Origin of the sequence: Agitococcus lubricus (genome assembly GCF_003051055.1) — a bacterium.
Classification (GTDB): domain Bacteria; phylum Pseudomonadota; class Gammaproteobacteria; order Pseudomonadales; family Moraxellaceae; genus Agitococcus; species Agitococcus lubricus.
In genome coordinates this window covers 1-57671 of record NZ_QAON01000009.1, presented here as the reverse complement: position 1 = coordinate 57671, position 57671 = coordinate 1, and the positions used below count along the sequence as shown (strand labels likewise).

The 57671-nt window shown below is 43.3% G+C and carries 50 protein-coding genes and 1 tRNA gene (1 of these 51 running past the window's edge); 33 read left to right on the top strand and 18 right to left on the bottom strand.

All coding sequences use genetic code 11. The annotated features are described in order from the left end of the window. Window positions 1-282, bottom strand: partial view of an acyl-CoA dehydrogenase C-terminal domain-containing protein gene (locus C8N29_RS10115; protein WP_107865945.1) — the 5' portion only. Its footprint begins 1518 nt before the window's first position; 282 of the gene's 1800 nt are visible here — the first part of the coding sequence; it begins with the start codon at window positions 280-282; its stop codon lies off the left edge, out of view. Between the two features lie 463 nt (window positions 283-745). Between C8N29_RS10115 and C8N29_RS10110 the strand changes: the two genes are divergently transcribed. Continuing rightward, on the top strand, window positions 746-1195 hold the full coding sequence (locus C8N29_RS10110) for a hypothetical protein (protein ID WP_107865944.1): 450 nt from the start codon (window positions 746-748) through the stop codon (window positions 1193-1195). A gap of 37 nt (window positions 1196-1232) precedes the next feature. On the opposite strand, the gene C8N29_RS10105 is transcribed toward C8N29_RS10110, so the two are convergent. Continuing rightward, window positions 1233-9527, bottom strand: coding sequence for a nidogen-like domain-containing protein (locus C8N29_RS10105; RefSeq protein WP_107865943.1), 8295 nt, complete (start codon window positions 9525-9527; stop codon window positions 1233-1235). A gap of 196 nt (window positions 9528-9723) precedes the next feature. After that, window positions 9724-11379 carry a diguanylate cyclase gene (locus C8N29_RS10100; protein WP_107865942.1) on the bottom strand — a complete coding sequence of 552 codons (1656 nt, stop codon included), beginning with the start codon at window positions 11377-11379 and terminating at the stop codon, window positions 9724-9726. A 225-nt stretch (window positions 11380-11604) separates the two neighbouring features. On the opposite strand from C8N29_RS10100, the gene C8N29_RS10095 reads away from it, so the two are divergent. Genes C8N29_RS10095 through C8N29_RS10085 form a run of 3 tightly spaced genes read left to right on the top strand, consistent with a single transcriptional unit; the run spans window position 11605 to window position 14698 of the window. Next, window positions 11605-12846: a multifunctional CCA addition/repair protein gene (locus tag C8N29_RS10095; protein ID WP_107865941.1), complete on the top strand. Its 1242-nt coding sequence runs from the start codon at window positions 11605-11607 to the stop codon at window positions 12844-12846. After that, window positions 12827-13594, top strand: a complete 768-nt coding sequence (locus C8N29_RS10090) for a pteridine reductase (protein WP_107865940.1) — start codon at window positions 12827-12829, stop codon at window positions 13592-13594. Before C8N29_RS10095 ends, C8N29_RS10090 begins: the two co-directional genes overlap by 20 nt. Before the next feature lie 33 nt (window positions 13595-13627). Further along, complete coding sequence (locus C8N29_RS10085; protein ID WP_107865939.1) at window positions 13628-14698, top strand: magnesium transporter CorA family protein; 1071 nt, start codon at window positions 13628-13630, stop codon at window positions 14696-14698. 3 nt (window positions 14699-14701) lie between these two features. Here the strand turns inward: C8N29_RS10085 and folB are convergent, their stop codons facing one another. Continuing rightward, on the bottom strand, window positions 14702-15079 hold the full coding sequence (gene folB, locus C8N29_RS10080; RefSeq protein WP_107865938.1) for a dihydroneopterin aldolase: 378 nt from the start codon (window positions 15077-15079) through the stop codon (window positions 14702-14704). Between the two features lie 227 nt (window positions 15080-15306). Between folB and plsY the strand changes: the two genes are divergently transcribed. Continuing rightward, the gene (gene plsY, locus C8N29_RS10075; RefSeq protein WP_107865937.1) at window positions 15307-15909 is read left to right on the top strand and encodes a glycerol-3-phosphate 1-O-acyltransferase PlsY; all 603 of its coding nucleotides are present in this window, start codon (window positions 15307-15309) and stop codon (window positions 15907-15909) included. Between the two features lie 164 nt (window positions 15910-16073). Here the strand turns inward: plsY and C8N29_RS10070 are convergent, their stop codons facing one another. Both C8N29_RS10070 and tsaD read right to left on the bottom strand, forming a co-directional pair. Beyond that, entirely contained in the window at window positions 16074-16589 is a 516-nt protein-coding gene (locus C8N29_RS10070; RefSeq protein WP_170106955.1) for an META domain-containing protein, read from the bottom strand. 23 nt (window positions 16590-16612) lie between these two features. Beyond that, window positions 16613-17644, bottom strand: a complete 1032-nt coding sequence (gene tsaD, locus C8N29_RS10065) for a tRNA (adenosine(37)-N6)-threonylcarbamoyltransferase complex transferase subunit TsaD (protein ID WP_107866013.1) — start codon at window positions 17642-17644, stop codon at window positions 16613-16615. A 258-nt stretch (window positions 17645-17902) separates the two neighbouring features. On the opposite strand from tsaD, the gene rpsU reads away from it, so the two are divergent. From rpsU to C8N29_RS10035, 6 genes are all read left to right on the top strand, one after another. Beyond that, window positions 17903-18118: a 30S ribosomal protein S21 gene (gene rpsU / locus C8N29_RS10060; protein ID WP_107865935.1), complete on the top strand. Its 216-nt coding sequence runs from the start codon at window positions 17903-17905 to the stop codon at window positions 18116-18118. Between the two features lie 123 nt (window positions 18119-18241). Continuing rightward, the gene (locus tag C8N29_RS10055) at window positions 18242-18685 is read left to right on the top strand and encodes a GatB/YqeY domain-containing protein (protein WP_107865934.1); all 444 of its coding nucleotides are present in this window, start codon (window positions 18242-18244) and stop codon (window positions 18683-18685) included. 176 nt (window positions 18686-18861) lie between these two features. Next, window positions 18862-20670 carry a DNA primase gene (gene dnaG, locus C8N29_RS10050; RefSeq protein ID WP_107865933.1) on the top strand — a complete coding sequence of 603 codons (1809 nt, stop codon included), beginning with the start codon at window positions 18862-18864 and terminating at the stop codon, window positions 20668-20670. A 276-nt stretch (window positions 20671-20946) separates the two neighbouring features. Further along, complete coding sequence (gene rpoD / locus C8N29_RS10045) at window positions 20947-22830, top strand: RNA polymerase sigma factor RpoD (protein WP_239987084.1); 1884 nt, start codon at window positions 20947-20949, stop codon at window positions 22828-22830. 122 nt (window positions 22831-22952) lie between these two features. After that, window positions 22953-23885: a LysR family transcriptional regulator gene (locus C8N29_RS10040; RefSeq protein WP_107865931.1), complete on the top strand. Its 933-nt coding sequence runs from the start codon at window positions 22953-22955 to the stop codon at window positions 23883-23885. 153 nt (window positions 23886-24038) lie between these two features. Further along, window positions 24039-24653 (top strand): GNAT family N-acetyltransferase, encoded by a 615-nt coding sequence (locus C8N29_RS10035; protein ID WP_107865930.1) that lies wholly within the window; start codon window positions 24039-24041, stop codon window positions 24651-24653. 97 nt (window positions 24654-24750) lie between these two features. Here C8N29_RS10035 and C8N29_RS10030 read toward each other — a convergent pair whose 3' ends face one another. Then, a complete protein-coding gene (locus C8N29_RS10030; RefSeq protein ID WP_204509321.1) occupies window positions 24751-26244 on the bottom strand; it encodes a flavin-containing monooxygenase in 1494 nt (497 codons plus the stop codon). Between the two features lie 231 nt (window positions 26245-26475). Between C8N29_RS10030 and C8N29_RS10025 the strand changes: the two genes are divergently transcribed. The 7 genes from C8N29_RS10025 (at window position 26476) to C8N29_RS09995 (ending at window position 34812) form a co-directional block, all read left to right on the top strand. Further along, window positions 26476-27513 carry an AraC family transcriptional regulator gene (locus C8N29_RS10025; RefSeq protein ID WP_107865928.1) on the top strand — a complete coding sequence of 346 codons (1038 nt, stop codon included), beginning with the start codon at window positions 26476-26478 and terminating at the stop codon, window positions 27511-27513. Then, window positions 27510-28724, top strand: coding sequence for a TCR/Tet family MFS transporter (locus C8N29_RS10020; RefSeq protein ID WP_107865927.1), 1215 nt, complete (start codon window positions 27510-27512; stop codon window positions 28722-28724). Before C8N29_RS10025 ends, C8N29_RS10020 begins: the two co-directional genes overlap by 4 nt. Window positions 28725-29069: 345 nt before the next feature. Further along, window positions 29070-30305, top strand: a complete 1236-nt coding sequence (locus tag C8N29_RS10015; RefSeq protein ID WP_107865926.1) for a DUF445 domain-containing protein — start codon at window positions 29070-29072, stop codon at window positions 30303-30305. Between the two features lie 209 nt (window positions 30306-30514). Beyond that, window positions 30515-31453, top strand: a complete 939-nt coding sequence (locus C8N29_RS10010; protein ID WP_107865925.1) for a hypothetical protein — start codon at window positions 30515-30517, stop codon at window positions 31451-31453. Between the two features lie 148 nt (window positions 31454-31601). Next, window positions 31602-33236, top strand: coding sequence for a caspase family protein (locus C8N29_RS10005; RefSeq protein WP_107865924.1), 1635 nt, complete (start codon window positions 31602-31604; stop codon window positions 33234-33236). Window positions 33237-33256: 20 nt separating this feature from the next. After that, entirely contained in the window at window positions 33257-33466 is a 210-nt protein-coding gene (locus C8N29_RS10000) for a hypothetical protein (protein ID WP_107865923.1), read from the top strand. Next, the gene (locus C8N29_RS09995) at window positions 33442-34812 is read left to right on the top strand and encodes a KAP family P-loop NTPase fold protein (RefSeq protein ID WP_107865922.1); all 1371 of its coding nucleotides are present in this window, start codon (window positions 33442-33444) and stop codon (window positions 34810-34812) included. Before C8N29_RS10000 ends, C8N29_RS09995 begins: the two co-directional genes overlap by 25 nt. 97 nt (window positions 34813-34909) lie before the next feature. Here C8N29_RS09995 and C8N29_RS09990 read toward each other — a convergent pair whose 3' ends face one another. Further along, window positions 34910-35842 (bottom strand): DMT family transporter, encoded by a 933-nt coding sequence (locus C8N29_RS09990; protein ID WP_107865921.1) that lies wholly within the window; start codon window positions 35840-35842, stop codon window positions 34910-34912. 98 nt (window positions 35843-35940) lie between these two features. On the opposite strand from C8N29_RS09990, the gene C8N29_RS09985 reads away from it, so the two are divergent. Then, complete coding sequence (locus tag C8N29_RS09985) at window positions 35941-37164, top strand: saccharopine dehydrogenase family protein (protein WP_107865920.1); 1224 nt, start codon at window positions 35941-35943, stop codon at window positions 37162-37164. A gap of 56 nt (window positions 37165-37220) precedes the next feature. Here C8N29_RS09985 and C8N29_RS09980 read toward each other — a convergent pair whose 3' ends face one another. The 4 genes from C8N29_RS09980 to C8N29_RS09965 all read right to left on the bottom strand — a co-directional run bounded on the left by C8N29_RS09980 (window position 37221) and on the right by C8N29_RS09965 (window position 42877). Beyond that, window positions 37221-38438: an iron-containing alcohol dehydrogenase gene (locus C8N29_RS09980; protein ID WP_204509320.1), complete on the bottom strand. Its 1218-nt coding sequence runs from the start codon at window positions 38436-38438 to the stop codon at window positions 37221-37223. 214 nt (window positions 38439-38652) lie between these two features. Beyond that, a complete protein-coding gene (locus tag C8N29_RS09975) occupies window positions 38653-39597 on the bottom strand; it encodes a sodium-dependent bicarbonate transport family permease (protein ID WP_107865919.1) in 945 nt (314 codons plus the stop codon). A gap of 107 nt (window positions 39598-39704) precedes the next feature. Then, window positions 39705-41735 (bottom strand): NADPH-dependent 2,4-dienoyl-CoA reductase, encoded by a 2031-nt coding sequence (locus tag C8N29_RS09970; protein WP_107865918.1) that lies wholly within the window; start codon window positions 41733-41735, stop codon window positions 39705-39707. A 143-nt stretch (window positions 41736-41878) separates the two neighbouring features. Continuing rightward, window positions 41879-42877: a hypothetical protein gene (locus tag C8N29_RS09965; RefSeq protein WP_107865917.1), complete on the bottom strand. Its 999-nt coding sequence runs from the start codon at window positions 42875-42877 to the stop codon at window positions 41879-41881. 152 nt (window positions 42878-43029) lie between these two features. On the opposite strand from C8N29_RS09965, the gene C8N29_RS09960 reads away from it, so the two are divergent. Then, window positions 43030-43401, top strand: coding sequence for a hypothetical protein (locus C8N29_RS09960; protein ID WP_107865916.1), 372 nt, complete (start codon window positions 43030-43032; stop codon window positions 43399-43401). Window positions 43402-43556: 155 nt separating this feature from the next. Here C8N29_RS09960 and C8N29_RS09955 read toward each other — a convergent pair whose 3' ends face one another. From C8N29_RS09955 to C8N29_RS09945, 3 genes are all read right to left on the bottom strand, one after another. Then, the gene (locus tag C8N29_RS09955) at window positions 43557-44228 is read right to left on the bottom strand and encodes an enoyl-CoA hydratase/isomerase family protein (RefSeq protein ID WP_107865915.1); all 672 of its coding nucleotides are present in this window, start codon (window positions 44226-44228) and stop codon (window positions 43557-43559) included. A 249-nt stretch (window positions 44229-44477) separates the two neighbouring features. After that, the gene (locus C8N29_RS09950; protein WP_107865914.1) at window positions 44478-44831 is read right to left on the bottom strand and encodes a phage holin family protein; all 354 of its coding nucleotides are present in this window, start codon (window positions 44829-44831) and stop codon (window positions 44478-44480) included. Between the two features lie 11 nt (window positions 44832-44842). Next, window positions 44843-46561: an AAA family ATPase gene (locus C8N29_RS09945; protein WP_107865913.1), complete on the bottom strand. Its 1719-nt coding sequence runs from the start codon at window positions 46559-46561 to the stop codon at window positions 44843-44845. Window positions 46562-46677: 116 nt separating this feature from the next. On the opposite strand from C8N29_RS09945, the gene C8N29_RS16755 reads away from it, so the two are divergent. Both C8N29_RS16755 and C8N29_RS09940 read left to right on the top strand, forming a co-directional pair. Beyond that, window positions 46678-46851 carry a hypothetical protein gene (locus C8N29_RS16755; protein ID WP_170106954.1) on the top strand — a complete coding sequence of 58 codons (174 nt, stop codon included), beginning with the start codon at window positions 46678-46680 and terminating at the stop codon, window positions 46849-46851. Further along, a complete protein-coding gene (locus C8N29_RS09940) occupies window positions 46851-47117 on the top strand; it encodes a GIY-YIG nuclease family protein (RefSeq protein ID WP_107865912.1) in 267 nt (88 codons plus the stop codon). Before C8N29_RS16755 ends, C8N29_RS09940 begins: the two co-directional genes overlap by 1 nt. Here C8N29_RS09940 and C8N29_RS09935 read toward each other — a convergent pair. Beyond that, entirely contained in the window at window positions 47100-48014 is a 915-nt protein-coding gene (locus C8N29_RS09935; RefSeq protein ID WP_107865911.1) for a crotonase/enoyl-CoA hydratase family protein, read from the bottom strand. The two genes, C8N29_RS09940 and C8N29_RS09935, sit on opposite strands and share 18 nt — an antisense overlap. Before the next feature lie 27 nt (window positions 48015-48041). Then, window positions 48042-48827 carry a crotonase/enoyl-CoA hydratase family protein gene (locus tag C8N29_RS09930; protein ID WP_107865910.1) on the bottom strand — a complete coding sequence of 262 codons (786 nt, stop codon included), beginning with the start codon at window positions 48825-48827 and terminating at the stop codon, window positions 48042-48044. Between the two features lie 92 nt (window positions 48828-48919). On the opposite strand from C8N29_RS09930, the gene C8N29_RS09925 reads away from it, so the two are divergent. The 4 genes from C8N29_RS09925 to C8N29_RS16750 all read left to right on the top strand — a co-directional run bounded on the left by C8N29_RS09925 (window position 48920) and on the right by C8N29_RS16750 (window position 52894). Then, window positions 48920-49744, top strand: coding sequence for a PaaX family transcriptional regulator C-terminal domain-containing protein (locus tag C8N29_RS09925; RefSeq protein WP_107865909.1), 825 nt, complete (start codon window positions 48920-48922; stop codon window positions 49742-49744). Window positions 49745-49770: 26 nt separating this feature from the next. Beyond that, window positions 49771-50751 carry a fatty acid desaturase family protein gene (locus tag C8N29_RS09920; RefSeq protein WP_107865908.1) on the top strand — a complete coding sequence of 327 codons (981 nt, stop codon included), beginning with the start codon at window positions 49771-49773 and terminating at the stop codon, window positions 50749-50751. Between the two features lie 108 nt (window positions 50752-50859). Then, a complete protein-coding gene (locus tag C8N29_RS09915; protein ID WP_107865907.1) occupies window positions 50860-52539 on the top strand; it encodes an isovaleryl-CoA dehydrogenase in 1680 nt (559 codons plus the stop codon). Window positions 52540-52756: 217 nt separating this feature from the next. Next, complete coding sequence (locus tag C8N29_RS16750) at window positions 52757-52894, top strand: hypothetical protein (RefSeq protein WP_170106953.1); 138 nt, start codon at window positions 52757-52759, stop codon at window positions 52892-52894. Between the two features lie 46 nt (window positions 52895-52940). On the opposite strand, the gene C8N29_RS09910 is transcribed toward C8N29_RS16750, so the two are convergent. Next, entirely contained in the window at window positions 52941-53714 is a 774-nt protein-coding gene (locus C8N29_RS09910) for an SDR family NAD(P)-dependent oxidoreductase (protein WP_204509319.1), read from the bottom strand. Between the two features lie 139 nt (window positions 53715-53853). Here C8N29_RS09910 and C8N29_RS09905 point away from each other — a divergent pair, with 139 nt between their 5' ends. The 7 genes from C8N29_RS09905 to C8N29_RS09875 form a co-directional block, all read left to right on the top strand. Next, window positions 53854-54210 carry a cupin domain-containing protein gene (locus C8N29_RS09905; protein ID WP_107865905.1) on the top strand — a complete coding sequence of 119 codons (357 nt, stop codon included), beginning with the start codon at window positions 53854-53856 and terminating at the stop codon, window positions 54208-54210. A gap of 65 nt (window positions 54211-54275) precedes the next feature. Beyond that, a tRNA-Ile gene (locus tag C8N29_RS09900) sits at window positions 54276-54352 on the top strand. A 315-nt stretch (window positions 54353-54667) separates the two neighbouring features. Next, complete coding sequence (locus C8N29_RS09895; protein ID WP_107865904.1) at window positions 54668-54997, top strand: hypothetical protein; 330 nt, start codon at window positions 54668-54670, stop codon at window positions 54995-54997. 162 nt (window positions 54998-55159) lie between these two features. Then, entirely contained in the window at window positions 55160-56125 is a 966-nt protein-coding gene (locus tag C8N29_RS09890; RefSeq protein WP_107865903.1) for a DUF932 domain-containing protein, read from the top strand. Between the two features lie 139 nt (window positions 56126-56264). After that, entirely contained in the window at window positions 56265-56744 is a 480-nt protein-coding gene (locus C8N29_RS09885) for a DUF6878 family protein (RefSeq protein ID WP_107865902.1), read from the top strand. Between the two features lie 174 nt (window positions 56745-56918). After that, a complete protein-coding gene (locus C8N29_RS09880; RefSeq protein WP_107865901.1) occupies window positions 56919-57368 on the top strand; it encodes a DUF6878 family protein in 450 nt (149 codons plus the stop codon). After that, window positions 57352-57671: hypothetical protein (locus C8N29_RS09875; protein WP_146164451.1), on the top strand; the 320-nt coding region annotated here is incomplete at its 3' end. The genes C8N29_RS09880 and C8N29_RS09875, both read left to right, overlap by 17 nt.

Genomic DNA, 57671 nt, shown 5'->3' with positions numbered 1-57671 from the left:
CAGCGCACCAAAGCCTAATTCAACAAATTTTTTGTAGGCTTCTTTGAAACCTTTAGGTGTTGTTACTTCACCATCATTAAATTGACAGCCTTCTTCATCACCACTACGATTGATAGGGGCTAATTCGTTTTCGCAAAATTGTGCGCCTGCTTCAATCACGCTATCTACTAATTCACGGTTTGTCTCAGCAAACGCAGGAATAGAAGCGTAATGATTTTCTACATTCAACATGTCATGCAATATAAATTGCATATCACGGAGGGGAGCTTTATATTGAGCCATCGTAACAACCTCTCGCAAAGTACAGAGACTTTATGTCTAAAGAACGTCGCATCTAATATGCGGACAAAATAGCGGTGACATAGTGTAGAAAGTAGCCGCTCCACAATACAGCCAAATTCGTGACCACTCGTTCACACCTCTGTTTTTAGCCTTAAAATTCGTCTTTTGTGTTTGACAAACGACGTTTAGATTTACTGCCTGTCATGATGACATCAGTTTTTTGCTTTACTATTTTTATCAAATCTTTGGCTGAGTCGCGCTACTACAAGGTTCTTTTTTGTCTAATACAAAATCACACAAACCCATCAACAGCCCAAAAACACTTACCGAGACATGACAACGCTACATAAATAGTTGTGTTAAACTTTGTTGTAGCTCAAAACTTATGCGTTTATCGCCAATCTCAACTTGGCCGCTTTATCATCAACGTATCAACAGTCCCTAACGCTCAGGAGATGACAGCGTGAAAAAACTCACCATCAGTATCTTATGTACCGCCTTACTGTCGGCTTGTGTACAAATGCCAAATTCTGATAGTGCTGGCTCAACACCAAGACCCGCCTTCAAAGACAGTGCGATTGGTTTGGCAACGGTTGGCTCATTAATTATTTTAATGGATGTTAAACGTCAAAAAACACAGGAGACGCTGAAAACACAGACGTCTTCACAAGGTATTAGCAAATATCAAGCACGTTTATCGGCAATCGATGCGGTTAAAAGCAATCTAGTGAGTTATTCAAGTGGCCAATTGTCACTCGGCGACAAGATTTCCTTAGTCAATGCAACGTCTGATATCGTTAAATCGAAATTGCCAGACTATGGCGACATTATTGCTACTTTAAGTACCCTATCCCAAGTATTGATTACGGCTCAGCATCAAGCCAAAGCAGCAGCGGCTGCGGCTAATCAATAAAAAAGGGGGCATCGCCCCCCTTTTTTATGCGTACCGATTAGCTCCAGTTGGCTGCAATTACACTTAATACAGAGGCATACTGACTACTGTCTAAAGTCGTTGTACCCACAGGAGGTGGTGACATACTCGCCATTGCCGTCACTAAGTTTTCAACATTCGTGTCGCTTAAGGTTTTGTTGTTGTCTGTTAGTTTGAATAATTCAATGTGATTATTAGTACTCAGGTACCAATCTCTCACAATCAGTTTATCTGTTGTGCCAATAATACTGAGCTCTAAGTTATTACCGACATGTTTAAACCACAGTTGCGTTGTTGCTATACCCGTTTTAAATAGGATGGTATCTTGATTACCAACAGCTGCATCTGTATCAAAAATACTGTCTACTGCATCTCCACGACTAAAAGCATAAGTATCATTACCCGTACGACCACTTAAGGTATCGTTACCTAGCCCACCTGTTAAGGTATCATTCCCTGCATTCCCAATAATAAAGTTATTATATTCATTCCCTGTAAGAACATCGTTATACGCACTGCCTGTAATATTTTCAATATTTAAAAGTGTGTCTGCGCCATCTGCACCCGAGCTGCGTCCCGTCATTAAATTGACTGTCACTGCGTTCGCTGCATATTCATAACTTGCAACATCTATTCCTGCTCCTCCATCAATCGTATCATTGCCAGCGGCACCTCGTAGCGTATTATTACTCGCATTGCCTAACAGATAATTTGAGGAACTATTACCTGTGCCATTAATACTGTTTTCACCTGTTAACTCTAAACGCTCTACACTGGCAGTTAAGGTATAATTTACAGAGCTTTTGACGGTGTCAAAACCTGAGTTTGTATCTTCTACCACGGTTGTATTTAATACATCCACAATATAGATGTCATTACCTAAGCCGCCACGTAGTGTATCGAAACCACCAGCACCTGCTATTTGATTAGCCCCCGCATTCCCATAAATAGCATTACTCGAACTATTGCCTATGACATTGAGATTTTCACTACCTAATAATTTGATTTTCTCGATATTATCCGCCAACTGATAGCTCACCGAAGAGTAAACCATATCATTACCCTGTCCACTCAGCTCAGTAATAATATCTAATATACTATCAACATAGTAAGTATCATCACCTGTTCCTCCAATCAGAGTATCTAGGCCAACACCACCGTCTAAAGTATCATTACCCGCTAATCCTGATAACGTATTATTTGTGCTGTTACCCGTCAGTAAATTATTCGAACTATTACCAATACCATCTATTTCTGCTTCACCTAACAGCTCCAAACGTTCTATATTTGCCGCTAAGGTATAACTAATTGTCGATTTTACTGTGTCGACTCCCTCAGCAGAAAACTCAGTTAAAGTATCCGTACTACTGTCAACTAAATAAATATCGTTACCTACACCACCAACCAAGGTATCAAAGCCTTGCCCACCATCTAAGGTGTCATTGCCAATACCTCCAGTTAATATATTATTCGCAATATTGCCTGTTAGTATATTATTGTAGCTATTGCCAATAGCATTAATAGCCTCTGTACCGATTAGCGTGAGACTTTCTAAATTAGCACGTAATGAGTAACTATAATAACTTTGAACAGTATCATTACCTTGGTTAGCAAGTTCAGTAATAATATCTTGAGCTGAATCAATCACATAAATATCATTACCTAAGCCGCCAATGAGTGTATCTGCACCTGCTGCACCGTCAAGGACATTATCTAACTCATTGCCTATCAATGTGTTGTTTAAGTCATTACCCGTTGCTGTCGTTGCTGCCCCAATAAGGCTTATTTTTTCAACATTCGGAGCAAGGGTGAAATTCACACTGCTAACTACAGTGTCTATCCCCTCATTGGCCAACTCAGTGATAACCGTATTCACATTATCTATGATATAGCTATCATCACCTAACCCCCCAACTAAGGTATCTACACCGCCGCCGCCCACTAGGGTGTCATCGCCTTCCAAACCATTTAATTGATTGTTTGCGGTATTTCCTGTCAGTTGATTATTTAAGGTGTTGGCTGTTCCGTTAATCGCTGCCGTACCTAACAAGCTCAGATGTTCAACATTTGCAGCTAAGGTATAACTGACGGTACTTTGAATAGAATCAATACCTTCATCGTTATTTTCAGTAATACTATCTGCAATATTATCAATCACATAAACATCATTTCCTAAGCCACCAATTAAGGTATCAATACCCGCGCCTCCATTTAAGGTGTCATTTCCCTCTAAGCCTGTTAACAAGTTTTTGGCCGTATTTCCTGTGATTAAATTATCACTACTATTACCAGTACCATTGATAGCAGATGTGCCTGTTAACACAAGTGATTCTAAAGCCACTCCCAAGCTATAAGTTACGGAGGATTGAACGGTGTCTAGGCCTTCACTTACTAACTCAGAGATATTATCTGTCGCACTATCAACGATATATGTATCATCTCCTAAACCACCAATTAGAGTATCAAGCCCTGCTCCTCCGTTGAGAGTATCATTACCCGCTTGCCCCTGTAAGGTGTTATTGGCTGTATTACCATTGAGAATATTGGCGTCTTGATTACCCGTCGCGTCAATTGCTGCCGAACCTGTGAGTACTAAGGTCTCAATATTCAATGCAGACAAGACAAAACTTACACTGGTTTGAATGGTATCTTGTCCTTCGTTTGCCAGTTCGATAATATTATCTGTTGTGCTGTCAACAATATAAACATCGTTACCCAAGCCTCCAATCAAGGTATCTATACCGTCTCCACCTTGTAAGGTGTTATTCGCACTATTACCAGTTAATGTATTATTGAGTGCATTACCCGTCGCATTGATTGCCGAACTTCCCAACAGCAGGAGGTTTTCTAGATTCGCACCTAAACTGTAAGTTACGGAGGATTGTACAGTGTCTATCCCTTCGTCAGTGAGTTCCACAATCACCTCTGTTGCGGCATCAATGATATAGATATCATCGTCTTGTCCACCTTTCAGAGTATCGACACCGCTACCCCCGACTAAAGTATCTGCCCCTGCACCACCGTCTAAAATATTAGCACCTGTATTACCCATTAATAGATTGGCTAATTGATTGCCTGTCCCATTCAAGGCACTCGAACCCGTTAACGTCAAATTCTCAACCTGTGCACTTAAACTATAACTGACCGACGACTGCACACTGTCAATGCCTTCATTGACTTGTTCAGTGACCACATCACCCGTATTATCGACAATATAGGTGTCGTCACCTAAGCCACCCACTAAGCTATCTGCGCCTGTGCCACCATTGAGGGTATTGTCGGCTGCATTACCTGTCAGGACGTTATTACTCGCATTACCTGTACCATCTATCTCTAATGTCCCTACTAAGACTAAATTCTCAACATGCGTTGATAAGGTGTAATTGACCGAGGCATACGCCGTATCTGTGCCTTCGTTCACATTTTCGGTTATCACATCCGTACTACTGTCAACAAAATAACTATCATCACCTAAGCCACCGACTAAGGTATCTACGCCCGCACCACCGTCTAAGCTATTGTTTGCACTGTTTCCTGTCAGTGTATTGTTTAAGCTGTTGCCCATGCCACTGAGTGCTTGACTGCCCAATAGTTGTAACTGCTCAATATAGTCCGACAAGATATAATTAACGCTACTCTTGACGATATCTGCCGTGCCGCCATTCAGTAACTCCGTCACTACATCATTAGTGTCATCGACTAAATAACTGTCGTTACCTGCGCCACCCACTAAGGTATCTGCCCCTACACCACCGTCTAAAATATTAGCACCTGTATTACCCATTAATAGATTGGCTAATTGATTGCCTGTCCCATTCAAGGCACTCGAACCCGTTAACGTCAAATTCTCAATCTGTGCACTTAAACTGTAACTGACCGACGACTGCACACTGTCAATCCCTTCATTGACTTGCTCAGTGACCACATCGCCCGTATTATCGACAATGTACGTATCGTCACCTAAGCCACCCACTAAGCTATCTGCACCTGTGCCACCATTGAGGGTATTGTCGGCTGCATTACCCGTCAGGACGTTATTACTCGCATTACCTGTACCATCTATCTCTAATGTCCCTACTAAGACTAAATTCTCAACATTCGTTGATAAGATATAGGAAACTGTTGACTGGACACTATCCGTGCCCGCCGAGGCTGACTCCGTCACAACATCATCACTATCATCCACAATATAGGTATCATCACCCACACCACCCACTAAGGTATCAACCCCTTCACGCCCATCCAACGTATTATGACTACTATTACCCGTTAGGATATTATTTAATGAATTGCCTGTCGCATTTAATGCCGTCCCTATTAAGGTTAAATTTTCAACATTAGCACTGACACTGTAATTTATCGCGCTTTGAATAGTATCTGTGCCAGCACCGACATTTTCTAGAATCACATCATTCACATTATCAATAATATAGGTATCATTGCCTGCACCACCGACTAAGGTATCATCACCTAATCCGCCATTTAGGATATTCGCACCTGCATTACCTGACAGTTGATTATTTAATTCATTCCCCGTCGCATTAATACTTGAAGAGCCTGTCAATAAGAGATTCTCTAGATGGTTTCCTAAGCTATAACTGACACTACTTTGAACAACATCTATACCTTCATTTTGCAATTCAGTTATAATATCCGTTGTCGTGTCAACAATATAAGTATCATAACCTGTACCACCAATTAAGGTATCTGTCCCCCCAGCCCCTACTAAGGTGTCATTACCTCCACCAGCGCTCAAACGATTGTTTGCTGAGTTCCCAGATAGATAATTATCAAACTCATTACCTGTGGCATTAATTGCCGTATTACCAGATAAAGACAAAAACTCGACATAACTTGGTAACACCATAGATATTGCTGACTGTAATGTATCAAAACCGCCATTTTCCCCTTCAATGATAGTATCCGATATATTATCGACAATATAGGTGTCGTCACCATCACCGCCAATTAAGGTATCAATACCTGTACCGCCATTTAGTATATTGCTACTCGCATTACCAGTAATAATATTATTAAGCGTATTACCGACACCATTAATAGCCCCTTGACCAGTCAAGACAAGATTTTCTATATTAGCAGCTAAAGAACCAATTAAATTAACATTTGTTATAATTGTATCTATGCCTTCGTTAGCATATTCATTCACAGAGTCTTGATCTGTATCGACTATAAAGGTATCATCGCCTTTATAACCAAACATCGTATCTATGCCTGCGCCACCATCAATAATATTGTTGGCATCATTTCCAGTAATAGAGTTATATAAATCATTACCAGTTGCATTAATATTTTGATTACCTGTAAGCCTTAGATGTTCCAAATTCGAACCCAAAACAAAACTCACTGAAGAAATAACTTGATCAGTCCCTTCACCATCATGTTCAACAACAACATCACCTAAATTATCAACGATATAAGTATCACTCCCTACCCCTGCCATCAGGGTATCTGCACCCAAACCACCATCTAACCTATTATTTATACTATTACCAATCACCAGATTATTGAGCGAATTTGCAACTACATTATTTGCGGTGACTCCCGTCAGCGTCACATTTTCTATATTGTCAAATAAGGCAGTAATAGCAATCGAAGATATGACTGTATCAGTACCTTCATTAGCCTGCTCTAAAACAACATCCCCTGTACTATCAATATAATAACTATCATTTCCTAAACCGCCGATTAGTGTATCACTCCCTAATTGGCCATCTAGTATATTATCATTATCATTTCCCGTAAGAACATTATTTATCTCATTTCCAGTTGCTGAAACAGCTATGCCAATCAGGGTGATATTTTCAACATTTGCAATATTTAATGTAAGATTGGTATTAGAGACCAATGTGTCAATACCAGCATTTGTACTCTCTACGACAACATCACCATCGTACATATAGGTATCATTACCTAAGCCCCCAATCAAGGTATCAATACCCGCACCACCCTCTAATGTATTATTTGCATCATTGCCGACAATCAGATTATTAAGGCTATTTCCTGTTGCACTAATGTCAGTCAAACCAATTAATGTTAAGTTTTCGACATTGCTAATATTGACTAAAGAAAAACTGACTGATGACTTAATAGTGTCTGTACCCGCATTGACTGCTTCATTAATAACATCAGTCATTGAGTCGACAATATAGGTATCATTACCTAGCCCACCAACCAAAGTATCAATACCCGCACCACCCTCTAATGTATCGTTTCCTGCAAGGGCTGATATAAAATTATTACCATTGTTGCCTGTCAATAAGTTATCTTCATTATTACCTATCCCACTAATATTATTATCACCAACTAACAGTAAGCTTTCTATATTAATACCTATTGTATAGCTAATAGTACTCTTTACTGTATCGTAGCCTTTATTAGCTTCCTCAATAACTACATCGTTAATATTACCTACAATATAAGTATCATTACCAATGCCACCTGCCATTGTATCGGCACCAATTCCTCCATCTAAGGTATCATTGCCCCCTTCAGCAGTGACAACACCATTACGCACATTAAAAATATAAATACCAGTACGCCCTGAGTTGCCAATATTTTGGTCTATATCTAAAACTTGCTGTTGATTACCTGATAATGGTAATTCATAACTAATACCATTTCCTGCCGAATAACCGATACGTGCAACAACGCCACCTAAGCCATTACTGCCAGCACTTGCATCACCCGTCGTCCAATTAACAGCTTCATATCGATAGATGATATCAAAATCGCCTTGATTGCCACGTTTGATTAATTGTATTTGAAATGCGTTTACTTTATCTGAGTGTGAGCTAAAATACCCCACATCGTCCCATGTTGCCGTCAAAACGCCATTAGTCGCATCAATATCATAATAAACACGATTCGTCCCTAAAGAATTTCCACCACCTGAGATATTTCCTGTTGCACCACGAGTATCTACATCCGCCCAAAAGCCTGCAATAATTGGATAATCTAAATTACTCCCAATAGGGTCTGGTGTATAATCTGACAAAGGCGAACCAAAGGTAATGTTTCCATTATTATTTACATATAAATTAGTGTAGCTTTGACCAAAAAAATTGAGTCCTGCTGTACCAAAAATAGTACTGATGTCAATAACATCTGATGAATCATCGTCATTTACTAATAAAATTTGCTCACCAAAACCTGCATTTCCTCCCAAACCATTAACAAGTTGATTACTACTAAGATTTAAATATTGTTGACCTAACACAGAGACTGAATTGTCATCGTTAGTATCATTGGCTGTCACATCTTTTAAGATATCATCTCCCGCGCCACCCATCAGACTATCATCACCCACACCGCCTTCTAGAGTATCTATACCAATACCGCCATCTAAGGTATCATTGCCTTCATTACCAAAAATATAATCTGCACCATCCAAACCTTGTATTAAGTTATTTAATTCATTACCACTTAACACATCATTGCCTGAGCCAGAAATCAAATTTTCTATATTAGCGTCATAAGCAATAGAAATAATATAACTTCCATTTTTTGCATTAATTGCACCTGACCTAATATCAAAATTCGTATTTTGCGCTGTGTTTAGTGTCACTGTATCTATACCACCACCATCCCACAAGGTCTCAAAATAATAACTCGTGTCTAAATTATATTGATAGATGGTATTCGTATGATTGTAATCACTATTAGCACCGTATAAATACTGTAAAGCAGCAACATCAAATACGGAGTATGTTTGTGAAAATATATTATCGCCAACAGTTTCTGTATTATTATAGCTCATCACGGTATAACGTGTAGAATCATAAGTACCATCTAATAATGGAAAGACATTGCTACCATCATCGGGATAGCCAAATGAATTATGAGGATGTTTAAGACCTAAGGCATGCCCCATTTCATGAATTAAGGTCATATAACCATAATGACTCATAAAAGAGCCACTATTATCAGGGGTATAATCAGCACTTAAAATAATTCTTTTGGGCGTATCACCTGGAAAAAAGGCATAAGCTGAGGCATTACTAATAGGTTCGGCAGTCACAGAAAAATTAAAATCTGCAACCTCTCCACCCGTGATTTCTACAAAATCAATATTGACATAACGCTCAAGATTATTGAGCTGGTCTCTAATCACTTGTTGATAAATGGCAGAAGCCGTACGCAGTTGATTGCCATTATCTACAATCGCCATTGAACTATAATCAGGAAAACTAAAGGTCAGACTCAGCTTACCGTTGGTAGGCGTTTGATAACTTGCCCCCATCAAAATACCATCAATGAGATAGCCCGTTGGCGAGTAGTTTGTCACAGTAGTCATGAGTCAAATCCTTCTAAAGAAAAGATAACGATGCCTCAAGGAAGCGACATGTCATCTGATGCTTCTTCCATGAATGCTCTTGTTGAGTGATTGGTTAATTATCAACACAAAAAATGTGTTATTTTTGTACTTAAGCTGTCAAGGATTCTACAAAAACCTTTTAATCCTGTCATGTGATTTTATGACATAAAAGGCGCTAAGTTGTCGTGCTATTTTCATACAACACCACACAGTTGCGGCCTTGTTGTTTGGCTTGATATAAGGCTTGGTCGGCATATTGAAATAGGTCATCGACTTGATAGTTGTATTTTGCGACCACCAAACCTGCACTAAACGTCGTTGAAAATTCTTGTTGCTGACTCATGTGAATTAATTGCGCAAATTCCTCACGTAATTGGTTCATGACTTTCAGCGCATCATCAGGATGCGTATCAGGCATAATAATGCCAAACTCTTCTCCACCATAACGGCCAATCACATCGGTCTTACGTAAACGGTTAGTCAATAATTTGGCCAAACTTTTAATCACCCTATCACCAATGGGATGGCCATATTGGTCGTTTACTTTCTTAAAATAATCTATATCCAGCATCACCATACTCAGTAAAGAACCAGTACGTTGCTGACGTGCCAACTCAAACTCTAACTGCAATCTAAAGGCGATATGGTTAAGTAAGCCTGTCATGCGGTCTTGGCGGATGAGTTCCCGTAAGCTACGAAATCGCTCCGCACGTTGCTTAACCGCCATCACTAATTCTTGGGCTTGAATGGGTTTTTGTAAGAAATCATCTGCACCCGATTGCATGGCAGCTAACTGTAAATGACGACCTGACTCAGTCGATAAAAAGACGATGGGTAAGTCGATAAATTGCGTATCTTGCCGAATAACACGCGCAACCTCGATACCATTACAATGAGGCATGTATAAATCTAACAAGACTAATTCTGGCGAAAAATGCTCAAGCATGGCTAATAGTTGAGTCGGGTCTTTTAGGGTTTCTACATGCATGCCTGCATTGGTTAATACCGCCGCATAATGCTCTGCCAATAATTCATTATCTTCAATGACTAAGACTTGATAGGGAATGCCTTCATTACGCAGGGTTAAGATATCTAAACGCTCTGCCAAAATGCCAAAATCAATCGGCTTAGTTAAATAGGCATTTGCGCCTGCCTGTGCAGCAGCCAAACGACTTTGCCAATCCCAACGCGAAGAAATAATAATAACGGGAATCAGCCCTTGATACTGCTGTTGTATTTTTTTAACAAAATCGGTGCCTGCGGAGTCGCCTTCGGGCAACATAATATCGACAATCATCGCCGCAGGCAGTTGTTTTAATAAGGCGTTCTCCAAATCTCTAATTTGATGAAAAACGACTGCTTGCCAACCATAAATAGATAACTGTGTTTGTATTTCTTCTGCCAACAACACATCATCTTCAATGATATATACGTAGCGATTATCATGCTGCTGTAAATCAAGCCCCGTAAAGCTCAAGTTATAATTTAATTGCTGCACCATCAGATACCGACTCAAATCGGCAACCTGCGCGGTTAAGGTCACTAGCTGGTCTGGCGTTAATGCATATTGCATTTGCTGCATATTTAAGGTCAGTTGCTGCTCAATAAATCGTAAATGCTCACTCAACGCACCATAACCAAACGAGCCAGCCGAGCCAGCCAGACTATGTACCAAACGATGCAACTCAGGTAGTAACCGTGGATGCTCCTCAAGGTGTTGGGCTAATTGCAAACAAATGTGTTCTATAGCCTGTATACGTAGTGGCAATTGTTGGCCATAACTGTGTTGTAAAGCCTTGAGCTTTTCTAATTTTTCTTGTTTTGATGCCATGACGTACTACCCTTTCACCGTCATTATTGACGTTAAACCTCATGTGGCTTTGCATAAATAATTTATCACATTAGCCTAGTGTCTGTTGACGTTTTGCGTGTGAGCCACAATCAAAGCGTCAACAGACCTTATGACCTTATTATGTCGCTTTTTAGAATGCAATGCTCTACATCCCCGCTAAGCTAAGGTATAGTGCTAATAATCGATAATACTAGTCTATATACCATGAAAACGTATCTGGTAGGCGGTGCCGTCCGCGATAAACTACTGGGTAGACCAATACATGACCGTGATTGGGTGATTGTTGGCGCTACCCCTGAGCAACTACGTCAACAAGGTTTTCAAGCCGTTGGCCATGACTTTCCTGTTTTTTTACATCCTCACACCCATGAAGAATATGCTTTGGCACGTACCGAACGTAAAATAGGCCGAGGCTATCATGGCTTTGATTGCTTTTTTAGTCCTGATATTCGTCTAGAGCAAGACCTCTTACGCCGTGATTTAACCATTAACGCGATGGCACAAGCAGAAGATGGTGAGATTATTGACCCCTATGGTGGCCAAGACGATTTACACGCCAAACAACTCCGTCATGTATCCGACGCCTTTAGAGAAGACCCCTTACGTGTATTGCGTGTTGCACGCTTTGCCGCACGTTTTGCAGGGGATGGATTTAGAGTGGCCGACGACACGATGTCTTTGATGACGGAAATGGTACACAGTGGCGAATTAAACCATCTCACGGCCGAACGGGTATGGCAAGAAACACATCGCGCCTTAAACGAAAACCATCCTGATGTGTATATTGAAGTGCTACGTGAATGTGGTGCACTCAAGGTTTTATTTCCAGAACTACATCAATTATTTGGGATTCCCCAACGCCCCGAATATCACCCCGAAATTGATACGGGCTTACATTTATTACTGTGTTTACAGGTCGCTGCTAGAGCCAATCTTCATCCCCGTGTACGTTTTGCTGTGTTGCTACACGATTTAGGGAAAGGCATTACGCCTGAAGCGATTTTACCGCGTCATCATGGTCATGAAGAACGTGGTTTAGCACTGGTAACAGCGGTTTGCCAACGCTATAAAGTCCCCAAAGATTATCAACAATTGGCAGAAATGGTGTGTTTATATCATTTGGAGTGTCACCGTGTTGTAGAGTTGCGAGCGGCTACCCTGTGGCATAAGCTCCAAAAATTAGACGCTATTCGGCGACCTGAACGTTTTGCTGAGTTTTTGTTAGCCTGTCAAACAGATGTACGTGGTCGACTCGGTTGGGAAGAGCTGCCCTATCCGCAAGCAGCGTATTTTCAGCAAGCACGCGACATTGCCGCACAGATTAGCACACAACATCTGAACCAACAGAACCTAACAGGCGCAGCACTTGGCACAGCCCTAGCCGAAGCACGTATTGATGCCTTAGACCTTTTCAAAAAGCACTATCATGCAACACACTCTCGATAATAAAGTGGTTTTCATTACCGGCAGCAGTCAGCGAGTTGGCGCAGCCACTGCACGTTTGTTACATGAGCGTGGCTGGCGGGTGATTATTCATTATCGGCACAGCGAACTGGCTGCACACGCGTTGGTTGATACCTTGAATCAGGTTCGTCCCACCAGCGCTGCAGCATTACATGCAGACTTAGATGCAGTCCATTTGTTTTCTCAACTCGCTGAACAGGCTTATGCTATCTTTGGTCGCATTGATGCGCTGGTCAATAATGCATCTACGTTTTATGCAACACCCATTGCAGAAGCCAACATTCAACAATGGGATGATTTATTCAGTAGTAACGCACGTGCGCCTTTTTTCTTAAGTCAAGCACTACGGCCGTATTTGCAACAACAAGATGGTTGTATCGTAAATATTGTTGATATTCATGCTGAACGGCCTTTTAGAGACTATAGTATTTACTGTATGGCTAAAGCCGCCTTACAAATGATGACTTATGCGCTAGCCAAAGAATTAGCCCCTTTTATTCGCGTCAACGGCGTGGCACCAGGGGCGATTTTATGGCCAGCCGCAGATACTGTATCCGCCATTAATGAAAGCCAACAGCAAGAAATTTTGTCGAGCGTGCCATTGGCGCGTTCGGGAAGTCCCAGCGATATTGCGCGTACGGTTGCCTTTTTGTTGGATGATGCGCCTTACATTACGGGTCAAATTATTGCGGTAGACGGTGGCCGACGGCATACCCTTGGTAAAGAATAAGCGGGTATATTACTCAACCACAAGGATGTATTTATGGCGCTCCCTTCTTCGCTCCACAGACTCTCCGATACTGCCGCTACGGAGCAAATTTACTGTGTGGCTTTTGAGCGTACAGACAAAACAACTCACTGTTTTCATGTTGACAATTTATCTCAAGAACTCGCACAGCCCAATCAATTATTTTGGCTAGATGTTCAAAGTCCTGATATCCATCGTCTCAATACGCTCCTAGAACAATTAGGTGCGACACCACTCACGAGTCATCATTTTGATGAGCCTGAAATTTTGCCACATATTGCCGAAACCAAAGAGTGTTTGTCGTTTTATCTCTATGAAATTGCCAATCCTAACCAACACTTAAATACCGAAAATGGCATACGTGTCCTACAAGTACAGCGTTTGCTATTTATTATTGGCAATCAATTTGTGGTAACTTATCATCGTTCTGCATTGGATATTGTTGACCATATTCAAGCCAATTGTGCCGACTGTTTTAGATTATGGGGGCGCACACAAGGCTTTATTATGTTCTTGTTTTTACAGCGTTGTTTATATGACTATGCCAATCTTAATTTGGCCAACGATAACTTTTTAGACCATTTAGAACACCAATCTATTACGGGGCAACCTCATCACCTGCCCCATGATATTTCTATTGCAGCCAGTAATATTTTGACCCTCAAAAAGCTGACGGCCAGCTTACATATCGTATTAATGTTATTGGGGACTAAACGCAGTGTTTTTGTCACAGAGGAAGCACGTAGCTCTTATCAGGAAATGAATCAAAATGTGATTTCGGTGAGAGCGGCTATCGATTCGTCACGTGACCTTTTAGACGGGGTACTTGCCACTATTCAAGCACAAACGACCCAACGTACAGGCGAAATTGCACGGGTCTTAACTGTCGTCTCAACCATTATTTTACCGTTAAGTTTTATTGCCAGTATTTACGGCATGAACTTTGAGCACATGCCTGAACTACACAGTGAATATGGCTATTATGCTACGCTGACAGGCATGGCGAGTTTAGCCACTTTATTGGTTTTGGCTTTTTGGAAGTTAGGTTGGCTCAATAACCGTATTCAGATGGGAAAAAAGTCTTAAAAACTAGTCGGCAAATAACGGCTTAGCTTGTTTATCACCTCGCTCAATCAACAACCCCACACTGTCTGCCGCAGGCAAGGCAGCAGGCTTAGACAAACGTAATCTTAGCCACGTCACCCCAAATTCAGTCATCAACAATTCAGCGACCCGCTCCGCTAAGGTCTCTACCAAGTGCCATTCGCTTTGACTAATATAATCGCGTAAGCGATTAGAGACTTCTTTATAATCTAAAGCATAGTGAATATCATCACTTTGTGCCGCACGTCGAATATCCACCGCTAACTCTAAATCTAAATGAATGGGCTGACGGATACGTTTTTCCCACGAAAAGATACCCACAATTGTTTCAACTTTTAAGTTACGAATATATAAAATATCCATGCTCGCTATCACTGTTCGGTCACTAAAGACCGCTATTATAGACTGCTTCGCTGCAATTAGGGCATGAACAAGATTCATCTTGTACGCGAATCTTACGCAGCTTATAGTGATTTGCGCTGCGCATTGTTGTTTATAGCTGACTATTTAGCATAATAGGGGCTGTTCGCCATCACCATCACAACATAGCCCTTCGTCATGACTGACTATCATCCACACAGGACACGCCTATGTCTGATACGCTGAGTTTAGTTTTATTGGCCGCCGCTTACTTACTGGGTTCTATTTGTTCGGCAATCATCGTATGTCGCGTATTGGGTTTAGCCGACCCACGCACCGAAGGCTCACAAAACCCTGGCGCCACCAATGTGATGCGTATTGGCGGCAAAAAAGCTGCACTACTGACGTTAGCTGGCGATATGCTTAAAGGCGTACCTTTAGTATTATTAGCGCAATCATGGCAATTACGACCTGACTTAATCAGTGCGATTGGATTAGCTGCCTTTTTGGGGCATTTGTATCCTGTGTTTTTTAAGTTTGAAGGCGGTAAAGGGGTGGCCACTGCACTCGGTGTATTATTGGCCTTGCACTGGCCATTAGGCTTAGCGGTGATTGCCATTTGGCTACTCGTGTTTGCGTTGAGCAGAATCTCCTCTTTAGGCTCTATCCTCAGTTTTAGTGCCGCGCCCTTTTTAGCATGGTATTTATGCCCATCTTATATGCTGGGCATTGTTGGGATGAGTATTTTGTTAATTGCCCGCCATAAAGCCAATATTCAGGCCTTAATAAACGGCGAAGAACGTAAATTCACCAAAAAATCCGCAGATGACTAGGGTCTGTTGACGTCTTGCGTGTGAGCCGCGTTGCTGAAAAAATGGACTCAAGCAAGGCTCCAAACGCAGCGAATCGTGATTCTATTGGCCAGTTTTGTTACGTAGAATGAGCCAACTTTTAACGCAAGCCACAGGGAAAGAGCCTTAGCGCTCCAGCCCAAAATTTAGGACGTAGGGAGCTTGAGTGCCTTTAACTCGGCAATAACGCTGCCTTTGGCATCCAGCAACACTAAATTATCATTACTTTGTAATAAGCGTACACTGCGCACCTGTGATAGGGCTTTGTACACTAACTGGTCTTGGCTCACTAAGGAATCGCACGGCTGATTACCCATTTTTAAGGCACTGACCGCCAACCATAAACCGTCACGGCGATAACGCGCCGTGTAATCGTTACAGCCCGATGTCCCATATAAATCACCCGTTTTGATGCGTAATACCGCCGCCAAATCGCCTGTTGCTAAACGCTGTCCCTGAACATGAATAAACTGCCAATAGGTGTTGTCAAAGTTGTCGGGCATATCGCCATATACACTCACCTGATTGCCCGCTAATGCAATCGTACGGTCTTTCACCATGGCTTTGTCCGTCACTTTGGGCAAACTAATTGTCCGTTGCGGCTGACTACTGCATGCGCCAATACACGCCATCACTATCAGGGCAATACTTGCCTTTTTCATATCAACTCCTTTACGCATTATCTTTAGAGATTATTGAGGCTATTGACGGGGGCTAAACTCGTCATTGGCCAACGCGGCTTGACCGTCACGGCTAAATTTTCTTGTTGGCCAACCAATAAACGCTGACAACCCGCATAAGCAATCATTGCGCCATTATCGGTACAAAATGCGGGGGAAGGATAAAATACTTGCCAGCGTTTGCGCTGTGCTAAGTCTTTTAATTGCGTCCTTAACCGTAAATTGGCACTCACTCCGCCTGCCATCACCAAACGTTTTAAGCCCGTTTGTTTGAGGGCACGCTCACATTTACGCACTAAGGTATCGACAATAGCCGCTTCAAAACTGGCAGCAATGTCGGCCTTTTTATTATCATAATCTGGCGTTTGTTGATAGGCCGTTAACACAGCCGTTTTTAAGCCACTAAACGAAAAATCTAAACCAGGTCTGTCTAACATCGGACGGGGAAATGCAAAGGCATTGGCATTACCTTGAAGCGCTAATTTCGCCACTTGCGGGCCACCAGGGTAATCTAAATGCAACATTTTAGCGACTTTATCAAAGGCCTCGCCTGCCGCATCGTCTATGGACTCACCCAAGAGCTGATAACACCCAATACCGTCTACACGTAATAACTGACTATGCCCACCCGATACTAATAAGGCGACAAAAGGAAAATCTGGCTTTTCAGACTCTAATAACGGGGCTAATAAATGCCCTTCCATGTGATGCACACCCATCGCAGGTACACCCCACGCATAAGCCAAACTACGGCCAGTAATTGCACCTACCATTAACGCCCCTGCCAAACCTGGCCCTGAGGTATAGGCAATGGCATCTATCTCCTGTGGTTGAGTATGGGCTGCCGCTAAAACTTCTTTAATCAATGGAATCAGTTTACGCACATGGTCACGCGAGGCTAATTCGGGCACGACCCCCCCATAATCGGCATGTAAATCGACTTGACTATATAAACGATGTGCCAACAAGCCTAATTCACTATCATAAACTGCTACCCCTGTTTCATCACACGAGGTTTCTAAACCCAAGACGCGCATCATTTCGCACTCAATGACAAAAAATGAGTCTTAATTGTACGCGCTGCTTGCTGTTAAGGCCATCTTTGCGTAGAATTGCCGCCTCATTGTATTCAGGGCTTAGTCTCTGTTTAAGAAACAGGCGTTATTATGCCTTGACTTAAACTGTCTATGTGTTTGTTGTAGGCTTTTTTATATCGCCACTACACACAGACATAACTAAGCCAACAAGGTATCTGCCCATTGGGGCGGTTGTTTATAGATTAAAGGTGATGATTCATGCCCCAAGTGAAAGTAAAAGAAGGCGAGCCATTTGACGTAGCATTACGTCGTTTCAAACGTTCCTGCGAAAAAGCCGGTGTTTTAGCCGATGTGCGTAAGCGCGATTTTTATGAGAAGCCAACTCAAGAGCGTAAGCGTAAAAAAGCGGCTGCTGTTAAACGCTATGCAAAAAAATTGGCACGTGAATCCGTCAAAACGACTCGCATGTACTAATTTAACACTTCAGCCATTTGGGCTAAGTGCGACACGGCGCGACTAGCGTTCAGTGTAAAATAAACGCCTTTTTTAAGGCGTTTATTTTTTATGCCCATTCAGAAAAGTACAAGGAACATAATAATGAGCTTAAAAACGCAATTAACAGACGCTATGAAAGAAGCCATGCGCGCTAAAGACAGTGCGCGTTTGGGCGTGATTCGTATGGCATTAGCCGCCTTCAAACAAATTGAAGTGGACGAGCGGATTGAATTAGACGAAGCGCGTTCTTTAGCCGTACTCGAAAAATTGATTAAACAACGCCGCGAATCGGTGTCTGCTTACACGGCTGCCAATCGAGATGATTTAGCCGCCCAAGAAAAAGCCGAAATTGCGGTCTTAGAAGTCTTTTTACCTACCCCGTTTTCTACAGCAGAAATTGAAGCATTGATTCAAGCTGCCGTGACCGAAGTTGGCGCAACCAGTGCACGCGATATGGGTAAAGTGATGGCTATTTTGCGCCCACAAATTGCTGGCCGCGCCGACGGTGCAGAAGTCTCTAAATTAGTGAAAGCCCAACTTGGCTAATTTTGTGCTAGCCTTCACTCTAAGCCCTTGACACTCAAGGGGCAGGGTTTTCTTAGGACTTACGCAGTTATCGTTTATTTAGTCACATGAAAGGCATATCCTATGCCTTTATGTTTATACAACGCACGCATTTGGGTGCAAGGTGTAAGTCCTCCTCTTTTACTGACATCGCATTTATGGCTGGTCGTATTCCACAAAATTTTATTGATGAAGTATTACGTCGCACAGATATCGTAGACGTCATCAGTGCACAGGTAAAACTCAAAAAAACAGGCAAAAATTATTCTGCTTGCTGCCCTTTTCATCACGAAAAAACACCGTCTTTTAGTGTCAACCGTGATAAGCAGTTTTATCATTGTTTTGGCTGCGGGGCTTCAGGTAATGCCCTCAGCTTTGTTATGCAATACGAACGCCGCGAGTTTATTGACGGTCTAGAATATCTGGCACATAAAGTTGGTCTGAGTTTACCCGAAACCAGCCAACAACAAGAACACATTTCACGCCAGCCTTTGTATGACATTCTCGAAGCTGCCGCTCAGTTTTACGAGCAACAATTAAGTAACTCACCACAACGCGAAAAAGCCATCAGTTATTTACAAGGTCGAGGCATCACAGGACAGACCGCAAAAGCATGGCGTTTAGGCTATGCCCCCGCAGGCTGGGACAATTTATTTAATGCCTTAGCCGACAGCCCCGAAAAACAGCAGTTGTTAGTCGATGTTGGCCTAATAGTACATAAGCCAGAGCGCAATTCGTATTACGACGCGCTACGTGACCGTATTATTTTTCCGATTCGTGATGTGCGTGGTCGGGTGATTGCCTTTGGTGGACGGGTCTTGGATGACAGTAAACCCAAATATCTTAACTCACCCGAATCGCCTGTCTTTCATAAGGGCGAAGAGCTATATGGCCTATACGAATACAAACAAGCCAAACAAAACCGACAGCAAGTGATGGTGGTCGAAGGCTACATGGATGTGATTGCTGTTCATCAAGCAGGCTTGCCTATTGCCGTCGCTACCTTAGGGACAGCCACCAGTACCACACACATTGATAAAATATTTCGTACCGTTCCTGACTTAGTTTTTTGTTTTGATGGCGATAACGCAGGGCGCAAAGCGGCGTGGCGTGCGCTGGAGTCCTCACTGCCTGCCCTCAAAGAAGGCGTCAGTGCGAGTTTTTTATTTTTACCTGACGAACATGACCCTGATTCTTTTATGCAAGCACAAGGACTGGCTAACTTTGAGCATTATGTAACGCAAAGCCTGCCCCTAGCCGATTTTTTATTTAACCACTTGTGCGAGCCACTCAATTTAAGTTCTTTAGAAGGTAAAAGTAAACTTGCCAGTTTAGCCAAACCTCTCATCGAAAAAGTACCTGTTGGCGTGTATAGACAACTATTATGGCAACGTCTGAGTCAACTCACAGGGCTAGACGAATCCGCACTCAAAGGCGCTGCGCCCACTGTACTCACACACAGCCCTGTACTGGATGTCGGGATAGGATTTAACGAAGAAGTCGTCACTCCTCGTTTGCATCCTCGTCGCCCCACACTCAGTTTGGCAACACAAGCCCCCACTGTCGCAGGACGGTCGAGCCTAAGCGATAAAGCCACACAATTATTATTACAAAAATCAGACGCTGCACTGGCACTGGATTTAGACACCCTGCGCCAACAACTCCCTGCCAATAGCCAATTATTTTTAGACGTCGCACATTTTTGTCAACAACACCCCCACTGCACCAGTATCGCTCTTTTAGGTGCATGGGCAGGCACACATGACGGGGCTTATCTTAAGGCCTTAGCCGAAGATGCCAGTTTTATTCCTGCACTTAATGTAGAAGCCGAATTACATGACATTATCAATCAGCTCAGTATTCAGGCGATTGAACAACAACTCACCCAAGCTACCGATTTAGCGAGTCAGGTACGACTCAAAAAATTATTGCATACTACCCGTCAGGCATTAGGCAAAGCAAAATAACAAGAAAAATGCTGCCGTTTAATGCAAGTCTTTTACCGTTCTTGACAAGCCATGCTATACTAGTAGTCTTGCCTGCATCATTAGACTTGGCATTTATCCAGTCTGAGCATGTTGGCTGAGCTATGTGAAAAAATCAGGGTTGTTGTGTTGGCCATTTTGGCGCGTTTTGTGAATATCTATTTACCAGCGTATCACAACAAACCAACGGTGTGTTCTCCATCAAGAACACACGCCAGAGTCTTAGACCAAAGAGAGCTTCGCATGACCAACGAGCGCATGACTAACGAAAACGAAACCCAAACGACCTCTCAGGTTGCCGCCTTAATTAGCCGTGGTAAAGAACAGGGCTACTTAACCTATGCCGAACTGAATGACCATTTACCTGAATCTATCACCGAAACCGAGCAAATTGAAGATATTATTCAAATGCTCAATGATTTAGGTATTCCTGTGCATGAGCGCGCACCCGAAGCCGATGATTTATTGTTAGAAGAAACGCCTGATGCCAGCGATGACGAAGTTGCTGCTGAAGAAGCCGTTGCTGTATTAACCTCTGTTGAAACCGAACCTGGCCGCACCACCGACCCTGTACGTATGTACATGCGCGAAATGGGTACTGTTGAGTTATTAACCCGCGAAGGTGAAATTGCGATTGCCAAACGCATTGAAGAAGGCATTCGTGATGTATTAAATGCAATGGCACACTGGCCAAGTACCGTAAATACCGTCCTCAGCGAATATGAGCGCGTAGCCACAGGCGAACGCCGTTTAGCCGATATTTTAGTCGGTTACTTAGACATTGAAGATGACACAATTCCTGAAGTCATTGAAGATGAAGCCGAATTAGAATTATTAGGTGGCGGCACAGAAGCCAAAGCTGCCGATATTGACCTTGATAGCGAAGAAGGTGAAGGTAGCAGCGACGATGAAGACGAAGTAGAAGCAGGCCCAGACCCTGAAATCGCGCGTCAACGTTTTACTGAGCTGGCTGCCTGCCATGCCGAAACCAGTGTGATTTTAGAAAAACATGGCCGTCACAGTGCCGAAGGTCAAGCTGCTTTAGGCAAATTGGCCGAAACCTTTATGTTATTTAAGTTGACCCCCCGCTTATTTGACTTAATTGGCCAAGAGTTACGCTCTGGTCAAGAAGCTGTACGCGCGCAAGAAAAAGCAATTATGGTGCTCTGTATTCGCCGTGCCAAAATGGACCGTAAAGTGTTTATCCAAGAGTTTCCTGGCCACGAAATCAATCTCAATTGGGTGGATAGCCAAATCGCGACCAATAAATCTTGGAGCCAAGGCTTAAGCACTTACCGCGAAGACATTATTCGTGCACAGAAGAAATTAATTGCACTCGAAGCCGAATTAAGTCTGAATGTTGCCGAAATCAAAGACATTAACCGTCGTATGTCGATTGGTGAAGCCAAAGCGCGGCGCGCCAAAAAAGAAATGGTCGAGGCCAACTTACGTTTGGTAATTTCGATTGCCAAAAAGTATACCAACCGTGGTTTACAATTTTTGGACTTAATCCAAGAAGGGAATATTGGCTTAATGAAAGCGGTGGATAAGTTCGAATATCGTCGAGGTTATAAGTTCTCAACTTATGCGACGTGGTGGATTCGTCAAGCCATTACCCGCTCAATCGCTGACCAAGCACGTACTATCCGTATTCCTGTACACATGATTGAAACGATTAATAAAATTAACCGTGTTTCTCGGCAAATGTTGCAAGAAATGGGGCGTGAACCGTCTCCCGAAGAGTTGGGCGAGCGTTTAGACATGCCCGAAGATAAAGTGCGTAAGGTCTTAAAAATCGCCAAAGAACCTATCTCGATGGAAACCCCGATTGGTGATGATGAAGATTCGCATTTAGGTGACTTTATTGAAGACACCACCATGACCTCGCCTGTTGATGCGGCAACGGCCGAAGGTTTGCGTGAAGCCACTCGTGAAGTCTTGGCTAACTTAACCCCTCGTGAAGCCAAAGTCTTAAGAATGCGTTTTGGTATTGATATGAATACCGACCACACCTTAGAGGAAGTGGGCAAACAGTTTGATGTCACGCGTGAGCGCATTCGTCAAATTGAAGCGAAAGCCTTACGCAAATTACGTCATCCTTCTCGTTCCGAACATTTGCGTTCGTTCTTGGATAATGAGTAGCTTCGACTCCGCTCAGCTAGCCCAGCTGAGCGCCGCGAAGTCTGAGGTCTAAAAAGACTTTTGCTAGAAGCCTCTTTGCGTTAGGCTAACGTAAAGAGGCTTTTTAATTTTAGAATTTTCTTATGAGCAGCACCTTTAATCTTCACGACATCGCTACTTTTTTGGCGATTGTCGATTGTGGCAGCCTCACACAAGCGGCTGAACGCTTGGGTTTATCTAAATCTATTGTCAGTAAACGCCTAAAACGACTCGAAGAAATGCTCGGCGTTGCACTGCTACATCGGTCAACACGCGGCATTAGTACGACGGTACATGGTCAAGCCTTCCATACACGCGCATCGGCAATTTTGCAAGAACTAGAGGCCGCCGCCGAAGAAATCACCGAACGCAACGAAAATTTATGTGGCTCCATTCGTATCGCCGCTCCTGTCACGTTTGGCACCATGTATTTAGGTAAATTATTGTTTCCATTTATCGCTAAACACCCTCGCTTAGACGTTGCGATTCATTTGGACGATAAAGTAGAGGACATTATTCAAGAACGCTATGATTTAGCCATTCGCATCAGTGCCGACCCTGGTTTATCACTCAAAGCCCGTAAATTGGGGGATTGCAAGCGGGTTGTGGTTTGTAGTCCCGAGTATGCCGCCAAGCGTGATATCAGCCGTTTATTTGATGATTTGTTTGCTCATGAGTACATCGGGTATAGCAATATTGCTAATAGCCAGTTGTGGGGCTTTTTACCGCAAGGTGAACAAAATCGCGTTCAAATTCATAGTCGATTCACCGCAAATAATGGTGAAATGAGTCGAGATGCAGCGATTGCAGGTTTGGGTTTGGCCGTCATGCCGTTGTTTATTGTTGCTGAAGCATTGAGGACTGGCCAATTGATTGATGCCATGCCACAAATGGAACTTAGCCCTATCCCTATTTATGCTGTGTATCCACCGACGCGTTATGTTTCTAAAAAAGTACGTTTAGTGATTGACCATTTATGTCAGTCCTTAGGTAGTAATCCACCGTGGGAACAAGATTTACCCAGTACGTTCTCGTAAACATTTGATAAAAGTTGCTATCATCGTTATCGACTTCGCCATGTTGCAAAAGAGCCTGTTGATTGCAGTGATGAAAGAGACGCTTTTTTTAGCGAAGACGCCGCATAGCTTGGCCGATTTGCCTTAGCGATTGACGACTGCCTAGGATATTTTATGGATATACAATTTCGTGCTGCCAAACTGAGTGATGTCGACCTCGCCTTGCCACTGATGTACAGTGCAGCCCCTGAAGCACTCGACTATTTATATGCTGTTGGCGATAAAAGCGCACATGACTTTTTACGTTTTGCTTTTTTAGAAGGTAAAGGCCTATATGGTTGGCGTAATCATGCGGTTGCATTGGTAGACGATAGAGTCGTCGGCATAGGCTCTTTTTTTAGTGGCCAACAGTACCGTGCTTTAACACAAGAACTGATGTTGCAGGTGCTTAAATTTTATCCCAAACTGGCATTGCCTGCGCTTAGCTTACGCACGTTTCACATGGCACAAATTATTCCACCTCCGCCATTATATTGTCATTTTTTAATGGATTTTGGTGTCGACCCCGCCTATCAAAGTCGCGGTATTGGGTCGGCATTTCTACATCATCATCAAGCCATTGCGATTGAGCTAGGCAGAGACTCTTTAGGGCTGGATGTGTCGGTGACAAATCACCGTGCACAGGCTTTGTACGAGCGTCTAGGATTTGAAGTGCTCACCGAAAAACAATTCAAAGGTTCTAAAGGTGCTGTACCCGACTGTAGACGAATGATTTTAAGTTTGAATTGATTGTCCGTCAGCGAGGTCATTTACATCAACGACCTCGCTGAACCTCAAGATATTCAGCCTCATGTTGACTGATAATAAGGCTTAGCCAACATCGCCTTTAAGCAGGTACAGCAACCAAAGGCGCTTTTTGTGTCGCCACGTCATATTCTTTGGCATTAAACTGTCGCGTTTTATGGCGATAGACCAACGTAAAACCCGGCCAATTATTGGTATTTTTACCCGATTCGGTTTTATACCAACTGGTACAGCCGCCGTCCCATACGCTATTTTTTACTTGTTTTTGTACCCACTGATTATATACACCCTGCACTTGTTGGCGAACATTTACGTACGACCACTGGTGTTGGCGCATTTGTTTAATCGCATCCATGATATAAGCGAACTGACTTTCTAACATATAGACAATAGAGTTATGCCCTAAGTTAGTATTTGGCCCATACAGCAAGAACAAATTAGGGAAACCACTGACGGTAATACCTAGATAGGCTTCGGCACCGTCTCGCCACGCTTGATTTAAGTCTTGACCCTCTAAGCCTCTAATGCTCATCGGGGCAAGGAAGTCCGTTGCCTGAAAGCCTGTACCATAAATAATGACATCAACAGGATATTCTTGGCCATCTTTGGTTTTTACCCCTTGCGCGGTAATTTCGCTGATACCCTCTGTGACGACATTGACATTTGAACGGCATAACGCAGGATAATAATCATTAGAAATCAAAATACGCTTACAGCCCAACGGATAATCAGGCGTTAATTTTGCACGTAATTCGGGGTTAGGCACTTGCTGACGTAGATAGCGTAAAAACTGCCACGAATAAGGTTTCATGGCAACTTTATTCAGGCTAGTAAATGCCAAGGCACGCGCTTCATGTTGACCATACATCACCGCACGACTTAATTGCTGTAATGCAGGGAGTTTGGCATAAACGGCTTGTTCTAAGCGGCTATAGGCACGGTCAGGCTTAGGAATCACGTAGGGCGCAGAACGTTGAAATAAGACTAAACTCTTTGCTTTTTTGGCGACTTCAGGCACAAATTGAATCGCGCTTGCGCCTGTTCCAATCACGGCAATACGTTTTTGATTCAGGTCAATGTCGTGATTCCAACGCGCAGAATGAAAAATCTGTCCCTGAAAACGGTCGATGCCTTTGAGCTTAGGGTAAGCAGGACGATTTAACTGACCGCAGCCACTGATGAGAATACGTGCATGAATCATATCACCGTTCACGGTACGAATTTGCCATACCCCTTTCACTGCATCAAATTGAGCACCCGCGACTTCACTGTTAAAACGAATATGCGGCATGAGTTGATAGCGCTCGACACAATCCCGAATATAACGGTAAATTTCAGCTTGGGGCGCAAACTTACGTGACCACTTTGCGTTAGGCGCAAATGAAAAAGAATACAAATGCGAAGGCACATCACATGCAGCGGCTGGATAGCTATTATCACGCCAGCAACCGCCAACATCTTTTTCTTTTTCTAGCAATATAAAGTCATTAAAACCTGCTTGTTGCAATTGAATGGCAATCCCTACCCCACCAAAACCAGAACCGATAATGGCTATTTCTGTGTGCTGTATTTGCATAAACGTTACTCGTATCAGGAAACCACGCATTGGGGCGCGTATTGTAGGGATTATTGTATTGAGTAGCGATAAAAATTGACTAACAACAGGGCGAGTTGCCTTATGTGAATCCATTTTGCACGCTTACTCAACGTCTTGGCCATTTTTTAGCTTAGAGATAACATTACAGTACGATAATCCTAAATTTTATGGTAGATTCGGACAGCCAATTGTGATTTTCGGACAATCATTATGAGCGCATGGCCAGAACAGCGTAGTATCAACAGTATTAGAGTCTTGGTAGAGCTAGGACAAGAGCAAGGCATGTTATTACGTGATTGTCTTGCTGGGACACAACTGTCAGCCTATCAGCTACAAAATAGCCAAACACAAGTCTCGGCGCACCAAGAACTTACCGTTGTCGATAACCTCATTGGTCATCTACTACCTAAAACACCACATTTGGGCTTATTAGCAGGGCAAAAATATAAATTAAACACCTTTGGTATTTGGGGATTTGCGTTAATTAGTAGTCCCACGCTACGCGATGCGCTTAATTTAGGTATTCGTTATGTCGACTTAACGTTTGCCTTTAATCAAGTGCGATTAGAAGAAGACGAACGTTATGTTTCGATTATTTTAGACGGCGAAGCCATTCCTAGTCCGTATCGACGTTTTTTAGTCGAGCGGGATATGGCCTCCATCATGACGATGTTTCACGATTTATTAAATATCAAAGCACCATTAACCCAACTGCATTTTCAAGCACCTGCACCTACACATATTTTACCCTACGAAGCCTATTTTGGTATTTGCCCCCAATTTAACCAAGCCAATAATCGTATTGTTTTTGAGCGTCATTTTTTGCAATTAGCCATTCCGCATCGTAATGCCAATACCGCCTTAATCAGTGAATTTCAGTGCCGTGAGCTACTAGCACGCCGTGAACAACGGTTGGGCATTGCAGGTCGTGTTCGTGACCTGTTAATTATGCAGCCGCATAACCCGCCGTCGATGGAAGATGTCGCTCAACAATTGTGTATGAGCTCCCGCACATTGCGTCGCCATTTACAAGCCGATGGCGTTTCTTATCGTTTACTGTTAGATGAAGTGCGCATGGCACTTGCTGAAGAACTATTGACACTAGAACATATCACTAGCGAAGAAATTGCCATCCGTTTGGGCTATTCAGAAGTGTCCAATTTTTTACATGCCTTCAAACGCTGCAAACAAATGACACCACGTACTTTCAAACAACAACGACTACTTAATCGTGAGCGTCTACCATGAATCCTCGCCAAGCCAGCTTAAACTTTATTTTATTTACCGTCTTTTTAGACGTGCTTGGCATTGGGCTGATGATTCCTGTATTGCCCTCTCTGATTGGCACTCTCACAGACTCGTCTGTCTTACAAGCCTATTGGTTTGGTTTACTCGCTACCACCTATGGGGTGATGCAATTTTTTTGTACGCCCTTATTGGGAGCGCTCAGTGACCGTTATGGTCGCCGTCCCGTACTGCTGTTGTCTATTTTCGGTTTAGGGATGAGTTATATTGTCACGGCACTCACTTATTCACTGTGGCTACTGTTAGCAACACGGCTGGTCAGTGGTGCAACAGGCGCTACTTTTTCGGTGGCTAATGCCTATGTTGCAGACATTACCTCGCCAGAACAACGCGGCAAAGCCTTTGGTCAAATTGGTGCTGCATTTGGCGTCGGTTTTATTTTTGGCCCCATGATTGGCGGCAGTTTAAGCGCGATTGATTTAAGATTGCCATTTTTGGTCGCTGCCGCCTTGTCGTTAGCTAATTGGCTCTATGGCTATTTTGTCTTACCTGAATCCTTAGCCCCCACTAAACGCAGTGCTATCAATTGGCGTAAAGCCAACCCTTTTGGTGCTTTGATGCACCTTGGCAAACTCAAGGGCGTTGGTCAATTGGTGCTGGTGTTTTGCTGTTCTGCCTTAGCACAATTTATATTACAAAACACATGGGTACTTTATACCGAATTTCGGTTTGGTTGGCGCCCGCAAGATAACGGCATTGCCTTGTTTGTGGTAGGCATGACTTCTGCGATTACCCAAGGCGTGTTGATGGCCACCTTACTCAAGCGTTTTGGTGAATTAAAACTGGCCATTATCGGCATGCTCTCTGCGGGGATTATCAATATTGCCTATGGCCTGACTACGCACACTCAGTTACTCTATGTGTTGATTTTGATGAATTTTTTGTCTTTTGCGGTCAACCCCGCCTTACAAAGTTTTATTTCTAAAGCCGCCAGTGAACACGAACAAGGCCTGACTCAAGGTGCCTTAAATGCCATTAACAGTATTATGATTATTATTGCCCCGCTCATCGGCACTTTCTTATTAGCTCAAATTAGCCACTTAGATGCAGATAACTGGCTGATGGGCATTACGTTTTTTGTCTGTGCTGGCTTACATTTGTTGGGCGCAATACTGACATGGCGGCACTTTCGTCTGTTAAAGAGTACAAGTTAAACACAAATTTTTGCCTAAACGGCCAGTTTCTGTTAAGAAGGAAGGCTGATTTGTTGTGCTCTGTAACGCGTATATTGCGTGCATTGACAACAAATTGGCGTTAAAGCGAAAGGCATCTCTGTTATTATTTAGGATAATCAGAATTTAGACATGACACCCAAACGCAGACACTTTTAGGGTTTAGACGGTTATCTCTTTGTTGACATCTCAGTTCCATGACCATGACACTCAGACAAAAACTGATACAGTAAATGCCTAAATTCTAATAACAGCCTATTTAGAGAAAAAATTGGCGATAACTGAGCACCACACTCGGTCACCTTCTCCCTGCTATAAGGACTTATTATGATTGCTGAAATTATTGCCGATTTTCAGGCAAATATGTGGCTCTATATTTCGATTCCCTTTGTCAGCGGCATTATTGGTTATGTTACCAAAGTCGTTGCCATTCAAATGATGTTTTTACCGATGGATTTTATCGGTTTCAAAATTTTCGGTATTCCGATTGGTTGGCAAGGTATCGTGCCACGTAAAGCCGAAAAAATGGCAACCATTTCCGTAGATTTAATGACTTCGCGTCTCATCAATGCCAATGAAGTCTTTGCCCGTTTAGACCCTCAGCGTATCGCCAAAGAAATTGAAGGCCCCATGACCGCTGCTGCGGAAGAAATTACACGCTCTGTCGCACAACAATATCAACCGGGTTTATGGGAAATGTTGCCCGACTTTGCCCGCCAAAAAATCATTAAAAAAATGCAAACCGAAGCGCCACAGGTAGTGGCAAATATCATGTCCGAAATTCAAGGTGACGTTGAAAAATACTTTGATATTAAACACATGGTGATTAGTAACCTACTGAAAGACCGCAAAATGCTGAATGAAATCTTTCAAAAAGTAGGCAAGCAGGAGTTTCGCTTTTTTAGTAATGCGGGGTTTTGGTTTGGTTTAAGTATTGGCGTCATTCAAATGATTTGCTGGTTGCTATTTAAGCAACCGTGGATGTTACCTGCCTTTGGTGGTTTTGTTGGCTTTTTTAGCGATTGGGCAGCGTTACAAATGATGTTTAGACCCTTAGAACCTAAAAAAATTATGGGCTTTACCTTCCAAGGTTTGTTTATTAAACGCCAACACGAAGTCGCCCGCGACTATGCCGCACTGATTTCTAAGCAATTACTCACCCCCTCCAATATGATGGAGGAATTGTTTAGAGGCCCATTATCTGACCGTATTATGGAACTGATTCATCGTAATGTGCGCGAAATGATTGATGCCCAAACAGGCTCTATCCGTCCCTTAGTGGTTTATGCGGTAGGTAGTCAAAAATACATCGAAATGAAAGCGATGGTGACACAAAAAATCTTAGAAAAACTGCCAGAAACCATGAAACACATGGAATCTTATGCCGAAGATGCTATGGATATTCGTAATACCCTTGTTGACCGTATGCAAAAACTGACTCCCTCTGAATTTGAGGGCATGTTACGTCCTGCTTTTAAAGAAGACGAATGGGCGTTAATTGCCGTAGGTGCTATTTTGGGCTTTATTGTGGGTGAATTACAGATTCAGTTTATGATTCATTAAAAAGCAGCTGATATCATTGACTGTATGTCGTTTTCTATCTCAGATAATCACTACATACAGTCTCCTCTTAGCCTCTACCTATTCATTAGTTCGACTCATCCGCAAAGCGTCTTTCGTCATCACATTTGTGTATCTGCTTGTCATCTCTCGCCAGCCTTCGTCACCTCGGTATATACTTATTTTTATTAGCATTCATCACAAGGATTTTTATGTCTAAGCCCATGATAGCGATGACTAGTCTTAGCTTCTTACTATTCACTACCACGCCCAGTTTTGCCGAAGATGCTAACCCGTCTGACGATGGTAATAAAGGTTTACCGATGATGATTTTAGGCATTGTGGCTAAACCGCTTTTAGATAATATGGTGAGCAAGTTTTATAACTGGTTTGGCCAAAAAACAGGTGTGCCAATGGCTAGTCCTTTAGTGCCTGCGGATTGTGGCGACAACTGTTCACAAGGGCTACAAGCCAATAACACAACCGCAAACACCAACATCGCCAGCAACACAACCAACAATAATCAAATGGCCTTTGGTGTGGCAGTTGGGGCATGGGTTAAACCGCCGCGTATGCCTGCAAGTGAAGCCGACTTAAGCCAGCCGCAAGTATGGAAAAAATCGTCTTCGGGTCAAGGCACAGAATATACGCAAGTCAAACTGTCGATTTTATTAACCGAAACAGGCTTAGTTGCTGTGGGTGTGCAAGACACAGGTAATCCTGTGCAATTACGCGATACGTTTATGGTGGGTAAACCCAAAGATGGCAGCTCACAAAACGTGGCGTTATTCCCGATTCCCAGTGAGAAAAAAATCGAAGTGATTAGAATCAAGCCAACGATGCCCCGCGAATCGTTATGGGTGTATGTCTTGCCTTGCCAAGTCACTAACGATACGCGCGGTGCAGATGTCAGTGATGGCAACGAAGATTGGCAAAATCTGCAAACCCAATTACCGTCTGCTCCTGCCCAATTTCAGATTAGCCAATTACCTGTTTGCCCTAATGCCAGTGATGTCAATTGGCGTGATATTTATACCAGTGCCAAACCGCTTAACATGAGTCAAAACGACAAACGTCTTTATGGCACAGTCAATACTATCGATAACAATCAATGGTACAAATTAGAAATTCCTTACAGCACAGGATTGTAATGATGTTCAGGCTAATAATTGGCAGTTAAGTAGCCTGTATGCAGCGTAGCGAAATACAGGAAAAACAATGCTTTAAATGGGGTAATCCTGTGTTACGTTGCACTTCACACAGGCTACCGATGATAATTTACTTTTAAAGATTGGTATCATGATGTTTAAGTTCATAACTGCTAGTTTATTAGTGATGGCAAGTTTGTTAGCATCACCAACAATCCTCGCAGGACAAAAAGCCCTTGTGGTGGGCATTAAAGATTATAACTATTGGTCACGACTGCAAAATTCACGTAACGATGCCGAAGACATGGCACAAACCTTACAAAACTTAGGTTTTGAAACGACTTTAGTCACACGTAACGACCAAGGTGAAGTCAATAACGAGCGTTTTAATCAAGCACTACAGCAATTTAGCCAAAATCTACGTCCTGATGACCGTGTGATTTTTTTCTATTCGGGACATGGGGCAGCGATTCCTACCGACAGTGGCAGTACCGAAGGTTATTTAATCGCCAGCAATACCCCCGCACCTAGTCGTGGCAACAAAGTAGCGATTCAACAAAACGCCATTGCCCTAAAACAAATTGCCGAAACTATTAGTAATAAAATTGACCCCGATGTCGGTTCGATTTTATTTATGATTGATGCCTGTCGTAATGAGGTGATTAATCGGGGTGCGGATGTGGTCGAAGAGTCCACGCCAAGCCAGCCCCTCTCCAAACAAATTGAAGTGATTTATGCCACCTCCAACGGCAGTACCTCACTCGATAAACTGCCCACCGATAATCAAAGTCGTAATGGCGTGTTTACTCGTGTGGCGATAGAAGAACTCAATCGTCATAAAAATAGACAAGGTTATTCCTCTGATGCGTTTTTTCCTGCGGTAAAAACTAAAGCCTTACAACTGGCCAAAGCCGCAGGTAAAAATCAAGTGCCTGCTTGGATGAACGATACAGGCCGCGAATCGTTTGTGTTTGTGCCTTGCCCAACTGACCAACCTTGTACCGTGATTATTGATAACAGCACGACTATCAATCACAACAGCAGTGCCGACAAACAATTTTGGGACGAAATTAAAAACTCCACTGATGCCAATGATTACCGCGCCTACTTAAAACAATTTCCCAATGGTAGTTTTGTGGCATTGGCCGAAAGTCGGCGAGACAAATACAGTCAATCGACTAAACAAAGCAGCGTGTTAGAGTCTTTACGTTTACCTGACAACTCCAAAAAAGATATGTCTGTAGACGATATGCAAAAAGAACGCGAAAACAATCCTAATGGCACAAGCATTTATGACTCTTTGCAGCTAAAACCGAAAAAAAGTACAGCCGTTTTGGACTCGTTACGCTTGCCTGAGAAATTAACGTATTCAGGTTGTGAGCGTATTGTTTTTGATTTGGATAAAGGTACTTTAAATGGTTTAAAGGCAACGGCTAGCCAACAAGAGGTTAAAAACGCACTCCCTTGTGCAACAGGTGATACCCCTGATGGCGAGAGTTATAACTACGGTGGCGGTGTATTCTTTTTAAATCATAATTTTTTTATGTACACAGGTAATAACTTTATTGAGGTACGACGCGACTTTAAAGGTTCTGTTACCCCAAATCTATTGCAGCAAAGCCAAGAGCTTGTTGTGGCTCGTTATGGTCAACCTGCGTTTACTCGTCGTGGTGATTATTTTTACACGATGGCTTATGGTTGTTTGCAATTTACGTTTAATAATGGATTTGTTGACGAAATTGATGTGCATTATCAACAGTGTAAAGCAGCGAGTGAGGTACGGTAGGATTCTTGTGGAGACCGTTAATGAATATTAAGCCTATTCGTAATGATAATGATTTAACGGCTGCTTTTATTCGTTTAGAGTCTATTTTTCAAGCAATGGATGGAACGCTTGAAGCAGACGAACGTGATATTTTAGTCACACTGATAGAAGCCTATGAAAACAAATACTATCATATTGATTTTAGACCTAGTGAGGGAGTAATTAAATGTCTGAGCAATTACACAATTTAACCCATAAAATTGATGATTTTAATAATATTGAAACTCCATTTGAAGGCGATGTACTAGAACGTGAAAAATTTGCAAAGAAAATGACGAATTATCTATCTCGTTTAAAAGCGGGTGCTGTATTGGCTATTGATACACCTTGGGGTGAAGGTAAAACATGGTTTGGTCGTCATTGGAATGCTTATTTACAAAGTGATGAACAAAATTATCGAACGATTTATATAGATGCCTTTGAAAATGATTATGTTGAAGACCCGTTTTTGTTGATTGCCACAGAAATTGCTCAACTGATAAAAAAACATCAGAGTATCAGCCAAGATTTTATTCAGGCCTCCGCATCTGTGATGAAAACTATATTGCCATTAGCAGCAACATCTTTACTTAATTTAATGGGATTGATAACAATAGGTAAAATTGGATTATCTGAAGATATTAAAGAGGTTATTGATAATATTAAAGAAAATAGTATAGAAGGAGTAAACGAATGGATTCAAGAAAAGTTCGACAATCACGAATCTGAAAAACAAAGCATTAAAAACTTCAAAGAAAAATTAGAAATATTTGCCAAAGAAGACGAGAAGCCAATTGTTATTTTTATTGATGAATTAGACCGTTGTCGACCTGACTTTGCTATTAAACTGATTGAACGAATTAAACACTTTTTTAATGTCGAAAATGTGGTTTTTGTCTTATTGCTTAACCGAGAGCAACTTCATCATGCGATTAAAGGAGTGTATGGTTCAGAAACAGATGCAGCAACCTATTTAGGCAAATTTGTGAACTTCTTTTTTAGCCTGCCTAAGCCTCATTCCGATAATCCTAACAACTATTACGAGTCAGCTATCTTTAATTTTATTAAATGTGAATTAAAGAAATATCAAGACGTTAGTATCAATACTTTAGAGTTTTTTGCACTAGCCAATCTTTTTAAACTCTCCTTAAGAGATATTGAAAAAGCAATTGCCTTATATGTTTTTTCAAACACCCAAGATAGAGAGACTTTCGCAAGTTTTATCCTATATGCTATTGTGCTAAAAATAAAAGATATACAGACTTTTAAAAAATTACTGACTAATGATTTAGAAATCAGTGCCTACTTAGGTAGTAAGCTAGATAAAGGTCACAGGGTCTATAAATCTGACGTAGGAACATATTCGATTTTAGGGATGTTAGCCGATTGGCATAATTACCACACTCTACAAACCTTGCCCAAAAATCAAGTTAATTCTGAAGAGTTTAATAAATTATTTCCACATCTGAAGTTATTTCTAAACTATCGGACTTTTTATCAACCAATTGATAGCTTTTTTGAAATAGCCGCAAATAAGATAGATATCTCTATAAGCTAATCTCAAAGTGAGGTAGCGTAGGTTGACAAAGGAAACCCTCACTTTATTAGCCAAATCAACATGATGGGTTTCATCCCTCAACCCATCCTACCACACCTCACCCCTCTAACCTTAACAACGCCTTCAATGCTTTGGCACGACTCACCAATAACGACAACAAAATCAAACTACAGCCCACTAATTGTTGACCTGACATACTTTCGCCATACCAAGCTGCTGCCAACAACGCCACCCACACAGGTTCAACCACCAAAATCACCACACCATGCGTATGCTGTGACAAACTTTGGGCGTAGGTTTGAATTAAAAATCGTGCCGCTGTGCCAATAATCGCGCTGGCCACAATCCACCCAAACATCGCTCCCGAAAACTCAGCCATCGTTTTTTGCCACGGCTCAAAAACCAACGAAATAATACTGGCCACTATGCCCACCATCGCCAACACAATGGAGGTTAAAGCAATCGGTGGCACACCAGCCACCACGTGTTGTTGACCATTAGCTAATTGGCGCACCGTTTGATTAGCTGCTGAAGTATTTAAACGATAAAACAACGCAAAAACAAAAGCGGCGGTCACATAAAACCACTGCCCCACCTCGGGATTAAAACCATTTTTTAACGACAACAAAGCTAATCCAACAACAGCAAAAGGCAACGCTAGCCAATTACTGCGCGTTTGCTTCTCACCAAAAAATAGCTTACCAATCACAGGCACTAACACCACACCCAAACTGGTTAAAAACGCACCCTCGCCAACGTGTGTGCCTGTAAACAAACCCATCACCCACAAACTCATCCCCAAAGCAAACACCAAACCTGCGACCATACTGCGCTTAATGGCATAAGCATCTAATTGGCGCAAATGTTGCCAACCAATCACTGCCAACAAACCCGAAGCCAATAAAAAACGTAAGCCCATAAATAACAGTGGCGGCATAATCATGACCGCCTCTTTAGACATAATCCAACTGACTGCGGCTAATAAGGTGACAACGACTAAAAGTAGGTCAGCCTTCGCTGCGTTAGGCATTTATTTTGCTCCTAAAGTGAAAGATTGTTAAACGATTGTGCTAAGGTGCTGATTAAAAGCAGGTACTATTCTCTAAATTTGTTATAGGTTATCCACTTATGTCTCAGTATCAACTTATTGTGTATGGTGCGACCAGTTTTGTGGGGCAATTATTAACACGTTATTTAGTCCAAACTTATGGTGTTAATCAACAATTACGTTGGGCGATTGCTGGCCGTTCGGCCAGTAAGTTAGCACAAGTCAAAAAAGACTTAGGCAAAGCCGCTAATGACCTAGCCGTCATCATTGCGGATGCCCACGATGAATCGGCCTTAGCGTCGATGTGTCAACGTACACAAGCCGTTGTGTCTACCGTTGGCCCTTATGCCCTGTATGGCTCAACGCTGGTCAAAGTCTGTGCCGAACAAGGCACAGATTATTGTGATTTAACGGGCGAACCGCAATGGATTGCGCAAATGATTGACCAATACCAAAGTATGGCACAAGCCAGTGGTGCGCGTATTGTTCACTGTTGTGGCTTTGACTCCTTACCGTCCGATTTAGGGACATTCTTTTTGCAGCAAATTGCTCAACAGCGTTTTGGTCGTCCCTTCACCCGCGTCAAATTGCGGGTAAAAGCGATTCGTGGTGGCTTTTCGGGCGGTACAGTCGCCAGTATGATGGAGCTAATTAAACAAGCGGCTGATAATCCTGAGTTACGCCGTTTTATGGCTAATCCCTATGCCTTATGCCCACCTAGTAGCCAAACACTGCCTAAACAACCCAACCTTAATTTTGCCGAATACGATAAAGACGCGCAGGCTTGGTCTGCCCCCTTTGTCATGGCAGGTATTAATACCAAAGTCGTACACCGCAGTAATGCTCTGTCTGGCTATAAATACGGCACTGCTTTTGAATACGATGAAACCATGCTCACAGGCCGTGGTCTACTCGGCAGTATGTTAGCCGCAGGCACCGCCGTTGGTTTAGCGAGTTTTGTTGCCGTGACAGCTCTACCTTTCACCCGACCGCTCGTCGAAAAAATTGTCCCGCAAGCAGGTGAAGGGCCGAGTCCTCGCCAGCAAGAAAAAGGATTTTTTGACATACGTCTGTTTGGTATCGGTCAACAAGGTGAAAAACTCACCGTCAAAGTGACAGGTGACCGTGACCCTGGTTATGGCTCAACCGCTAAAATGTTGGGTGAAGCCGCCGTGTGTTTGGCGTGTGATATCCCCAAAACCGAAGCAACGGGTGGTTTTTGGACACCTGCCACGTTGTTGGGGGAACGCTTAATTATGCGTTTAACGCAGCGTGCAGGTTTGGCCTTTGCCGAATTACGTTAAATACGGTGAGCGTGCTCCCTCAGCTTATGGGCTTTGAGGGAGCGTCGTCATGGGGTTTATGCGCCTTGTGAAATCACATATAACATTTGCTGGCAGTCTTGCTCGGTCATGTATTTGGGCACAGCATAAGTACCGTGTGCCTCACTGAAGGCAGCAACCATAATTTCATTAAAATCGTCAGTCTTCATATTGGGGACAACAGACTTAATATTTAAGTCACTTAATAAGCCCTGTACTTCGGTCATAAAGGCTTGAGCCGCTACTGCTTGTGAGGCTTCTTGAGGCACAAGTTGGCAAAAACGCGCTAATTCCGCTAAACGTTTATCAATGACGGGACGCGAAAAAGCCAAAACATGCGGCAGGACAATCGCATTACTCAAACCATGCGGTAAGCCATAGTGCCCACCTAATTGATGCGCAATCGCATGCACATAACCCAAGCCCGCTAAATTAATCGCCAAACCTGCATAATGGGAGGCTAAAGCCATGGCCTCACGAGCCGCTAGATTTTTTGGCTCTTTATAGGCAACCCGTAAGTTTTGCACAATCAACTTAATGGCCGAACGGGCATATAAATCAGATTCTTGAGCGGCAAAATCACTAATAAAGGCTTCTACCGCATGTGTTAAAGCATCTAAACCCGTCTCTGCCGTGACCTTAGGTGGCATACCCGCCATAATGCCCGAATCGAGCGCCACCATAATTGGCACAACTTTGGGGTCAATCACTAAACCTTTGACGTGTGTTTGGTCATCAGAAATCACCGCCCCTGCGGTCACTTCTGAGCCTGTCCCTGCGGTGGTTGGCACGGCATATAAAGGCGCGCTGGCTTTACGGCCTTTTAAGATACCGACTAATTGTTGAGGGGTTTTGTTATTGGTTGCTGCTAATGCCACCACTTTAGCCACATCAATAGATGAGCCACCGCCAACGGCTAACACCGAATCACAGCCTGCATTTTTGTACTGCTGTAAACAACTCACTGCAATGCTTTGGGTGGGGTCTGGCAACACGCCATCAAAAATAGTGGCTTTGACACCATGACTCTCTAAAGTTTGTGTAAGGGGGGCTAATACGCCTAAATTATTTAAGATTTTATCTGATACCACTAAAACATGGCGATGGCCAAAGCCCGCAATCGCTTGGCAAACCTTGAGAGCTGCCCCCTCGCCCGAAAATACGGTTGGTTTAGGCGCAGGAATCAGGGTCATTGCCGTTTTAATACCGACTAATTGGGCTTTGGCTTTCGCTTTGGTCAGGAATAAAGAAGTCATGGCGCTATCCTATAATTGTATTTAGGTACTATGGTACTAATATATGCTCTTGACTATACGCCTAAATGCGGTGTGCTGTCATGTGCAAAAAGGACAATAGCATCACTTTATCTGACTCGCTATCACATTTCGTGTCCCGAAACGTGATAACGAGTGCGGAATATATGCCATACGAGATGGTTGTATATCCGTTATTCACCTTCAAATACCCAGTCTACATACTGAGATATTTCGCTAACTGAATATACAAGGGAATGCCAATCACAATATTAAAGGGAAAGGTAATCGCTAAGGCAATGGTAATGGATAACGCAGGATTTGCTTCGGGGACAGCGATACGCATCGCTGTGGGTGCGGCAATATAACTGGCACTGGCAGCTAAGGTTGCGATAACCGCAACACCACCGACTGACAAACCCAACGTCATACCCACCAACGCGCCTAATACTGCCAAGACAGGGGGCACACAGAGGCCTATCACCAGTACACGCCAACTTAAGACGGTACTTTCTTTGAGACGGCTGCCGACAATTAAGCCCAACTCCATCAAGAAAAAAGCTAACAAGCCTTTGAACGGGTCAATAAACACCATTTTGATGGGAGCTATGCCTTTTTCGCCTGCCATCGCACCTATCAATAAGCCACCAACAAGCAAAAGGACGCTTTTACCAAATAAGACATCATGGGCTAAAACACCCCACGACACTTGTTGATTATTAGTTTGACGACTCATCATCTTAGCCAATAAGACGCCTGCCACCAAACCAGGGGCTTCCATCACCGCCACCCATAGTGGGGCATGCGCTTCTACCGCGATTTCTTGGGCGGCCAACTGCGCCATGACTATAGCAAAAGTGACTACACTCACCGAGCCATAGTGAGCCCCTAAAGCACTGCTATCAACAGCCGATAATTTGAGCACTCTAAAAAAAGGATACAACAAAAATGGAATAGCAAAACCCAAGGCCATTAACAAAATGACTTCTGGTAAGAGCGTTAATAAGGGTTGCTTGGAGAGTTCTAAACCACCTTTTAAGCCAATGGCTAATAAAAGATAGATGGAAATAGTTTCGTAGAGTTGGTCGGGAAGTTTTAAGTCAGATTTAACAAGACGGGCAAAGACACCTAGCAAAAAGAACAAGATGACGACATCAAACATACCATTTACTCGCTGCTGATTTGGCGTATGCTAGCAAAGCTGTTTGCTGTCGTCGATGATCTCTTTAATTTGTGTAGGACAATATCGATTATCCTACACCCGTCACCTTATAACTTGGCAGCGACCTCTGCGCCCTCTTTAATGGCGCGTTTAGCATCTAACTCGCTGGCCAAAGCCGCGCCACCAATTTGATAATAATTAGCGCGGGTGCTTTCGCCTTCTTTGGGCATTAGCTCGCGTAAGGACTCTTGACCTGCACAAATCACCACGTTATCAACGGCTAATAATTGCTCTTTACCGTTAATGGCAATCACTAAACCATTATCGTTAATTTCGCGGTATTCCACACCTGACATCATCGCCACGTTATTTTTTTGCATCACGGCGCGATGTACCCAACCAGAGGTTTTGCCCAAGCCTGCACCCACTTTGGATTCTTTACGTTGCAACAAATAAATTTGACGTAGAGGAGCTTTGTGTTCGGGTTCAACTAAACCGCCTTCGACTTTGGCTTGTAAATCAACGCCCCATTCGGCACACCATGCTTGGGTTGAGATTGGTAAGCTGACTGAAGCATCGTGCAATAAAAACTCACTCAAATCAAAACCAATGCCACCTGCACCAATCACCGCCACCCGTTGACCCACAGGCTTTTTGTCGCGCAATACATCCAAATAAGACAACACTTTAGGATGTTCAATGCCTTTAATGGGGGGGTTGCGTGGTGCAATACCTGTCGCCACAATCACTTCATCAAAACCTTGTGCTTCTAAATCGGCACGCGATACCCGTTGATTTAATTTAACTGTTACGCCTTTTAGCTCTAATTGACGGCCAAAATAACGAATGGTTTCGTAAAATTCTTCTTTACCAGGGATTTGTTTGGCCACATTAAATTGACCACCAATCTCTGAGCTGGCTTCAAATAAGGTCACATAATGGCCACGTTCTGCGGCCACGGTAGCAGCCGATAAACCTGCTGGCCCTGCACCCACCACCGCAATACGTTTGGCTTTAGACGTTTTGATATAGACTAATTCGGTTTCGTGGCAAGCCCGTGGATTCACCAAACAACTGACACGCTTATTGTTAAAGGCATGGTCTAAACAGGCTTGGTTACAGCCAATACAGGTATTAATTTCATCGGCTTTATTGGCGGCGGCTTTATTCACCCAATCAGGGTCTGCCAAAAAGGGACGCGCCATTTGCACCATGTCGGCATCACCACGCGCCAAAATTGCTTCGGCCGTATCAGGCATATTGATACGATTGGACGCTATGACAGGAATAGAGACTTCTTTTTTGATGCGTGCGGTGACATCGGCAAAGGCAGCACGAGGCACAGACGTCACAATCGTGGGCACACGCGCTTCGTGCCAACCAATGCCCGTATTTAATAAGGTCACGCCAGCTTGTTCTAAGGCTTTAGCGACTGCAACCACTTCATCCCATGTATTGCCGCCTTCGACCAAATCTAACAGCGACAAACGATAGGCAATAATAAAATTTTTACCGACCACTTTACGAATACGCTTCACGACTTCAACAGGAAAACGCATTCTGTTTTCAATGCTGCCGCCCCATTCATCATCTCGTTGATTAACACGCGCACACAAAAATTGATTGAGCAAGTAGCCTTCGCTACCCATAATTTCTACGCCATCATAACCCGCAATTTTGGCCAAACGCGCACAACGACCATAAGCAGCAATGGTTTTGGCAATACCACGCTCAGACATTTCACGCGGTTTAAACATGGAAATAGGCGATTTTGTCGCAGAAGCGGAGACCACAAAAGGATGATAACCGTAACGGCCAGCATGCAAAATTTGCAATAAAATTTTGCCACCTTCTTTATGAACGGCATGCGTGACTAAACGATGATTGACTGCATCGGTAATACGGTTCATCGTGCCACCAAAGGGCAACAACCAACCTTCACGATTAGGCGAAATACCGCCTGTGACAATCAAACCCACGCCCCCTTTAGCACGTTCGCCAAAATAGGCCGCTAACTTAGGATAATTATAAAAACGGTCTTCTAACCCTGTGTGCATAGACCCCATCACCACGCGGTTACGCAGTTGGGTAAATCCTAAATCTAAGGGTTGCATTAAATGCGGATAGGCTTGGCTCATGGTTAATCTACCTTGCTAATCAAGAACACAGGACTGATAAATCCCAAAACAATGCGCGAAAGTTTACATCGTAAACATTGGCTTGGCTATGTATTTTTTTCTCAATACGTGGTCTTTAAGGTCAATTCCCGTGTATCACCCCATCAGGGGGAAATGTTGGCGTTGACTAGCATTGGCTCTACCCTAAACACATGGGCTGTTTGGGTATTTATTGTCACTTTCACCCAATGTATATTCGGACTACCAAAGGTTTGTAAGCGGCTAAAATTTGCTAATAAGCGGGTTGGACTGTATAGGGGTTTGTCGAGCTTAAAAAAGTGGGTATCACCATGTACCAATAACACTTGGCCTTGATAATTAGCCGTTTGATTGGCTAATTCCCCTAAAAACCGATTGTAAGCAGACACATTCGGTGCAGCACGCTCGTCTTTTATCGGCGTTTCGGGCAAATCAAAGCCCATATCTGCTTGAATAATCACCATGATGCCTGCCAAATGTTGTTGCTTGGCAAGCGCAAAACTCTGTTGTAAAAAAGCCACATTTGCCTCGTCACGAGCAAGATATTCGGCCTGATTAGCCACACAGTCTGCCTCTGTGCGTGCGCTTTCTGCTTGTAAACAATCGGCCATGTTGATGTGATTATTTTGGCTACCCGTCACATGTAAGCCAACAAATAATACCCCTTTGTGTTGCCAGTAACTATTTTCGGGATAGTGTGCTTGACGCGTCAGTCTGATTTTGCGTTTGCCTAAACTGTAGGCTTGACTAAAAAAGGTGTTACGTAAAAAGGCTAAACGCTCCAAACTGTCATACGCCCCATTGCTGTGCCGATGGCAGTCTGTCCATTTGTTATCGCCTAAGACATAAATAGCGGGTGCTGTTAAGCGTTGAAACATGGCTAAGGTTTGTTGACCAATCACCTCATCACGACAGACCGTACTCCCATCTTTGGTGTCTCCCGTAAACACGCTAAATGCGACGGCATGTTTATTGATGTCATTGATTAAATTAGCTAATTTGCCGTGAGTTGCATTGCCATCTTCATGCCGCTGATAAGGCATATCGCCCCATAAAGCCACAGTAAACGCCTGTGCCGTCAACGGAAAGCACGTACAACAGTAAAGCAATACCAACGCACGCATGATGTCATCCTCTATCTACTCAGTACGCCCTGTGGGTTTGCAGCCGCGTATAGGCCAAATTAATTTTGTGATGTACTTGTCAAAACGATGAACTGACTTATAGTTAAAAATACGCCTTATTGTCATGACCAATCGCTAAAAGGAGTATCACGATGAAGGCAACGCCTAAGCCCGTAATTAATCCCTTTGGCTATCGTGCCAACTCGTTAGACCAAGTCTTATGTTATTTGACGCGCTCCGTTCATAATATTCCTTTTGCTTCTAACGAAGAACTGTATGCGGCGGCATTAATTCATAAAATGCGCGACCAAATTGAAGGTTTAGAACAAGAACTAAAGACTATCTATCGTAAATATCAACAAGCTAAACAAAACCATGCCGTTGAACAAGATAGCCTAAGACTACAGTTTTGTCTTAAACACGGTTTGATTTTGGACAATGAACATATTCATAGTGAATTTGACAGTGAGCTCGTTGTCAATGGGGATTATCGGGCAGCGATTGACCGTTTGATGAAGACTTAAGTGACATAAGATGCTCCGCTCAACTATTTAGCCGAGCATCTAACAGAGCTAGACTTACGCATTTCACCGAAATAAGCGGCGTTTTGTGAATACAAAACCGTTAAAAACGATTGAAATATGAACCAATAAGCGATAACCGCGTAAGTCCTAAGCGATTAGCGCGGCTGAAATTGCGCAAACTGATGACGCCAACGACGCTTAATCAAGGCATAGGTTTGTCGGTCTTTTTTGGCTAATTCGGTAGCCCATGCCAAGGTAGTTGGCCATAACGCCTCTTGCCCCAGTGCTTTATCGACTACGCCTGCGGCTGCGGCCTCTTCGCCACCCAGCGCTAAGCCCGTAATCGCCATGTGCCATGCAATGTTTGGATTAGGCAATAAACGAACAATTTCGGTCATAATGGGCGTAAACGGAATTTTGATATCGACTTCAGGAAAACAAAAACGACCACGGTCAGCACGCATGGTTCTAAAATCACATGCAGCCGCAATCAGTGCCCCACCCGCGTAGGCGTGACCTGTTAAACACGCAATCACAGGCAATGGAAATAAGGCAATACGCAGTAATAATTGGTCTAAACGGGGGGCAAACTCTTTAACTAAATAGGCCATACCGCCTTTTTCTTGTACAAAGTTCAAATCAATGCCATTACTCCAAAATTTGGGGTCGGCACTGGTAATAATTAACGCGCCGTTACCTTCACTGTGTTCGACCGTATCTAAGGCCGCATGATATTCGGCAATCACATCATCGTTTAAGCGGTTTTCGCCATTCGTTAAGGTCAAAATCCACACGCTGCCTTCACGGCTTAATTGCATCGTACTCATGAGTCGCTCCCAAATTGAAGACCTAGAGCTTAAAAAGCTAAACCGCCTAATGCAGCCTTTTTTTGTGACTGCTTGTTTTCTGGGGTATTTAGCTTAGGGGCTGTTGATCTTTTGATTGGGGTTGTGTCAAGAATCGTCTCCTACTGTGTGGCAAAACTTGCCAATAGATTCACTATTATCTGCGTTTTATGCCTTGTCTGAGGAAATTTTTATCTGCGACGCGGCTCACACGCAAAACGTCAACAGTCCCTAACTACTCTTTTTTTTGCCTAATAACAAATTACCCATACCTTGTGTGACGGCAACAATAAACCATGTCAATAAAGCTGACATAAAACCGTCTAAATAAAAGCCCGATAATAATGCCGCCACCAAACCTAATACTGCTGCATTAATAACCAACAAAAACAAGCCCAAACTCAATACCGTAATGGGTAGGGTCAATAAAATCAGTAAAGGTTTAATGATGCCATTCGCAAATGCCAATAATACGGCTGCCCCAAATAAGGTCGAAAAATGGTCAAAACGTACCCCGTCGAATAAATAATCGGCCAATCCCAAACCACAGACACTGAGTAATAAATGGACTAATAGGCGATACATGAAGATGACTCCTAAACCTCAACAAATAATAAGGCCAGTTTAATGTCGTTATAACCAATTTTTTGTTGCAACGCTTCAAAGAGAGGCCGCAATTTGAGTGAACCATCGTTATTAAAATGTTCATCTTTATCGTCGGCTAGTACCTGCTGATAGACTTTTTTGACCGCCTCTAACACGGTGTCCGCAGGTTTGATGCGGCTGAGGTCAAAACTGGGGTCTTGAGCCATGATTTTTTCTAAATGATTGATAATCGTGGTTTGCATCAGCTCTCGCTCTTTCGCAATCTCAACCAGACTTAGGCCTTGTGCAAATAGCACTTTGGTTTGTTCTACTGTATGAGCATCTGTCGTACTTTTTTGCTGTTTACGCAGGCGTTTTTCGTATTTTTCGATTTCTTTTTCGTTTAACGAACCACCACAGCGTCGAATAAATTGCTCGTGCTCATGGCGACCGTCACGGGTTGCCCACACCGACTCCGCCTCTTGAGATAAGGCCTGAAAACGCTGGTCAGCCTTAAACGCTAAACGGTCAAGTTGCAAGGCCATGTCATTTAAGCCTAATAAGCGCAAACCTTCGAGAGATTTTAAGCGCGATAAAGCCACATAACCCTGCCCTTGCTCAAAGGTCTGCCTTAAATCAATCTCGGCGGCTTCTAAGGTCATACCCTGACTTTTATGGACGGTAATCGCCCACGCTAAACACAAAGGAATTTGACTATAACTGGCTAAGGACTTGGCTTGGTCGTTATCAATCGACCATGTTTCTGGAGCAACTAAACGGTATGAGCCATCACGTAATTTGACTTTAGGCAGCAAACGGTCGTTGATGTCGCGCTCAAACGCCACCACCTCGCCCAAAGTCCCATTGATATAGCCGTTTTCCATGTTGTTTTTTACAAACATGACTTTTGCACCTATTTTGAGTGACAGTTGCTCGGGTGCGCGCACATTACTGACTAAGGTTTGTACCAGCTTTTCGTTACCTTTACGCTCCGCTACAAATAACTGTGCGTCCCCCGCAATACTGCCAAAGTGCCGTTGGTTGATTTGCTCTACATCTTGATTATGCGTAAACAAACGGGTGATGTCGGATTCTAGTGTGTGTTGACGGGTTGCCAACAGTTGCTCAATACTGTGCTGACTGACCGCCTGTGCCCTAATTTCGTTCAAAATCTGATTCAGTTGATTATTTTGCTGGCGATGTTGTTCGGTTAAATAACATATCTTAAATTTTGCTTCTTGCCATGCGGCTGACATAAAGGCAAATTTGTCACGATTGGCTTCATTGGTTTTACTCACAGGCGGCAACTGAAAAAAATCGCCCGCTACAATCAGTTGTAGCCCCCCAAACGGCTCATCATTTTGCTTAAAATACTTAAGCACCTGATTGACCATATCCAATTGCTTGCCATGCAGCATCGACACTTCATCAATGACCAAGACTTGAGCATCGTCAATTTGACTGCGTAAATATTTACGGTCAAACATATGAGCCAAGTCATCGTCATCGAGTTGGTCTTTGATACCAATTCCCGACCACGCATGAATCGTCATGCCGTTCATGTGTGTGGCGGCAATGCCTGTTGAGGCGGTGATTGCCACCGTGACCTGACGGGCGCGTAAATAATGAATGTATTGATTCAGGGTGTAGGTTTTACCTGCCCCTGCTGAACCTGTTAAAAAGACATTATGCCCTGCTTTGAGAATATTAAGAGCGGTCGCTTGTTTCATTACTGAAAGGTCGGTATAAAAAGCCGATAGCTTACGCAATTTTCTGGTGATTGTGTGGTTTATTGAGGCATAAACGACAGCGAATGACGAGAAAGTGATAACTTAGGAGCTCCCCTATGGCCGTGATATTGCCTTTTAAGAAACCCAAAACCACCGCTAAAGGCTTGTGTCAACATGGGTTTCATCGGTGGCGTATGGTACAAGAAAAACAATTTGACGTGAAACAAGGCAAATTAGTGACTCTTTGGCAATGTGAGCGTTGCGCTGAGCAAAAAGTAAAGGCCTTATAATGTGGTTTTGTTATATGGTGCGTTGTGCGGATAATAGCCTATACACAGGCATCACCACCCAACTTGAGCGACGCCTGACTCAGCATAATGGTCTATTGGCAGGCGGCGCACGCTACACGCAAAGCCGCCGCCCTGTCACCTTAGTGTATGTTGAATCGCATGCTGACCGTCGCTTAGCCAGTCAACGCGAGTATCAACTCAAACAGTTGTCAAAATCTAGCAAAGAGACGCTGGTGCAACAAGCTAAACTAGCCCTTAAACGTTGACATGCCAAAATCACCAAATGGCTCATCTCGCTCACGTACTGCTTGCTTAAAGCCTACTTCGGCAGCACGTTGTTGAAAAGCATAACCTTCTTTGGTGTGGCGGGTGATGCCATCAAACACCGTGCCTAGAATTTGTGTACTGTGTAAACCTTGTGCCATCACCGTTTGGTTAAGTAATAATTTCATCATAATCAATTGATTAATCGGCATTTGGGCAATACGTGCTAATAAACTTTCAAAACGCTCGTCTAGCTGTTCTATCGGTGCAGATTCAATTGCCAAGCCCCACTGTTGCGCTTCTTTACCCGACAAACAGTCACCCGTAAATAACAAACGTTTGGCTTTTTCTATGCCCAAACGATACGCCCAAATCGCGGTGGTTGGCGAACCCCAAACACGTGCTGGCGGATAACCAATTTTGGCATCATCAGCAATTACCAATAAGTCTGAACATAAAGCCATGTCTGTGCCACCTGCGACACAAAAACCATGTACTTTACACACCACAGGTTTATCGGAGTGAAACAAACTCATAAAACCTTTGACATTACGACTCATCATCGCATAATCCACCGTTGGATCCCACGCCGTATTGGGAACGTGGTTGGCCATTTGTACCAAAGGATCCAAAGGAGAACCGCGTAACTGTTGAGCTTGCTGATTTTCAACAGTCATGTTTTGCGCGCTATCCACTAAATCATAACCACCACAAAAACCTGAACCATTACCCGATAAGGCAATGACGTGCACGTCGGGGTCTAAATTGGCACGCTCGACACAAGCGGCTAATTCACGCGGCAAATCCATAGTAATACCATTACCACGCTCAGGACGATTTAGGGTAATACGGGCAATACGACCTGTTTTTTCGTAGGTCATGGTTTGTAAATTTTGCATATTTATTCTCTTTGTCACACATCAAACTTAATGATCAAACTGACCATGTTTGCCTTGGCCTTGGTTAAATCGTTGTGCACCTTGTAGAGTTTCACCCGAAACCAAGGTTTGCCAACCGTGTTCAAATTCATTCGCTAAGGCTTGGGTTTCGTTCATGCCCCACTGTTGATAGGCACTTAGACGGTCATGGCGTAAACACGCTTGAGGAAAAGCAGAAAGCTGCTGAGCCAATGCAATCGCTGCGCTTAAGGCTTGGCCTTGCTCAACCACACGATTAGCCAAGCCAATGGCTAAGGCTTCATCGGCTAATACTTCACGACCTGTTAAAATCAAATCTAAGGCGCGGCTCATACCAATAGCACGTGGTAAACGCACTGTGCCACCATCAATTAAAGGCACACCAAAACGACGACAAAACACGCCAAATTTTGCGGTGTTATCAGCCACACGCAAATCACACCATAAAGCCAACTCCAAACCACCCGCCACACAATAACCACTAATCGCCGCAATGACAGGTTTAGTTAGCATTAAACGTGATAGCCCCATGGGTGCATCACCTTCTTTTTGCAAACGATTTATACGTGTGGCATCACCACTCGCCACCGCTTTTAAGTCAGCCCCTGCGCAAAAATGAGTACCTGCACCAGTAAGAATGGCCACGTCTAATTGCTCATCTTGCTCAAAACGTCGAAAGGCTTCGGCTAAAGCTTGGGCGGTTAAGCCATCCACCGCATTACGCGCTTCAGGACGATTTATCGTCACAATCATTATTCTCTCTTGGCGTTGCCAAGTGACTAAATTATCTGTCATGTTGCCTCACTCTAAAATTACAAACAATTGCATTAGAATTTAATTTATGTAATATTACATAAAATATCAACATATTTATTTTGATGTAACAAATGAAACTCAATGCCAAAAACTTAATCCTTGATTTATTGCTTGCCTCAAACGACTCGCCATTATCAGTACGTGACGCGATTGCCGCCTGTCGATTGTTTGGTCTAAGTGATAACAGTGTTCGTGTCGCGCTAGCACGTGCTTCGGCTGATGGTTTGATTGAAGCCGCAGGTCGAGGGACGTATCGTTTAGGTGCATCCGCTTTAGAACTTGCAGGTGAAGTCGCCACATGGCGCACTGCCGAGCAACGTATTAGGCCGTGGCAAGGTGGCTATATTGCCGTTTTAACGCAACATTTAGGCCGCACCGACCGTGCTGCCTTACGCAAACGTGAACGCGCCTTAGCAATGTTGGGTTTTGCGAGTTTAGAAACAGGCTTTTATTTGCGGCCTGATAATATTGATGAAAATTTGAGTCAGATTCGTCAACGTTTATGTCGTTTAGGTTTAGAAGCACAAGCCTTTGTTTTTTATGCCAATCAGTTTAGCGAACAAGAAAAAACACGTATTAGCCAATTGTGGAATGGGACTGCACTTAATCAACACTATCGCCAATTACAACAACAAATGGCGGATTGGTTAGCCCATGCACCGAGTTTAGAGCCTGATGTGGCGGCACGAGAGTCTTTTTTACTGGGTAGTAAAGCCATTCGCCAAGTGGTGTTTGACCCGTTATTGCCTGAGCCGTGGGTCGATGTTGCTGAACGTCATCGTTTTGTTGAATCAGTACATGCTTTTGACCAAGCAGGCCATTTGATTTGGCGCAAATTGATTGAGGTATCTCTCACCCCGACCCTCTCCCACAAGGAGAGGGAGTTTTCAGAGTGAGCCTAAATAATTCAGGAGCAGTTAAAATGTCTGCATCTCCCCCCAAAATTACCGACATTTTTAGCCGAGAAGAAATCAAACAACTCACCACGCGCTCCGATTTGATGGGCTGGTGGGCGGTGTTATCAACATGGCTAATCATTGCGGCAGCCTTTGCCAGTGTTGCGTGGGCTAGCCAACATTTAAGTTCTTTAGGCTTGGTGTTGGTTATCTTATTGGCGTTAATGGTGATTGCAGGGCGACAACTGTGTTTAGCAATTATGATGCATGATGCAGCACATGGTACATTGTTTGCCAATAAACAACTCAATCAAACCATTGGGACGTGGTTATGTGCCAAGCCGATTTGGAATGATTTAAGCCATTATCGTCCCTATCACTTACAACACCATGCCAAAACCTCGTCCAATGAAGACCCAGACCGTTGTTTGATTGCCGATTTACCCACCACAAAGTGGTCATTAACCCGAAAATTAGCCCGTGACATTTTTGGCTTAACAGGTTTAAAGTTTTTAGTCGGTCGCTTGTTAATGGATTTAGAAATTCTGCAATGGTCAGTTACTAATAACATCCAAAAGCTACCACAACAACACCGTTCTTTACTCAGCTATCCTATTGCTTTTCTTAAAAATAGTTATGGCATGTTAATCACCAATAGCGTGTTATTTGTTGTCTTAGCCAGTCTGGGTTATGCGTGGTTATATGGGTTATGGGTGTTGGCGTATATCACTCCTTTTCCTTTATTTATTCGTATTCGTAATATGGCCGAACATGCCTGCACCCAACGTAGTAGCAATATGTTTGATAACACCCGCACGACCCATGCTGGTTGGTTGGCGCGTGCGACTGTTGCCCCATTGCGGGTTAACTACCACCGCGAACATCATTTAATGGCAGGTGTCCCTTATTTTAATTTACCTGTGATGCACCACATGTTGTTAGCCAAAGGTGTGATTGATAATCCACCTAACTATGTGGATGTGTTGAAGATTGTGAGTTCGCGATAAGGTCTAAACACTAGCACACTGAGCGTAGTCGAAGTGGTTTCGACTACGCTCAACCAACACAACTTTTTTACTTTATACCAAAAACACCAATAAATACTGGAGTCCGCCATGAATGCCCCTTACTCCCCAAGCCCTGATTATCTTGCTGACACTCACGAAGTCAATAACGTCAGCCGTGAATTAGTTAATTACAACATGTATTTACAAGATGTTGCACTACAAGAAGCCCTGCATCGTGAAGGTGGTACATTGGCTGAGCAAGAATTGATTGAGTTTGGTTCATTAACAGGTTCTGCCGATTATTTAGAACTTGGCCTCTTAGCCAATAAATATCCACCCGAATTTGATACCCATGATCGCTTTGGTAATCGTGTTGATTTAGCCAAATTTCATCCTGCTTATCATCAATTGATGAAAACGGCGATTGAGCATGGTTTACATGCCTCTCCGTGGACAGATAATCGTGCAGGTGCACATGTAATTCGTGCCGCAAAAAACATCTTACAAGGCCAAGTGGAAGCCGGTCATGGCTGCCCGATTACCATGACCTTTGCTGCTGTACCTTCCATTCGTTTGCAACCCGACTTAGCCAAAACGTGGCTGCCATTAATCACCTCGCGTATTTATGATCCGCGCAACGTACCCATTGACCAAAAACAAGGTGTAACGATTGGTATGGGTATGACTGAAAAACAAGGCGGTTCTGATGTGCGAGCCAATACCACCAAAGCCTACGCTGTTGGGGCGGAAGGTGGTGGCCAACTGTATAAAATTGTTGGTCATAAATTCTTTTTGTCTGCACCCATGTGTGATGCCTTTTTGGTGTTAGCGCAAACTCAACGTGGCTTGTCATGCTTTTTAGTACCACGCTGGCAAAGCAATGGCCAAAAAAATCCACTGCAAGTGCTTAGACTAAAACGCAAAATGGGTAATGTCTCTAATGCGTCGAGCGAAGTTGAGTTTCGGGGCGCTGAGGGCTGGATGGTTGGCGAAGAAGGTCGTGGTGTGCGTACCATTATTGAAATGGTTAGCATGACCCGTTTTGATTGTATGGTCGGTTCAAGTGCTGGACAACGTATGGCGGTTTCCCAAGCCTTACACCACTGCTCTATTCGTGCTGCATTTGGTAAACGCTTAATTGAACAACCATTAATGCAAAATGTGCTTGCCGATTTAATTTTGGAATATGAAGGCTCATTGGCCTTTAGTATGCGCATGGCTTATGCCTTAGACCATCGTGATGATACGCATGAAGATTTATTGGTGCGTTTAGGTACAGCCGTGGGTAAATATTGGATCTGTAAACGCACACCTAATCACGCTTATGAAGCCATGGAATGTATGGGTGGTAGTGGTGTAATGGAAGATAGTATTTTCCCCCGTTTATACCGTGAAGCGCCGATTAATGCGATTTGGGAAGGCAGTGGCAATGTCCAATGTTTAGATGTTTTGCGCGCCATGTACAAAACACCTGCGGTGGTACATGCCTTTTTTGCTGAAATTGGCAAAGCACAAGGTAAAAACGCACTGTTAGACGCTTTTGTCAGCCAGTTGCAACAAGACTTACAACAATTAGCCGATTTTGAATATCGGGCGCGTGATTTGGTTGACCGTTTGGCCTTAGCGTTTCAAGCTGCATTACTCTTACGCCATGCGCCTGATTATGTCAGCCATGCGTTTTGTGCCTCACGTTTAGGCCAACAAGGCCAACATAATTATGGTTGTTTGCCAAAAAATTGTGATTTAGAGGCGATTATTAACAGAGCATGGCCTGAGAATATTCACTAATATCTTATAGCGACTACTACCGTTGTGTGGGTAGTCGCACATCTTTTAAATGCATATCTCTATTGCTCATAACCAACGACACAGACAACCGTTTTAAGCTAAGCGCTTAAAATTATCATTTCCTCCTCATTTGCTCCATTTTTTAAGCCAATACTCTACTCAACAAGAAGCAAAAAGCCTTTGCTTAGCTCATCACGATGTCAATGGAGTATCCATCATGCAAAACGTTATTCAAGCCAGCTTATTAACTGTCGCCTTAGCCTTTCCCTGTGTGGCATTAGCATGGGGCTGGAACAGTGCGTTAGATAACGCAAAGATTACAACACCTTCGACTTATCATCAGGTTAAAGGCTAATACACAGTCAAGGCTTAGGGCTGCTATACAGCCCTCTTGCGTATCTTTATTGGTTAATTTTTCCAGCAACCCACACCACGCATTGACGTGGTAATAAACGATTAAAGAACGGTAAAGGTTTATTGATTGCACCTGTGACAAGGACTGGCTTACCTGTATTAAGCGCTTTTAATGCACTTCGAGCCACATCCTCAGCCGAATCCATAATTTTAGTTAATAGAGTGCCGTTAGTGCCTGCAACATCATGGAATGCGGTCGCGGTTGCACCAGGACAAATCGCCGTGACTTTAATCCCATTTGTTTTTTCTTCGTAAGCTAATGCCTCAGACAACGATAACACATAGGCTTTAGTGGCCGCATAAGCGGCAAACTTTGGACAACTTTGAAAAGCAGCGATAGAAGCAATATTCATAATACGCCCTTGTTTGCGCTGACGCATGGCAGGTAATACCGCATGGCAGAGTTCGGTTAAAGCCACCATATTTAACTGCATCATGCCCTGTATACGCTCTAGAGGCATATCAGCAAATAGGTCATTTAAGCCAAAACCTGCATTATTGATTAACGTATCAATCTCTAAGCCTAAATCTTGTACGGCTTTAACCAATTGCTGCGCCGCCCCCACTTGCTCCAAATCCAAACTAATCACTTCCACACGAATGGAATGAGTCTGTCTGAGTTGCTCAGCTAAAGTGTTTAATTTCTCCGCACGACGAGCAACTAACACCAAAGTTTGTGGTTCTTGCGAAGCCAATTGTTTGGCTAACTGTTCACCAATACCACTCGATGCGCCAGTAATAACGGTAGCTAAGTTTGACATGTGCATTTTCTCTCAAGTTTTGATTTGATATGGCTATATTATTCTATAATTCGACAATTATCAAATTGTAAAATCATCAAAATGACAATTTTCTCCCATTTTTTGTTAACATGCCTAAAAAATATGATTTGGAGCAAACATGTCTACGCTTTATATTGCTGGCCAACCCTGTGCTGAAGTTGAAGCGACCGTCGATTACCCACGACCTGAACGTTTGCTGACTGGCAACCCAACGCGTTTAACCTATGCCTTATACCAAGACCCTGCCATGAATTGTGGGATATGGGAGTGTGAGATTGGGGCATGGCAAATTGCATTTAGTGCAAACAAGCAAGAGTTTTTTCAAATTATTGCGGGCGTCGTGCGTTTACATGCGTCCGACGGCACTTTTCACGAAATTAAAGCTGGCGATGCAGGTGTCATTCCGCCAAACTTTCAAGGCGTATTTGAAGTCGTCGAAAAAGTACGTAAATACTATGTTATTGTTGAGCGATAACTTTTTATCTGCTGACATCTACCCTTTCTTGAGACTTATGCTTATAATCTCGCGCCACCGCGAGCGGGTCTGTAGCTCAGTTGGTTAGAGCAGAGGACTCATAATCCTTTGGTCCACGGTTCAAGTCCGTGCAGACCCACCATATAAAACAAAGGCTTACAAAATTGTAAGCCTTTTTTATTTGTCAAAAAATATTTTTAGTCACTGTATTGGTCACTGATATTTACAATCCTTCTTTTCAGTCACTGTTTATTATAAATGATCTTTGTTATCAGCCTTATCTGCATATAGGTTTCTGCCTCCCTCATTCCAAAATTTTTCAAATACATATTACTTAACTGAGTGAATCAAACTCATTTCCTTTTATTTCTAATACTTTGACATAGCCTAGACTGCCTCAACGGTCGTCTAGGTCTATGGCTTTTTTATCTATTTCATTGATAGAGGATTCATCATCATGACTATGCGTTGTCCTTATTGTTTATCTTATCAAGTCGATACCTTAAATCAGGCTAAAAAGACAGGTAGTGCTGTCGGTACTGTTGCAGGAGCAGCCAGCGGTGCTTCTGCTTCCCTAAATGGGGCGAGAGTCGGTGCATCTATTGGTGCAGTGGTTGGCCCTGCCGGTTCAGTGGTCGGTGGTTTTGCAGGGGCGTTATTAGGTGGTTTTCTTGGAGGAGTCGCTGGCGGTACGGCAGGCTCTAAACTCGGTGAATTTGTTGATGACAACATTCTAGATAACTACAAGTGTTTACGCTGTGGTTATACCTTTAGTGAGCCTCGTTAACTACATTCATCCCCTCTACTGCCCTCTCAGTTCATTTCGTTTTTTATCATTCCTTTGATTTATCCCTTTGCTCATTACTGTGGCTAATTAATTGGTTATTGCCTTTCGTTACTCACATTTTGAGCTTGAGCAAGTGAATCCTTTATTTTCGGAGAATTTATCATGTCACATTTAGTCGAATCGATGGCTTATGTTGGTGCAACCCCATGGCACGGTTTAGGTAATCATTTAGAAGAACAACAACCCCTAGAGGTTTGGGCTAAACAAGCTGGTATGGATTGGTCCATTCTAGAAGCCCCTGTCCGTTTTATGACAGGTGATGAGCAAACCTCATCTATCCGTACCTTTGCCGATAATAAGGTGTTGTATCGTTCAGATACGAATGCCCCTTTATCGGTTGTTAGTCAACGTTATCAAGTGGTTCAACCGCGTGAGATTTTAGAGTTTTATCGTGATTTAACCGAAGTCTCTGGCTTTGAGTTAGAAACGGCTGGCGTACTTAAAGGCGGTCGTAAGATTTGGGCATTGGCGAAAACAGGGCAATCCATGAGCTTACGCGGTAATGATGTCACGAATGGTTATTTGCTGTTGGCAACCGCTTGTGATGGTACTTTAGCCACAACCGCGCAATTTACCAGTATTCGGGTGGTGTGTAATAACACTTTAGCGGTAGCTTTAAATGGTCAAGGTCAGGCGGTGAAAGTTCCCCACAATACCACGTTTGATGCACAAGCCGTTAAGAAACAACTCGGTGTCTCTGTCGCGGCTTGGGATGACTTTATGTATCGCTTAAAGACCTTAAGTGAACGTAAAGTCAAAAGTACCGAGGTCGATAAGTTTTATGCCAAAGTTTTTGGTGATGCCGCAATGAAGGGTCAAGCCAGTATGCAATCGTTTGAGAGAACCATGGCCAAAGCTAAAACTTTGTTTGAAGGTCAAGGTTTAGGGTCGGGGTTATCGTCTGCTAAGGGGACAGCATTTGGTTTATTAAACTCTGTGACCGAGTTTGTTGACCATCAACGTAAAGCTCGCAGTATTGACCATCGTTTAGATTCAGCATGGTTTGGTCAAGGAGCGGTTATCAAACAACGTGCATTGGATGAGGCATTACGTTTGGTGTCGGCTTAGCTTATTTGTGAGTTATGAGCCAGTTTTATTTCATTCAACGGCCTTATTTTATGTTTCTTAAAGCACGGTGACTGTAGTCATCGTGCTTTTTTTATGCCGTTTGTTTCTTCATTTCATGCTAATTCCTAGGAGCGTATTTATGTTTGGCTATAGTCCGCAAGGTCTTGAGGCCTTGTCAACCAATCGTCAACGGCTGTTAGATGCGTTGAATGCTGCTGCCATTACTGAGGTGACAGTTCGTTATTTTGGTGGAGGTGATGAAGGTGATGTCACGGAGGTGATTGTTCAACCTGAGTTGTGCTTGCCACAGTTAAACACGCAGCGTTTAGTGTATTGCTATGCCCGTGGCGCATACCGTGAAGGGGCTTGTCATTACTTTTTAGAAGATAAGGAGGTGTTGCTTGATGATGCGTTACGCGACTTTGTGTTCACATGGGTAGATACCCATCACAGCGGTTGGGAAATCAATGATGGCGGTTCGGGGGTGATGACGATTAATGTCACGCTTCATACGTTCACACTCGCACATACCGAATATTGCATGGAGTGTAATGATTATACCTATGACTTGTCAGGCGATGGCCTGAGCATCATAACGCAGAGCCTAGACGCGAATTGACAGTCAAATCAAAAAGCTATTCATTAGCAAATGACTCGTCCTTTTTTCCTATTCTGTCATTTTTAACTTGCTAAATTTTAATCTGCTTTTGAGGTGAATTCGCCCTGTTGCTGTTTAGCATAGGGCTTTTTTTATGCCCTTTTTTCTTAATTACCAGTCATTTGGAGTCTTATCATGATGGGTTACAGTCCTAAATCTTTTGAGGCGGTACGTGTCAATCGTCAACCGCTGTTAACTGCCCTTGCTGCCTTAGCCATTACTCAATTAGTGGTGCGTTATGAAGGCGGTGGTGATTCGGGTGATGTCTCTGAATTAGAGATTTTTCCACCAGAATTAGCCCAAGCCAATATCACCGATACCTTAAAAACGCAGCAACTCACGTATCACTGTTTGGCAGGCGAATATCAAGACGGTGAATACCGTTACTTTTTACAGGAACAACAATCGTCGATTGATTCTGCCTTACGTGATTTTGTGTTGACGTGGGTCGATGCTCATCACGGGGGATGGGAAAACAATGACGGCGGTTCAGGGACAGTGACCATTAACGTCACCGAGGGAACCTTTCGTTTAGAGCATACGGAATATTACACGGAGTGCAGCAATTATGAATACGATTTATAAGGCTGACTCATGCTGTGTTCCATCCGCACAAGCCATTCATATTTCCCTTGGGGCTTATGGTCGTTTAAGCCATCAACAAGCAATTCAATTGGCTTTAAGCTCTACACCACGAGAGCCATTACTCGGTTATCTATCGACAAAACGCTTACAAATTTGTCCGCAGAATTTGGGGCAATTTACCCCTGAATTGGCGTTGCAATTGAAAGCAGAATTATCTCACATTGAGTTTCGCTGTCATGCCAATGTCCATATCGAAAGACAGCACAAAATCGTTGATATAGCCGATTGGCCACATGAAAAAGA

Bases quoted from the DNA above. Each gene is read 5' to 3' on its own strand.
- C8N29_RS10105 (WP_107865943.1), bottom strand. From the start codon at position 9,527: ATGACTACTGTGACAAACTACTCGCCAACGGGCTATCTCATTGATGGT.
- C8N29_RS10100 (WP_107865942.1), bottom strand. From the start codon at position 11,379: ATGGCATCAAAACAAGAAAAATTAGAAAAGCTCAAGGCTTTACAACAC.
- C8N29_RS10095 (WP_107865941.1), top strand. From the start codon at position 11,605: ATGAAAACGTATCTGGTAGGCGGTGCCGTCCGCGATAAACTACTGGGT.
- C8N29_RS10090 (WP_107865940.1), top strand. From the start codon at position 12,827: ATGCAACACACTCTCGATAATAAAGTGGTTTTCATTACCGGCAGCAGT.
- C8N29_RS10085 (WP_107865939.1), top strand. From the start codon at position 13,628: ATGGCGCTCCCTTCTTCGCTCCACAGACTCTCCGATACTGCCGCTACG.
- folB (WP_107865938.1), bottom strand. From the start codon at position 15,079: ATGGATATTTTATATATTCGTAACTTAAAAGTTGAAACAATTGTGGGT.
- plsY (WP_107865937.1), top strand. From the start codon at position 15,307: ATGTCTGATACGCTGAGTTTAGTTTTATTGGCCGCCGCTTACTTACTG.
- C8N29_RS10070 (WP_170106955.1), bottom strand. From the start codon at position 16,589: ATGAAAAAGGCAAGTATTGCCCTGATAGTGATGGCGTGTATTGGCGCA.
- tsaD (WP_107866013.1), bottom strand. From the start codon at position 17,644: ATGCGCGTCTTGGGTTTAGAAACCTCGTGTGATGAAACAGGGGTAGCA.
- rpsU (WP_107865935.1), top strand. From the start codon at position 17,903: ATGCCCCAAGTGAAAGTAAAAGAAGGCGAGCCATTTGACGTAGCATTA.
- C8N29_RS10055 (WP_107865934.1), top strand. From the start codon at position 18,242: ATGAGCTTAAAAACGCAATTAACAGACGCTATGAAAGAAGCCATGCGC.
- dnaG (WP_107865933.1), top strand. From the start codon at position 18,862: ATGGCTGGTCGTATTCCACAAAATTTTATTGATGAAGTATTACGTCGC.
- rpoD (WP_239987084.1), top strand. From the start codon at position 20,947: ATGACTAACGAAAACGAAACCCAAACGACCTCTCAGGTTGCCGCCTTA.
- C8N29_RS10040 (WP_107865931.1), top strand. From the start codon at position 22,953: ATGAGCAGCACCTTTAATCTTCACGACATCGCTACTTTTTTGGCGATT.
- C8N29_RS10035 (WP_107865930.1), top strand. From the start codon at position 24,039: ATGGATATACAATTTCGTGCTGCCAAACTGAGTGATGTCGACCTCGCC.
- C8N29_RS10030 (WP_204509321.1), bottom strand. From the start codon at position 26,244: ATGCAAATACAGCACACAGAAATAGCCATTATCGGTTCTGGTTTTGGT.
- C8N29_RS10025 (WP_107865928.1), top strand. From the start codon at position 26,476: ATGAGCGCATGGCCAGAACAGCGTAGTATCAACAGTATTAGAGTCTTG.
- C8N29_RS10020 (WP_107865927.1), top strand. From the start codon at position 27,510: ATGAATCCTCGCCAAGCCAGCTTAAACTTTATTTTATTTACCGTCTTT.
- C8N29_RS10015 (WP_107865926.1), top strand. From the start codon at position 29,070: ATGATTGCTGAAATTATTGCCGATTTTCAGGCAAATATGTGGCTCTAT.
- C8N29_RS10010 (WP_107865925.1), top strand. From the start codon at position 30,515: ATGTCTAAGCCCATGATAGCGATGACTAGTCTTAGCTTCTTACTATTC.
- C8N29_RS10005 (WP_107865924.1), top strand. From the start codon at position 31,602: ATGATGTTTAAGTTCATAACTGCTAGTTTATTAGTGATGGCAAGTTTG.
- C8N29_RS10000 (WP_107865923.1), top strand. From the start codon at position 33,257: ATGAATATTAAGCCTATTCGTAATGATAATGATTTAACGGCTGCTTTT.
- C8N29_RS09995 (WP_107865922.1), top strand. From the start codon at position 33,442: ATGTCTGAGCAATTACACAATTTAACCCATAAAATTGATGATTTTAAT.
- C8N29_RS09990 (WP_107865921.1), bottom strand. From the start codon at position 35,842: ATGCCTAACGCAGCGAAGGCTGACCTACTTTTAGTCGTTGTCACCTTA.
- C8N29_RS09985 (WP_107865920.1), top strand. From the start codon at position 35,941: ATGTCTCAGTATCAACTTATTGTGTATGGTGCGACCAGTTTTGTGGGG.
- C8N29_RS09980 (WP_204509320.1), bottom strand. From the start codon at position 38,438: ATGACTTCTTTATTCCTGACCAAAGCGAAAGCCAAAGCCCAATTAGTC.
- C8N29_RS09975 (WP_107865919.1), bottom strand. From the start codon at position 39,597: ATGTTTGATGTCGTCATCTTGTTCTTTTTGCTAGGTGTCTTTGCCCGT.
- C8N29_RS09970 (WP_107865918.1), bottom strand. From the start codon at position 41,735: ATGAGCCAAGCCTATCCGCATTTAATGCAACCCTTAGATTTAGGATTT.
- C8N29_RS09965 (WP_107865917.1), bottom strand. From the start codon at position 42,877: ATGCGTGCGTTGGTATTGCTTTACTGTTGTACGTGCTTTCCGTTGACG.
- C8N29_RS09960 (WP_107865916.1), top strand. From the start codon at position 43,030: ATGAAGGCAACGCCTAAGCCCGTAATTAATCCCTTTGGCTATCGTGCC.
- C8N29_RS09955 (WP_107865915.1), bottom strand. From the start codon at position 44,228: ATGAGTACGATGCAATTAAGCCGTGAAGGCAGCGTGTGGATTTTGACC.
- C8N29_RS09950 (WP_107865914.1), bottom strand. From the start codon at position 44,831: ATGTATCGCCTATTAGTCCATTTATTACTCAGTGTCTGTGGTTTGGGA.
- C8N29_RS09945 (WP_107865913.1), bottom strand. From the start codon at position 46,561: ATGAAACAAGCGACCGCTCTTAATATTCTCAAAGCAGGGCATAATGTC.
- C8N29_RS16755 (WP_170106954.1), top strand. From the start codon at position 46,678: ATGGCCGTGATATTGCCTTTTAAGAAACCCAAAACCACCGCTAAAGGC.
- C8N29_RS09940 (WP_107865912.1), top strand. From the start codon at position 46,851: ATGTGGTTTTGTTATATGGTGCGTTGTGCGGATAATAGCCTATACACA.
- C8N29_RS09935 (WP_107865911.1), bottom strand. From the start codon at position 48,014: ATGCAAAATTTACAAACCATGACCTACGAAAAAACAGGTCGTATTGCC.
- C8N29_RS09930 (WP_107865910.1), bottom strand. From the start codon at position 48,827: ATGACAGATAATTTAGTCACTTGGCAACGCCAAGAGAGAATAATGATT.
- C8N29_RS09925 (WP_107865909.1), top strand. From the start codon at position 48,920: ATGAAACTCAATGCCAAAAACTTAATCCTTGATTTATTGCTTGCCTCA.
- C8N29_RS09920 (WP_107865908.1), top strand. From the start codon at position 49,771: ATGTCTGCATCTCCCCCCAAAATTACCGACATTTTTAGCCGAGAAGAA.
- C8N29_RS09915 (WP_107865907.1), top strand. From the start codon at position 50,860: ATGAATGCCCCTTACTCCCCAAGCCCTGATTATCTTGCTGACACTCAC.
- C8N29_RS16750 (WP_170106953.1), top strand. From the start codon at position 52,757: ATGCAAAACGTTATTCAAGCCAGCTTATTAACTGTCGCCTTAGCCTTT.
- C8N29_RS09910 (WP_204509319.1), bottom strand. From the start codon at position 53,714: ATGTCAAACTTAGCTACCGTTATTACTGGCGCATCGAGTGGTATTGGT.
- C8N29_RS09905 (WP_107865905.1), top strand. From the start codon at position 53,854: ATGTCTACGCTTTATATTGCTGGCCAACCCTGTGCTGAAGTTGAAGCG.
- C8N29_RS09895 (WP_107865904.1), top strand. From the start codon at position 54,668: ATGACTATGCGTTGTCCTTATTGTTTATCTTATCAAGTCGATACCTTA.
- C8N29_RS09890 (WP_107865903.1), top strand. From the start codon at position 55,160: ATGTCACATTTAGTCGAATCGATGGCTTATGTTGGTGCAACCCCATGG.
- C8N29_RS09885 (WP_107865902.1), top strand. From the start codon at position 56,265: ATGTTTGGCTATAGTCCGCAAGGTCTTGAGGCCTTGTCAACCAATCGT.
- C8N29_RS09880 (WP_107865901.1), top strand. From the start codon at position 56,919: ATGATGGGTTACAGTCCTAAATCTTTTGAGGCGGTACGTGTCAATCGT.